Source organism: Superficieibacter sp. HKU1 (assembly GCF_029319185.1).
In the GTDB taxonomy this organism is placed as follows: domain Bacteria; phylum Pseudomonadota; class Gammaproteobacteria; order Enterobacterales; family Enterobacteriaceae; genus Superficieibacter.
Map to the genome: position 1 here is coordinate 1 of NZ_CP119754.1, position 56,338 is coordinate 56,338.

At 53.8% G+C, this 56,338-nt stretch carries 56 protein-coding genes and 1 other annotated feature (1 of these 57 cut by a window edge); of the genes, 38 read left to right on the plus strand and 18 right to left on the minus strand.

All coding sequences use genetic code 11. The features are described 5' to 3' along the window. From dnaA to yidA, 5 genes are all read left to right on the plus strand, one after another. Positions 1-1,398 carry a chromosomal replication initiator protein DnaA gene (gene dnaA / locus P0H77_RS00005; RefSeq protein WP_276160516.1) on the plus strand — a complete coding sequence of 466 codons (1,398 nt, stop codon included), beginning with the start codon at positions 1-3 and terminating at the stop codon, positions 1,396-1,398. Positions 1,399-1,401: 3 nt separating this feature from the next. Beyond that, on the plus strand, positions 1,402-2,502 hold the full coding sequence (dnaN, locus tag P0H77_RS00010) for a DNA polymerase III subunit beta (RefSeq protein ID WP_276160517.1): 1,101 nt from the start codon (positions 1,402-1,404) through the stop codon (positions 2,500-2,502). Then, positions 2,502-3,575, plus strand: coding sequence for a DNA replication/repair protein RecF (recF, locus tag P0H77_RS00015; RefSeq protein WP_276160518.1), 1,074 nt, complete (start codon positions 2,502-2,504; stop codon positions 3,573-3,575). Before dnaN ends, recF begins: the two co-directional genes overlap by 1 nt. Before the next feature lie 28 nt (positions 3,576-3,603). Further along, on the plus strand, positions 3,604-6,018 hold the full coding sequence (gyrB, locus tag P0H77_RS00020) for a DNA topoisomerase (ATP-hydrolyzing) subunit B (protein WP_276160519.1): 2,415 nt from the start codon (positions 3,604-3,606) through the stop codon (positions 6,016-6,018). Between the two features lie 211 nt (positions 6,019-6,229). After that, positions 6,230-7,042 (plus strand): sugar-phosphatase, encoded by an 813-nt coding sequence (yidA, locus tag P0H77_RS00025; RefSeq protein ID WP_276160520.1) that lies wholly within the window; start codon positions 6,230-6,232, stop codon positions 7,040-7,042. Here the strand turns inward: yidA and P0H77_RS00030 are convergent. Beyond that, on the minus strand, positions 7,039-8,100 hold the full coding sequence (locus tag P0H77_RS00030) for an FAD-binding protein (protein ID WP_276160521.1): 1,062 nt from the start codon (positions 8,098-8,100) through the stop codon (positions 7,039-7,041). The genes yidA and P0H77_RS00030 overlap by 4 nt on opposite strands. 272 nt (positions 8,101-8,372) lie before the next feature. Here P0H77_RS00030 and dgoR point away from each other — a divergent pair, with 272 nt between their 5' ends. The 6 genes from dgoR to P0H77_RS00060 all read left to right on the plus strand — a co-directional run bounded on the left by dgoR (position 8,373) and on the right by P0H77_RS00060 (position 14,037). After that, the gene (gene dgoR, locus P0H77_RS00035) at positions 8,373-9,062 is read left to right on the plus strand and encodes a D-galactonate utilization transcriptional regulator DgoR (protein WP_276160522.1); all 690 of its coding nucleotides are present in this window, start codon (positions 8,373-8,375) and stop codon (positions 9,060-9,062) included. Next, positions 9,059-9,937 (plus strand): 2-dehydro-3-deoxygalactonokinase, encoded by an 879-nt coding sequence (locus tag P0H77_RS00040; protein ID WP_276160523.1) that lies wholly within the window; start codon positions 9,059-9,061, stop codon positions 9,935-9,937. The genes dgoR and P0H77_RS00040 overlap by 4 nt, the downstream gene beginning before the upstream one ends. After that, positions 9,921-10,538, plus strand: coding sequence for a 2-dehydro-3-deoxy-6-phosphogalactonate aldolase (locus tag P0H77_RS00045; protein WP_276160524.1), 618 nt, complete (start codon positions 9,921-9,923; stop codon positions 10,536-10,538). The genes P0H77_RS00040 and P0H77_RS00045 overlap by 17 nt, the downstream gene beginning before the upstream one ends. After that, positions 10,535-11,683, plus strand: a complete 1,149-nt coding sequence (gene dgoD / locus P0H77_RS00050; RefSeq protein ID WP_276160525.1) for a galactonate dehydratase — start codon at positions 10,535-10,537, stop codon at positions 11,681-11,683. The genes P0H77_RS00045 and dgoD overlap by 4 nt, the downstream gene beginning before the upstream one ends. Before the next feature lie 97 nt (positions 11,684-11,780). After that, on the plus strand, positions 11,781-13,091 hold the full coding sequence (locus tag P0H77_RS00055; protein WP_276160526.1) for an MFS transporter: 1,311 nt from the start codon (positions 11,781-11,783) through the stop codon (positions 13,089-13,091). A 13-nt stretch (positions 13,092-13,104) separates the two neighbouring features. After that, entirely contained in the window at positions 13,105-14,037 is a 933-nt protein-coding gene (locus P0H77_RS00060) for a 2-hydroxyacid dehydrogenase (protein ID WP_276160527.1), read from the plus strand. Between the two features lie 47 nt (positions 14,038-14,084). Here P0H77_RS00060 and P0H77_RS00065 read toward each other — a convergent pair whose 3' ends face one another. Continuing rightward, complete coding sequence (locus P0H77_RS00065) at positions 14,085-14,537, minus strand: acyltransferase (RefSeq protein WP_276160528.1); 453 nt, start codon at positions 14,535-14,537, stop codon at positions 14,085-14,087. Between the two features lie 114 nt (positions 14,538-14,651). Between P0H77_RS00065 and P0H77_RS00070 the strand changes: the two genes are divergently transcribed. Further along, the gene (locus tag P0H77_RS00070; RefSeq protein WP_276160529.1) at positions 14,652-15,878 is read left to right on the plus strand and encodes a DUF3748 domain-containing protein; all 1,227 of its coding nucleotides are present in this window, start codon (positions 14,652-14,654) and stop codon (positions 15,876-15,878) included. A gap of 1 nt (position 15,879) precedes the next feature. On the opposite strand, the gene P0H77_RS00075 is transcribed toward P0H77_RS00070, so the two are convergent. After that, complete coding sequence (locus P0H77_RS00075) at positions 15,880-16,209, minus strand: YceK/YidQ family lipoprotein (protein ID WP_276160530.1); 330 nt, start codon at positions 16,207-16,209, stop codon at positions 15,880-15,882. Between the two features lie 240 nt (positions 16,210-16,449). Beyond that, positions 16,450-16,527 (plus strand) — a sequence feature (ROSE (Repression Of Heat Shock gene Expression) occurs in the 5'-region of heat shock genes and acts as an RNA thermometer to modulate expression.). Between P0H77_RS00075 and ibpA the strand changes: the two genes are divergently transcribed. The 3 genes from ibpA to P0H77_RS00090 all read left to right on the plus strand — a co-directional run bounded on the left by ibpA (position 16,521) and on the right by P0H77_RS00090 (position 19,466). After that, a complete protein-coding gene (gene ibpA / locus P0H77_RS00080; protein WP_176918515.1) occupies positions 16,521-16,934 on the plus strand; it encodes a small heat shock chaperone IbpA in 414 nt (137 codons plus the stop codon). (Overlaps the previous feature by 7 nt.) 110 nt (positions 16,935-17,044) lie before the next feature. Further along, positions 17,045-17,473: a small heat shock chaperone IbpB gene (gene ibpB, locus P0H77_RS00085; RefSeq protein ID WP_276160531.1), complete on the plus strand. Its 429-nt coding sequence runs from the start codon at positions 17,045-17,047 to the stop codon at positions 17,471-17,473. A 331-nt stretch (positions 17,474-17,804) separates the two neighbouring features. Beyond that, positions 17,805-19,466 carry a putative transporter gene (locus P0H77_RS00090; protein ID WP_276160533.1) on the plus strand — a complete coding sequence of 554 codons (1,662 nt, stop codon included), beginning with the start codon at positions 17,805-17,807 and terminating at the stop codon, positions 19,464-19,466. Positions 19,467-19,469: 3 nt separating this feature from the next. On the opposite strand, the gene P0H77_RS00095 is transcribed toward P0H77_RS00090, so the two are convergent. After that, positions 19,470-20,177, minus strand: a complete 708-nt coding sequence (locus tag P0H77_RS00095; protein ID WP_194207661.1) for a GntR family transcriptional regulator — start codon at positions 20,175-20,177, stop codon at positions 19,470-19,472. Between the two features lie 274 nt (positions 20,178-20,451). Here P0H77_RS00095 and P0H77_RS00100 point away from each other — a divergent pair, with 274 nt between their 5' ends. Further along, a complete protein-coding gene (locus tag P0H77_RS00100) occupies positions 20,452-22,071 on the plus strand; it encodes an alpha-glucoside-specific PTS transporter subunit IIBC (protein ID WP_276160535.1) in 1,620 nt (539 codons plus the stop codon). Then, entirely contained in the window at positions 22,068-23,390 is a 1,323-nt protein-coding gene (locus P0H77_RS00105) for a 6-phospho-alpha-glucosidase (RefSeq protein ID WP_276160537.1), read from the plus strand. Before P0H77_RS00100 ends, P0H77_RS00105 begins: the two co-directional genes overlap by 4 nt. Before the next feature lie 33 nt (positions 23,391-23,423). Here P0H77_RS00105 and P0H77_RS00110 read toward each other — a convergent pair whose 3' ends face one another. Then, a complete protein-coding gene (locus P0H77_RS00110) occupies positions 23,424-24,287 on the minus strand; it encodes an AraC family transcriptional regulator (protein ID WP_276160544.1) in 864 nt (287 codons plus the stop codon). 247 nt (positions 24,288-24,534) lie between these two features. Here P0H77_RS00110 and P0H77_RS00115 point away from each other — a divergent pair, with 247 nt between their 5' ends. The 5 genes from P0H77_RS00115 (at position 24,535) to P0H77_RS00135 (ending at position 29,158) form a co-directional block, all read left to right on the plus strand. Next, the gene (locus P0H77_RS00115) at positions 24,535-26,250 is read left to right on the plus strand and encodes a solute:sodium symporter family transporter (RefSeq protein ID WP_176918503.1); all 1,716 of its coding nucleotides are present in this window, start codon (positions 24,535-24,537) and stop codon (positions 26,248-26,250) included. Continuing rightward, positions 26,247-27,740, plus strand: coding sequence for a sulfatase-like hydrolase/transferase (locus P0H77_RS00120; RefSeq protein ID WP_276160552.1), 1,494 nt, complete (start codon positions 26,247-26,249; stop codon positions 27,738-27,740). Before P0H77_RS00115 ends, P0H77_RS00120 begins: the two co-directional genes overlap by 4 nt. Before the next feature lie 195 nt (positions 27,741-27,935). Then, positions 27,936-28,283 carry a DUF202 domain-containing protein gene (locus P0H77_RS00125; RefSeq protein WP_276160554.1) on the plus strand — a complete coding sequence of 116 codons (348 nt, stop codon included), beginning with the start codon at positions 27,936-27,938 and terminating at the stop codon, positions 28,281-28,283. Next, positions 28,273-28,635 (plus strand): DUF202 domain-containing protein, encoded by a 363-nt coding sequence (locus tag P0H77_RS00130; RefSeq protein ID WP_276160559.1) that lies wholly within the window; start codon positions 28,273-28,275, stop codon positions 28,633-28,635. Before P0H77_RS00125 ends, P0H77_RS00130 begins: the two co-directional genes overlap by 11 nt. Before the next feature lie 13 nt (positions 28,636-28,648). Beyond that, positions 28,649-29,158, plus strand: a complete 510-nt coding sequence (locus tag P0H77_RS00135) for a radical SAM protein (RefSeq protein WP_276160566.1) — start codon at positions 28,649-28,651, stop codon at positions 29,156-29,158. An 11-nt stretch (positions 29,159-29,169) separates the two neighbouring features. On the opposite strand, the gene P0H77_RS00140 is transcribed toward P0H77_RS00135, so the two are convergent. Continuing rightward, positions 29,170-30,003, minus strand: a complete 834-nt coding sequence (locus P0H77_RS00140; protein WP_276160573.1) for a DMT family transporter — start codon at positions 30,001-30,003, stop codon at positions 29,170-29,172. A 119-nt stretch (positions 30,004-30,122) separates the two neighbouring features. Further along, on the minus strand, positions 30,123-30,212 hold the full coding sequence (gene tisB, locus P0H77_RS00145) for a type I toxin-antitoxin system toxin TisB (protein WP_103676286.1): 90 nt from the start codon (positions 30,210-30,212) through the stop codon (positions 30,123-30,125). A gap of 521 nt (positions 30,213-30,733) precedes the next feature. On the opposite strand from tisB, the gene ivbL reads away from it, so the two are divergent. From ivbL to P0H77_RS00165, 4 genes are all read left to right on the plus strand, one after another. Beyond that, positions 30,734-30,832 carry an ilvB operon leader peptide IvbL gene (gene ivbL, locus P0H77_RS00150; RefSeq protein ID WP_276160575.1) on the plus strand — a complete coding sequence of 33 codons (99 nt, stop codon included), beginning with the start codon at positions 30,734-30,736 and terminating at the stop codon, positions 30,830-30,832. Positions 30,833-30,935: 103 nt separating this feature from the next. After that, a complete protein-coding gene (ilvB, locus tag P0H77_RS00155; RefSeq protein ID WP_276160577.1) occupies positions 30,936-32,624 on the plus strand; it encodes an acetolactate synthase large subunit in 1,689 nt (562 codons plus the stop codon). A gap of 3 nt (positions 32,625-32,627) precedes the next feature. Further along, positions 32,628-32,918: an acetolactate synthase small subunit gene (ilvN, locus tag P0H77_RS00160; RefSeq protein WP_276160578.1), complete on the plus strand. Its 291-nt coding sequence runs from the start codon at positions 32,628-32,630 to the stop codon at positions 32,916-32,918. A gap of 266 nt (positions 32,919-33,184) precedes the next feature. Beyond that, the gene (locus P0H77_RS00165) at positions 33,185-34,219 is read left to right on the plus strand and encodes a glycosyltransferase family 52 (RefSeq protein WP_276160579.1); all 1,035 of its coding nucleotides are present in this window, start codon (positions 33,185-33,187) and stop codon (positions 34,217-34,219) included. Between the two features lie 3 nt (positions 34,220-34,222). Here the strand turns inward: P0H77_RS00165 and P0H77_RS00170 are convergent, their stop codons facing one another. After that, on the minus strand, positions 34,223-35,008 hold the full coding sequence (locus P0H77_RS00170; protein ID WP_276160580.1) for a DeoR family transcriptional regulator: 786 nt from the start codon (positions 35,006-35,008) through the stop codon (positions 34,223-34,225). 324 nt (positions 35,009-35,332) lie between these two features. Here P0H77_RS00170 and rbsK point away from each other — a divergent pair, with 324 nt between their 5' ends. The 3 genes from rbsK to P0H77_RS00185 are packed head-to-tail and all read left to right on the plus strand — an operon-like array spanning position 35,333 to position 38,619. Further along, positions 35,333-36,253 carry a ribokinase gene (rbsK, locus tag P0H77_RS00175; protein WP_276160581.1) on the plus strand — a complete coding sequence of 307 codons (921 nt, stop codon included), beginning with the start codon at positions 35,333-35,335 and terminating at the stop codon, positions 36,251-36,253. A 27-nt stretch (positions 36,254-36,280) separates the two neighbouring features. Next, the gene (gene fucP, locus P0H77_RS00180; RefSeq protein WP_276160586.1) at positions 36,281-37,597 is read left to right on the plus strand and encodes an L-fucose:H+ symporter permease; all 1,317 of its coding nucleotides are present in this window, start codon (positions 36,281-36,283) and stop codon (positions 37,595-37,597) included. An 11-nt stretch (positions 37,598-37,608) separates the two neighbouring features. Further along, positions 37,609-38,619 carry an aldose 1-epimerase family protein gene (locus P0H77_RS00185; protein WP_276160594.1) on the plus strand — a complete coding sequence of 337 codons (1,011 nt, stop codon included), beginning with the start codon at positions 37,609-37,611 and terminating at the stop codon, positions 38,617-38,619. Positions 38,620-38,748: 129 nt separating this feature from the next. Here P0H77_RS00185 and P0H77_RS00190 read toward each other — a convergent pair whose 3' ends face one another. From P0H77_RS00190 to P0H77_RS00200, 3 genes are all read right to left on the minus strand, one after another. Further along, positions 38,749-40,059 (minus strand): MFS transporter, encoded by a 1,311-nt coding sequence (locus P0H77_RS00190; protein WP_276160600.1) that lies wholly within the window; start codon positions 40,057-40,059, stop codon positions 38,749-38,751. Between the two features lie 63 nt (positions 40,060-40,122). Continuing rightward, on the minus strand, positions 40,123-41,640 hold the full coding sequence (locus P0H77_RS00195; protein ID WP_276160608.1) for an altronate dehydratase family protein: 1,518 nt from the start codon (positions 41,638-41,640) through the stop codon (positions 40,123-40,125). A 21-nt stretch (positions 41,641-41,661) separates the two neighbouring features. Next, entirely contained in the window at positions 41,662-42,561 is a 900-nt protein-coding gene (locus P0H77_RS00200) for a dihydrodipicolinate synthase family protein (RefSeq protein WP_276160615.1), read from the minus strand. A 282-nt stretch (positions 42,562-42,843) separates the two neighbouring features. On the opposite strand from P0H77_RS00200, the gene P0H77_RS00205 reads away from it, so the two are divergent. Together P0H77_RS00205 and nepI are read left to right on the plus strand one after the other, a co-directional pair. Next, a complete protein-coding gene (locus tag P0H77_RS00205) occupies positions 42,844-43,296 on the plus strand; it encodes a DUF1198 domain-containing protein (protein ID WP_276160619.1) in 453 nt (150 codons plus the stop codon). A gap of 91 nt (positions 43,297-43,387) precedes the next feature. Then, a complete protein-coding gene (nepI, locus tag P0H77_RS00210; RefSeq protein WP_276160621.1) occupies positions 43,388-44,578 on the plus strand; it encodes a purine ribonucleoside efflux pump NepI in 1,191 nt (396 codons plus the stop codon). Between the two features lie 34 nt (positions 44,579-44,612). Here the strand turns inward: nepI and P0H77_RS00215 are convergent, their stop codons facing one another. The 5 genes from P0H77_RS00215 to P0H77_RS00235 form a co-directional block, all read right to left on the minus strand. After that, positions 44,613-45,992 (minus strand): carbohydrate porin, encoded by a 1,380-nt coding sequence (locus tag P0H77_RS00215; protein WP_276160622.1) that lies wholly within the window; start codon positions 45,990-45,992, stop codon positions 44,613-44,615. A 167-nt stretch (positions 45,993-46,159) separates the two neighbouring features. Then, on the minus strand, positions 46,160-46,462 hold the full coding sequence (locus P0H77_RS00220; RefSeq protein WP_276165207.1) for a PTS lactose/cellobiose transporter subunit IIA: 303 nt from the start codon (positions 46,460-46,462) through the stop codon (positions 46,160-46,162). 7 nt (positions 46,463-46,469) lie between these two features. Further along, positions 46,470-47,858: a glycoside hydrolase family 1 protein gene (locus tag P0H77_RS00225; protein ID WP_276160623.1), complete on the minus strand. Its 1,389-nt coding sequence runs from the start codon at positions 47,856-47,858 to the stop codon at positions 46,470-46,472. Positions 47,859-47,875: 17 nt separating this feature from the next. Next, the gene (locus tag P0H77_RS00230; protein WP_276160624.1) at positions 47,876-49,210 is read right to left on the minus strand and encodes a PTS transporter subunit EIIC; all 1,335 of its coding nucleotides are present in this window, start codon (positions 49,208-49,210) and stop codon (positions 47,876-47,878) included. Between the two features lie 12 nt (positions 49,211-49,222). Further along, complete coding sequence (locus P0H77_RS00235; protein ID WP_103676304.1) at positions 49,223-49,537, minus strand: PTS sugar transporter subunit IIB; 315 nt, start codon at positions 49,535-49,537, stop codon at positions 49,223-49,225. 291 nt (positions 49,538-49,828) lie between these two features. Between P0H77_RS00235 and P0H77_RS00240 the strand changes: the two genes are divergently transcribed. Next, complete coding sequence (locus P0H77_RS00240; RefSeq protein ID WP_276160625.1) at positions 49,829-50,782, plus strand: LacI family DNA-binding transcriptional regulator; 954 nt, start codon at positions 49,829-49,831, stop codon at positions 50,780-50,782. Here P0H77_RS00240 and P0H77_RS00245 read toward each other — a convergent pair. Beyond that, entirely contained in the window at positions 50,757-51,689 is a 933-nt protein-coding gene (locus P0H77_RS00245) for a DMT family transporter (protein WP_276160626.1), read from the minus strand. The two genes, P0H77_RS00240 and P0H77_RS00245, sit on opposite strands and share 26 nt — an antisense overlap. Positions 51,690-51,777: 88 nt before the next feature. Here P0H77_RS00245 and P0H77_RS00250 point away from each other — a divergent pair, with 88 nt between their 5' ends. From P0H77_RS00250 to P0H77_RS00270, 5 genes are all read left to right on the plus strand, one after another. Further along, positions 51,778-52,194: a GNAT family N-acetyltransferase gene (locus P0H77_RS00250; protein WP_276160627.1), complete on the plus strand. Its 417-nt coding sequence runs from the start codon at positions 51,778-51,780 to the stop codon at positions 52,192-52,194. A gap of 46 nt (positions 52,195-52,240) precedes the next feature. Further along, positions 52,241-52,648: a hypothetical protein gene (locus P0H77_RS00255; RefSeq protein ID WP_276160632.1), complete on the plus strand. Its 408-nt coding sequence runs from the start codon at positions 52,241-52,243 to the stop codon at positions 52,646-52,648. 66 nt (positions 52,649-52,714) lie between these two features. Continuing rightward, positions 52,715-53,854, plus strand: a complete 1,140-nt coding sequence (gene nhaA, locus P0H77_RS00260; protein ID WP_276165208.1) for a Na+/H+ antiporter NhaA — start codon at positions 52,715-52,717, stop codon at positions 53,852-53,854. Between the two features lie 93 nt (positions 53,855-53,947). Then, the gene (locus P0H77_RS00265; protein ID WP_276160640.1) at positions 53,948-54,724 is read left to right on the plus strand and encodes an MBL fold metallo-hydrolase; all 777 of its coding nucleotides are present in this window, start codon (positions 53,948-53,950) and stop codon (positions 54,722-54,724) included. A gap of 15 nt (positions 54,725-54,739) precedes the next feature. After that, positions 54,740-55,693, plus strand: coding sequence for a helix-turn-helix domain-containing protein (locus P0H77_RS00270; RefSeq protein WP_276165209.1), 954 nt, complete (start codon positions 54,740-54,742; stop codon positions 55,691-55,693). Positions 55,694-55,790: 97 nt separating this feature from the next. On the opposite strand, the gene P0H77_RS00275 is transcribed toward P0H77_RS00270, so the two are convergent. Further along, the gene (locus P0H77_RS00275; protein ID WP_276160649.1) at positions 55,791-56,186 is read right to left on the minus strand and encodes a cupin domain-containing protein; all 396 of its coding nucleotides are present in this window, start codon (positions 56,184-56,186) and stop codon (positions 55,791-55,793) included. A gap of 148 nt (positions 56,187-56,334) precedes the next feature. On the opposite strand from P0H77_RS00275, the gene P0H77_RS00280 reads away from it, so the two are divergent. Continuing rightward, positions 56,335-56,338 carry the 5' portion of a LysR family transcriptional regulator gene (locus P0H77_RS00280; RefSeq protein WP_276165210.1) on the plus strand. It continues 887 nt past the right edge of the window, so the window shows 4 of its 891 coding nt (coding positions 1-4); it begins with the start codon at positions 56,335-56,337; the stop codon falls past the right edge of the window.

Genomic DNA, 56,338 nt, shown 5'->3' on the forward strand with positions numbered 1-56,338 from the left:
GTGTCACTTTCGCTTTGGCAGCAGTGTCTTGCCCGATTGCAGGATGAGTTACCAGCCACAGAATTCAGTATGTGGATACGCCCGTTGCAGGCGGAATTGAGCGATAACACGCTGGCTTTGTATGCGCCAAACCGTTTCGTACTCGATTGGGTAAGGGACAAATACCTCAATAATATCAACGGACTGCTTAATGAATTTTGCGGTTCAGACGCGCCGCAGATGCGTTTTGAGGTCGGTACAAAACCCGTTTCTCAGACCTTAAAAGGGGCGGTCAGCGTGGCGGCTCCTGCCCCGACGGCGCAGGTCCACGTTCCACGTCCGGCTCCGGTCGCGCGCTCCAGTTGGGATAACGTTCCCGCGCCTGCCGCACCAACCTACCGCTCTAACGTTAACGTCAAACACACTTTTGATAACTTCGTCGAAGGTAAATCTAACCAGCTGGCGCGCGCGGCGGCCCGCCAGGTGGCGGATAACCCTGGCGGCGCGTATAACCCGCTGTTTTTATATGGCGGTACCGGGCTGGGTAAAACGCACCTTCTGCATGCGGTGGGTAATGGCATCGTGGCGCGTAAGCCCAACGCGAAAGTGGTCTATATGCACTCCGAGCGCTTTGTTCAGGACATGGTAAAAGCCCTGCAAAACAATGCGATCGAAGAGTTTAAACGCTACTATCGCTCCGTCGATGCGCTGTTAATCGATGACATCCAGTTCTTTGCCAATAAAGAACGATCTCAGGAAGAATTTTTCCACACCTTTAACGCGCTGCTGGAAGGCAATCAGCAGATCATTCTCACCTCAGATCGCTATCCGAAAGAGATCAACGGCGTGGAAGATCGTCTGAAATCCCGCTTCGGCTGGGGTCTGACGGTAGCGATCGAACCGCCAGAGCTGGAAACCCGCGTGGCGATCCTGATGAAAAAGGCGGACGAAAACGACATTCGTTTGCCAGGCGAGGTGGCGTTCTTTATTGCCAAGCGCCTGCGCTCAAACGTGCGTGAGCTGGAAGGGGCGCTGAACCGCGTGATCGCCAACGCCAACTTTACTGGCCGGGCAATTACCATCGATTTCGTGCGCGAAGCGCTGCGCGATCTGCTGGCGCTTCAGGAAAAGCTGGTCACCATCGATAACATTCAGAAGACGGTGGCGGAATACTATAAAATCAAAGTGGCGGATCTGCTGTCAAAACGCCGCTCTCGTTCGGTAGCTCGTCCGCGTCAGATGGCGATGGCGCTGGCAAAGGAGCTGACCAACCACAGCTTGCCGGAGATCGGCGATGCGTTTGGTGGTCGCGACCACACTACCGTGCTCCACGCCTGCCGTAAAATCGAGCAGCTGCGTGAAGAAAGCCATGATATTAAAGAAGATTTCTCTAATTTAATCCGAACATTATCGTCGTGACCTATGAAATTTACCGTTGAACGTGAACATTTATTAAAACCGCTACAGCAGGTGAGTGGTCCTTTAGGCGGACGCCCTACGCTGCCGATTCTGGGTAATCTCCTGATGCAGGTCGCAGACGGTACGCTGTCGCTGACCGGCACCGACCTGGAAATGGAAATGGTGGCACGCGTGTCGCTTAATCAGTCGCACGAGCCGGGCGCGACGACCGTGCCGGCGCGTAAATTCTTTGATATCTGCCGTGGCCTGCCGGAAGGCGCTGAAATCGACGTCAAACTGGAAGGCGACCGTATGCTGGTGCGCTCCGGGCGTAGCCGTTTCTCGCTCTCCACGCTGCCTGCCGCGGATTTCCCGAATCTGGACGACTGGCAGAGCGAGGTCGAATTCACGCTGCCGCAGGCGACGATGAAGCGTCTGATTGAAGCCACTCAGTTTTCGATGGCCCATCAGGACGTGCGCTACTACCTCAACGGAATGCTGTTCGAAACCGAAGGCGAAGAGTTGCGTACCGTGGCCACCGACGGGCACCGTCTGGCGGTCTGCTCTATGCCGCTGGGCGAATCGCTGCCTAACCATTCGGTGATCGTGCCGCGTAAAGGCGTCATTGAGCTGATGCGTATGCTTGACGGCGGCGATACCCCGCTGCGCGTGCAGATCGGCAGTAACAACATTCGCGCGCACGTTGGCGACTTTATCTTTACCTCGAAGCTGGTTGACGGTCGTTTTCCGGACTATCGCCGCGTCCTGCCGAAAAACCCGGATAAACATCTGGAAGCGGGCTGCGATATTCTCAAGCAGGCGTTTGCCCGTGCGGCCATTCTCTCCAATGAGAAGTTCCGTGGCGTGCGCCTGTACGTGAGTGAAAACCAGATCAAAATCACCGCTAACAACCCGGAACAGGAAGAAGCTGAGGAAATTCTCGACGTCACCTATGCCGGCACAGAAATGGAAATCGGCTTCAACGTCAGCTACGTGCTGGACGTACTGAACGCGCTGAAATGTGAAAACGTCCGCATCATGCTGACGGATTCCGTGTCGAGCGTACAGATTGAAGATGCTGCTTCGCAAAGCGCAGCCTATGTTGTTATGCCAATGAGACTGTAATGTCCCTCTCGCGTTTATTGATCCGCGATTTTCGCAATATCGAAAACGCGGATCTCGCCCTTTCCCCCGGCTTTAACTTCCTGGTGGGTGCGAACGGCAGCGGCAAAACCAGCGTACTGGAAGCCATTTATACGCTCGGCCACGGCCGGGCGTTTCGCAGTTTGCAAATTGGCCGCGTGATCCGTCATGAGCAGGATGCATTTGTCCTGCACGGACGGTTGCAGGGAGAAGAGCGGGAAGTCTCCATTGGCCTGACCAAAGACAAGCTGGGCGACAGCAAGGTGCGTATTGACGGCACCGACGGTCATAAAGTGGCAGAGCTGGCGCACCTGATGCCGATGCAGCTTATTACCCCGGAGGGGTTTACTTTACTCAACGGCGGCCCCAAATACAGAAGAGCGTTCCTTGACTGGGGATGCTTTCATAACGAAGCTGGTTTTTTTACCGCCTGGAGCAACCTCAAGCGGCTGCTTAAACAGCGTAATGCCGCGCTGCGCCAGGTGAGCCACTATGCGCAACTGCGTCCGTGGGACAAAGAACTGATCCCGCTGGCGGAGCAAATCAGCCGCTGGCGCGCCGAATACAGTACCGCCATTGCTGAAGACATGGCGGATACCTGCAAACAGTTTTTACCCGAGTTCACCCTTACCTTCTCTTTCCAGCGCGGCTGGGATAAAGAGACGGAGTATGCCGATGTGCTCGAACGCAGCTTCGAGCGCGATCGTATGCTGACCTACACCGCGCACGGCCCACACAAGGCCGATTTTCGCATTCGTGCTGACGGCGCGCCGGTGGAAGACACCCTGTCGCGCGGCCAGCTTAAACTCTTGATGTGCGCGCTACGGCTGGCACAGGGAGAATTTTTAACCCGCGAAAGCGGACGGCGCTGTTTATACCTGATAGATGATTTTGCCTCTGAACTTGACGATGCGCGTCGCGGTCTGCTTGCCAGCCGCTTAAAAGCCACGCAGTCGCAGGTCTTCGTCAGCGCCATTAGCGCTGAACACGTTCTGGACATGTCGGACAAAAATTCGAAGATGTTCACCGTGGAAAAGGGTAAAATAGCGGATTAACCCAAGATAAAATGAGCGAGAAACGTTGATGTCGAATTCTTATGACTCCTCCAGTATCAAAGTCCTGAAGGGACTGGATGCGGTGCGTAAGCGCCCGGGTATGTATATCGGCGATACGGATGACGGCACCGGTCTGCACCACATGGTATTCGAGGTGGTAGATAACGCTATCGACGAAGCGCTCGCAGGTCACTGTAAAGATATCGTCGTCACCATCCACGCCGATAACTCCGTGTCCGTAACGGACGATGGCCGTGGTATTCCGACCGGCATTCACCCGGAAGAGGGCGTGTCGGCGGCGGAAGTCATCATGACCGTCCTGCACGCAGGCGGTAAATTCGATGACAACTCCTATAAAGTGTCCGGCGGTCTGCACGGCGTGGGCGTTTCAGTGGTTAATGCCCTGTCGCAGAAGCTGGAGCTGGTGATCCGCCGCGAAGGTAAAGTCCATCAGCAGATCTACGTCCACGGCGTGCCGCAGGCTCCGCTGGCGGTAACCGGTGACACTGACGTGACCGGGACGCAGGTCCGTTTCTGGCCAAGCCATGAAACCTTTACCAACGTCACCGAATTCGAATATGAAATTCTGGCGAAGCGCCTGCGTGAACTGTCGTTCCTGAACTCCGGCGTGTCCATTCGTCTGCGCGACAAGCGCGACGGTAAAGAAGATCATTACCATTACGAAGGCGGCATTAAGGCGTTTGTTGAGTATCTCAACAAGAACAAAACGCCGATCCACCCGAATATCTTCTATTTCTCTACCGAAAAAGACGGTATCGGCGTTGAAGTGGCCCTGCAGTGGAACGACGGTTTCCAGGAAAACATTTACTGCTTTACCAACAATATTCCGCAGCGCGATGGTGGTACGCACCTTGCTGGCTTCCGTGCGGCGATGACCCGTACCCTGAACGCCTACATGGACAAAGAAGGCTACAGTAAAAAAGCCAAAGTCAGCGCCACCGGCGACGATGCGCGTGAAGGGCTGATTGCCGTGGTTTCCGTGAAGGTGCCGGACCCGAAATTCTCCTCGCAGACCAAAGACAAACTGGTCTCCTCTGAGGTGAAATCGGCGGTTGAACAACAGATGAACGAACTGTTGAGCGAATATCTGCTGGAAAACCCGTCCGACGCTAAAATCGTGGTCGGCAAAATTATCGACGCTGCGCGTGCCCGTGAAGCGGCGCGTCGTGCCCGTGAAATGACCCGCCGTAAAGGCGCGCTGGACCTGGCTGGCCTGCCGGGCAAACTGGCGGACTGTCAGGAACGCGACCCGGCTCACTCTGAACTGTACTTAGTGGAAGGGGACTCGGCGGGCGGCTCGGCAAAACAGGGGCGTAACCGTAAGAATCAGGCGATCCTGCCGCTGAAGGGTAAAATCCTCAACGTCGAGAAAGCGCGCTTTGACAAGATGCTCTCCTCGCAGGAAGTCGCCACGCTGATCACCGCCCTTGGCTGCGGCATTGGTCGCGATGAGTACAACCCGGACAAACTGCGCTATCACAGCATCATCATCATGACCGATGCCGACGTCGATGGTTCGCACATCCGTACCCTGCTGCTGACCTTCTTCTATCGTCAGATGCCGGAAATCGTTGAGCGCGGCCACGTCTATATCGCGCAGCCGCCACTGTACAAAGTGAAGAAAGGCAAGCAGGAACAGTACATTAAAGACGATGAAGCGATGGATCAGTATCAGATCTCTATCGCTCTCGACGGTGCCTCTCTGCATGCTAACGCTAACGCGCCAGCGCTGGCAGGCGAACCACTGGAGCGTCTGGTGTCGGAATACAACGGCGCGCAGAAGATGATCAACCGGATGGAGCGTCGCTTCCCGCGTGCGCTGCTGAAAGAGCTGGTTTATCAGCCAACGCTGAGCGAAGGCGACCTGTCCAGCGAGCAGACCGTGACCCGCTGGGTGTCTCAGCTCATTACCGTTCTGAACGAGAACGAACAGCATGGCAGCGTGTGGAAATACGACATTCGTGAAAATGCGGAACAGCAGCAGTTCGAGCCGATTATTCGCGTGCGTACTCACGGTGTGGATACCGACTATCCGCTGGATCACGAATTCGTGATGGGCGCGGAGTATCGTCGCCTTTGCACGCTCGGCGAGAAACTGCGTGGCCTGATCGAAGACGACGCCTTTATCGAACGTGGCGAGCGCCGTCAGCCGGTCGCCAGCTTCGAGCAGGCGCTGGAGTGGCTGGTGAAAGAGTCCCGCCGCGGGCTGGCTATCCAGCGCTATAAAGGTCTGGGCGAGATGAACCCGGAGCAGCTGTGGGAAACCACCATGGATCCGGAAAGCCGCCGTATGCTGCGCGTAACCGTGAAGGATGCGATTGCTGCCGACCAGCTGTTCACCACGCTGATGGGCGATGCGGTTGAACCGCGTCGTGCGTTTATCGAAGAGAACGCGCTGAAAGCGGCGAATATTGATATTTAACCTGTAAACGCCCTGCCGGATAAGGCGCAAGCCGCATCCGGCAGGTGTTGCGAAATGCCTGATGGCGCTGTGCTTATCAGGCCTACAGAACCCCGCCCGCACATGCGTATAAAAGGGGGCTCCGGCTTCCCTTTTTCATCCTCGTTTTCTTTACTGTTTTTTGAGCGGAATCGCGTTAGCATGAGTCAGGACTCATCTAATCGGGGATATCATGGCTATTAAACTTATCGCAATCGACATGGACGGCACGTTGCTGTTACCGGATCATAGCATCTCTCCCGCCGTTAAAAACGCGATTGCTGCCGCACGCGAGCGCGGCGTGAACGTGGTGCTCACCACCGGACGTCCCTATGCTGGCGTGCATAAGTATCTGAAAGAGCTTCATATGGAGCAAGAGGGTGATTATTGCATCACCTACAACGGCGCGCTGGTGCAGAAAGCAGGCGACGGCAGCACCGTGGCGCAAACCGCGCTGAATTATGATGATTATCGCTATCTGGAACAGCTCTCCCGTGATGTGGGGTCGCATTTCCACGCGCTCGATCGCAACACGCTCTATACCGCCAACCGCGATATCAGCTATTACACCGTCCATGAATCCTACGTTGCCACCATTCCGCTGGTGTTCTGTGAAGCGGAGAAAATGGACCCGGCGACGCAGTTCCTGAAAGTGATGATGATCGACGAACCGGCCATCCTCGACAAAGCCATTACCCGCATTCCGCAGGACGTCAAAGAGAAGTACACCGTCCTGAAAAGCGCGCCGTACTTCCTTGAAATCCTTGATAAGCGCGTGAATAAAGGTACCGGCGTGAAATCGCTGGCCGATACGCTGGGGATCAAACCGGAAGAAATTATGGCGATTGGCGATCAGGAAAACGATATTGCGATGATTGAATACGCCGGAATGGGTGTGGCGATGGATAACGCCATCGATCCGGTGAAAGAGATTGCCAATTTCGTGACCAAATCTAACCTGGATGACGGCGTGGCCTGGGCCATTGAGAAGTTTGTGCTGAATTAACCCCGCACCGTTATATCGCTGATGCGGCTACGCATTATCGTCCGGCGAAGCCGTGGCTGCGTCAGCAATCTGGCCTTGAATATTTTCCCCAACAGCTTCAGCCGTAGTCCGCGCGTCGCGGATCGGTAGCGTTTATTGGCATTGGGCTGACCGGTAATAAGCACATCACCTAACAGTTCCGCGCTGTCCAGCGCATAACTAATTCCCTCCAGCGAACTGGCGCTGATAAACCCGGCCGCTTCGCCGATCAGAAACGCATCTTCCTGACCGCAGACAAAGTCGGCCCAGCGTGAAGGATACAGCACCGTGCATTTTTCCGTTTTGATGACCGGGCCAAACTGATAACCGGCTTCTTGCATCCGATCTTTCAGGGCTTCATAACACGCCTGGCCCTCTTTCATCGGGAATGCGCCGCCAAAAATGAAGTACCCATCTTTACTGATACTCCAGGCATAGCAATCGGTCAGGGTGTTATCAAAAACGCAGGAGTAAAACGGCAGGGCGTGTTTCTCGGCAAACCATTGCTGGATTGCGACGTACTTGCGGATCTCATGATCGGGATATAAAGAACGGCGGACCATGGAATTTGCGCCGTCCGCGCCAACCAGATAGCGGGCGGTGATCTCCTGTTCCTCTCCATCGACGCTAAAAAGCACATGCCAGCGCCCCTCGTCGCGCCAGCTCCGGCGGCATAGCGTGTCGTGATGCACCCGGACGTCAGAAGGGATCAGCGACTTCATCCAGAGATCGAACGCATGGCGGTTCACATTGATATAGCTGCGCTGATAATTACGGGTCAGCCCCGACTGGCAATCCACGGTACGCACGCTGAAGATCTGCGGATTGGCGATTACGCTCACCGGTAATGTCAGGCCAGCGCGTATCAAAGAGCGCTGCGCATCCGGGGCCAGCAATCCGCCGCACGGTTTAGTAAACCCCTCCGTTCCTTGTTCCCGCTTTTTATCCAGCGCAATCACCCGCATCCTGCCCGCCAGCTGGCGGGCCAGCGCTGCGCCTGCCGGGCCAAGCCCGATAATTGCTACATCGAAATGTTCCATTTTTTCACCTGGGTTAGGTTGCCATGGCGCAACATTACCCGGCGGTGGTGAAGTCTGCGTGAAGTGGAAAGCGGAAAATTGCCCACAAAAAGATTTAACGATTTTTTACCAATTGTCGTTTTTGTGATCTGAATTGTAGTACCACACATATTGATTGTACTACTATCAATTCACAGAACGATGAAGACCACACAAATTTGTACGTCAATGCTGGGGGTTTTTACATCAACGGGGATAAAGTAATGGCAGCGAAACCGCGTTAAGGACTTTCTATGACCATTACCAAAACAGACCGCATCATCGTTACTCTCGGGCGACAGATTGTGGGCGGCAAATATGTCCCTGGCGCCGCGCTGCCTTCTGAAGCGGATCTGTGCGAAGAGTTTGAAACCTCACGCAATATTATTCGCGAGGTGTTCCGCTCGCTGACGGCAAAGCGGTTGATTGAGACGAAGCGCTATCGCGGCGCATTTGTCGCCGCGCGCAACCAGTGGAACTACCTCGACACCGAGGTGCTGCAATGGGTGCTGGAGAATGATTACGACCCGCGCCTGATTAGCGCGATGAGTGAAGTACGTAATCTGGTGGAGCCCGCCATCGCCCGCTGGGCGGCAGAACGAGCGACCTCCAGTGAACTGGCGCAGATTGAGGCGGCATTAAACGACATGATCGCCAACAACCAGGATCGGGATGCGTTTAACGAGGCGGATATTCGCTATCACGAAGCGGTGCTCAATGCGGTCCATAACCCGGTATTGCAGCAGCTAAGCGTGGCGATCAGCTCGCTACAGCGTGCGGTCTTTGAGCGCACCTGGATGGGCGATGAGGCCAATATGCCAAAAACGCTTCAGGAACATAAGGCGCTGTTCGATGCGATACGGCATCAGGACGGCAACGCAGCAGAACAGGCAGCGCTGACAATGATTGCCAGCTCGACCAGAAGGTTAAAGGACATCACATGACATCACGCTACATTGCTATCGACTGGGGTTCAACCAACCTTCGCGCCTGGCGTTATGAAGGCGATAATTGCCTCGAGAGCCGGCAGTCGGAAGCCGGGATCACCCGTCTGAACGGCCGCACGTTTGATGCGGTGCTGGCGCAGGTTACCGAGGGCTGGGCTGAGGAAAATACGCCGATTGTGATGGCGGGAATGGTGGGAAGTAACGCGGGCTGGGTAAACGTGCCTTATCTTTCCTGCCCGGCGCGCCTTGCCGATATTGGCGAGCAACTTACCCGCGTGAAGGAGAACGTCTGGATCGTGCCGGGCCTGTGTATCAACCGCGACGATAACCATAACGTGATGCGCGGCGAAGAGACGCAACTGATTGGCGCACATACGCTAATGCCTTCCGCGTTGTACGTGATGCCCGGTACGCACTGCAAATGGGTACGGGTTAACGATGATCGCGTTGAAGATTTCCGCACGGTGATGACCGGCGAGCTTCACCACGTGCTGCTTAAGCATACGCTGGTGGGCGCGGGTCTGCCGGAGCAGACCAACTCGCCGGAGGCGTTTAACGCCGGGCTGGAGCGCGGCCTGCAATCACCCGATATTCTGCCTCGTCTGTTCGAAGTCCGCGCCTCGCACGTGCTGGGTGTGCGGCCTCGCGAGCAGGTGAGTGAATTTCTTTCCGGTCTGCTGATTGGCAGCGAAGTCGCCAGCATGGGCAGTTATGTCCCGGCGCAGCAGGCCGTCACCCTTGTCGCCAGTCCGTCATTGACCGCACGCTACCAGCGGGCATTCGAACTTTTTGGGCGTCGTAGTCAGGCGCTGAGCGGCGACGCCGCATTTCAGGCAGGAATAAGGAGCATCGCTCATGCAGTGGCAAAATAAACTTCCGCTTATCGCCATCCTTCGTGGGATTAAACCCGACGAGGCGCACGCCCACGTGGCCGCGGTTATTGAGGCCGGATTTGAAGCCGTCGAGATCCCGCTGAACTCCCCTGAGTGGGAAAAGAGCATCCCGGCGATGGTTAAGGCGTTTGGCGATAAAGCGCTGATCGGCGCGGGCACCGTGCTTAAGCTGGAGCAGGTTGACCGGCTCGCTGAAATGGGCTGCACGCTGATGGTGACGCCAAACATTAAACCGGAACTGATCCGCCGTGCGGTGGAGCACGGTATGACGGTCTGTCCTGGCTGCGCTACGGCAACCGAAGCTTTTGATGCCATTGACGCGGGCGCGCAGTCGCTGAAGATTTTCCCGTCTTCGGCGTTTGGCCCGGACTATATCAAGGCGCTGAAAGCCGTCCTGCCACCGGAAATTCCGGTATTCGCCGTCGGCGGCGTGACGCCGGAGAACTTAAAACAGTGGATTGACGCCGGTTGCGTCGGTGCCGGGCTGGGCAGTGATCTCTATCGCGCCGGACAGTCCGTCGAGCGCACCGCGCAGCAGGCAGCCGCATTTGTGAAAGCGTATCGAGAGGCTGTGAAATGAAAATTACTAAACTCACCACGTACCGTTTACCCCCGCGCTGGATGTTCCTCAAAATAGAGACCGATGAAGGCGTTGTCGGCTGGGGCGAACCGGTGATTGAAGGCCGTGCGCGTACCGTGGAAGCGGCGGTGCATGAACTGGGCGAATACCTGATTGGCCAGGACCCGGCGCGAATTAACGATTTATGGCAGGTAATGTATCGCGCGGGCTTCTACCGCGGCGGTCCGATCCTGATGAGCGCCATTGCCGGTATCGACCAGGCGCTGTGGGACATCAAAGGTAAAGTGCATAACGCCCCGGTCTGGCAACTGATGGGCGGCCTGGTGCGCGACAAAATCAAAGCCTATAGCTGGGTCGGCGGTGACCGTCCGGCGGACGCTATCGCGGGAATTACCACGCTGCGTAAAATTGGTTTTGACACCTTTAAATTAAACGGCTGCGAAGAGTTAGGCATTATTGATGATTCGCGTAAAGTGGATGCGGCGGTAAATACCGTGGCGCAAATCCGTGAAGCCTTTGGTAATGAAATTGAGTTCGGTCTTGATTTCCACGGTCGCGTTAGCGCGCCAATGGCCAAAGTATTAATTAAAGAGCTGGAACAATATCGCCCGCTGTTTATTGAGGAGCCGGTATTAGCCGAGCAGGCAGAATATTATCCACGCCTGGCTGCACAAACCCATATTCCGATTGCCGCAGGCGAGCGAATGTTCTCCCGTTTTGAATTTAAACGCGTGCTGGAAGCGGGCGGGGTGGCGATATTGCAACCGGATCTCTCCCACGCAGGCGGGATCACCGAGTGCTATAAAATCGCTGGCATGGCAGAGGCTTACGATGTGGCGCTGGCACCGCACTGTCCGCTCGGTCCCATCGCGCTGGCCGCCTGTCTGCACGTCGACTTTGTGTCGCACAACGCGGTATTCCAGGAACAGAGCATGGGCATTCACTACAACAAAGGCGCGGAACTGCTCGACTTTGTGAAAAACAAAGAGGACTTCAGCATGGAAGGCGGCTTCTTCAAACCATTGATGAAACCAGGCCTCGGCGTAGAAATTGACGAAGAGAAAGTGATTGAACTGAGCAAAAACGTTCAGGACTGGCGTAATCCGCTATGGCGTCATGCGGACGGTACTGTCGCCGAGTGGTAATCGCGTTATTCTGAATAGATAAAATAATCAATGATAATTGGCTGCCTGGTGGCAGAGGGGATCCCTTTGTCATTAGAAAGCAGAACGAGGGTCTGTTATGAATACCGATCTGTACTCTACAACGTTGCGGCAGCTTAATGCGAAGATAATTCCTTTTATTATTATCTGTTACTTCGTTGCTAATCTGGATAAAACGAATATCTCTATTGCGGCGCTACAAATGAACGCCGATTTGGGTCTGAGCGCCAGTATGTATGGCCTTGGTGTAGGGATGTTTTATATTTCCTATATTATTTTTGAAATCCCCAGCAACGTTATTATGACTAAAGTGGGAGCCAGGCTGTGGATTGCAAGGATCATGATTACCTGGGGCATCGTCAGTGCCGGGATGTCGCTGGTTCATACTCCCACGCAACTCTATATCATGCGTTTCTTACTGGGCATGGCTGAAGCAGGGTTTACGCCGGGCATCATCTACTATATTTCCTGCTGGTTCCCGAAAAGCAACCGCGCACGAGCTATGTCATTCTTTTATATGGGATCGGTGATGGCGTCCATAATCGGGCTGCCGATTTCCGGTACTATCCTGAATATGCATGGTATTGCGGATATCGCAGGCTGGCGCTGGCTGTTCGCCATTGAAGGTATTCCCGCTATTGTGCTGGGCGTACTGGTGCTGTGGCGTTTACCACAATCTCCCGATCATGCAGCTTGGCTTTCAACTGAGCAAAAAGGGTGGCTTAAAGCGCAGCTGGCACAGGATAACGCGAGTGTGGAAGTCGGTGCTAATCATAGCTGGATCAGCGCCCTGAAAAATAAAACCGTGTTGTTATTAAGCCTGGTGTGGTTTCTACAGGCATTTGGCTCCATCGGGATCACCCTCTTTTTACCGCTGATTATTAAAAGCATGGCCAGCGAACAGAGCAATCTTGTTATCAGCCTGCTTTCCGCCGTGCCGTTTATCGCTGCCTGCTTATTTATGTACATCAATGGTCGACATTCAGATACCACGAACGAGCGTTCATGGCACTTAGGATTACCGCTCATCCTCTCCGGGCTGTCGCTGGCGATTGCTATTTATTCAGGCAGCCTGTTGGTGTCCTATGTTTTGCTCATACTGACCGTGGGCTTCAACTTTGCTCTCACGCCAATCTTCTGGGCGGTAACGACCGAGAAACTGGCGGGCGTTGCGGCGGCGGCTTCCATTGCTTTTATCAATACTGTCGCGAATTTCGTGGGTCTCGGTTTACCGCCGCTACTCGGCAAAATTAAAGATGCGACTAACAGCTATCACTACGGGCTGCTGATTGTTGCCGTGGCGCTCATCATTGGGGGCATTATCGGGATCATGGTTTCGCGTCCTGCGCCGTCCCGGATATCTAAAGATACCGCCTCCCGTCTTTCTTAATATCGGAAAAGCTATGAAACAGAAAGTACTTAAACAAGCGGGCCTGCCGGATGCGCTAACGGCAGAACTTAGCCAGCATTATGATTTATACGATTTAGCACATCTGTCTGATACCGAATTGCAGGCGATTGCCGGTGAGATCATGGTGGTTATTACTAACGGTGAGGCGGTGGTCACGCGTGAATTTATTCGTACTCTTCCCTCGCTGAAACTGATTGCCGTTTTTGGTGTAGGTTATGATGGCGTGGATGTGGCCGCAGCGCGTGATGCGGGAGTTGATGTCACTCATACGCCTGGCGTATTGACTGATGATGTCGCTGACCTGGCGATGGGATTGATGCTGGCAGCCTCACGTAAAATTGTTGCTGCGCAGAAATTTATCGAACAGGCAGGCTGGCACAAGAGCGGTTTTCAGTGGACGCGCAAAGTCTCTGGCAAACGGCTGGGTATTCTCGGTATGGGGCGTATCGGACAGGCCATTGCCAAACGGGCGGCGGCATTCGATATGGAGATCTTCTACAGCGATCGTCAACAAAACAGTGCGCTGACATGGGAATTTGTCCCCGACTTGCTGACGCTGGCGCAGAAAAGTGATTTCCTAATGGTGTGCGCGCCGGGGGGCGAAGGGACGAAAGCGCTGGTCAATCAGGCCGTGCTGGAAGCGCTTGGGACGGAAGGTGTGCTGATTAATATCTCGCGCGGTAGCGTGGTCGACGAGGATGCGCTGGTCGCTGCACTGGAAAATAACGCCATAGCCGGAGCAGCACTGGATGTTTTTGCCCATGAGCCTGATGTTCCTGTAGCGTTGCAGCAGCGCGACAACGTGGTGATCACGCCGCATATGGCCAGTGCGACCTGGGAAACGCGTCGGGAGATGTCGCGCCTGGTGCTGGAAAACGTTGAGGCCTGGTTCGCTGGTGCGCCGCTGGTGACACCGGTTCCCTGAGCATTTTTACGCCGATTATCCCGTGCTGCCTACAGGCGCGGGATGATTTACAACGTCCGAATTAACCTCGCCGGATTGCCCGCATAAATCCCTTTTACCGTAATCGCTTTCACCACCACGCTTCCCGCGCCGATGACGGCCCCGGCACAAATAGACGGTGCAAGGATAGTCGCGCCGCTCCCCACGGTGACATCATCGCCCAGCGTTATACTGATCCAGTTTTCCGGCGTAGGGTCTGGCGCACCGCTTTTAAACAGGTCGTTGGCAAAGGAGACGTTGTGACCGATAAAACAGCGCTCGCCGAGGGTAACGTTTTCGCAAATGAAGGTATGCGACTGGATACGGCTGTCGCGACCAATCACGCATCCTTTTTGTATCTCGACGAAAGGTCCGACGAAGACATTATCCTGAAGCTCGCACTGATAAATATTCGACGGACGAATTATCCTGACGTTTTTTCCCGCTTTGATGTCCCGAATGGCGCAATCGCTCAGTTCCATTAGTCTTTTCCTTTCATACCGTAATGACAGATAAGCTTAGCAGACCGTCTCCCGCTGGCAGGCGATGCCACCTTGCGCTACCCTGATGCCCTCTCACGTAGCCGGATCTCGCCCATGAAACAACTCACCTTCGCACCTCGCCATCACCAGTTGACCAATATCCACACCTGGACGCCGGACAGTCAGTGGCTGGCGTTTGATGTGCGTCCCTCCGGCGCGTCGTTTACCGGCGAAACCATTGAGCGCGTTAACGTCCATACCGGCGCGGTTGAGGTGATTTACCGTGCAACGTCGGGGGCGCATGTGGGCGTGGTGACTGTCAGTCCGCAGGCAGAGAAATACGTTTTTATCCACGGCCCGGAAAACCCGGATGCGCAGTGGCATTACGATTTTCATCACCGTCGCGGCGTGGTCGTCGAAAATGGCGTAGCGGAGAACCTCGACGCGATGGATATTACCACGCCTTATACGCCCGGCGCGCTGCGCGGCGGTACGCATGTGCATGTGTTCAGCCCGGACGGGCAGTTCATCAGCTTTACCTATAATGACCACGTGCTGCACGAGCGCGATCCGGCGCTGGATCTACGCAATGTCGGCGTGGCGGCACCTTATGGCCCGGTTGCACCTCAGGGCCAGCATCCACGCGAATATGCCGGTAGCCACTGGTGCGTGCTGGTGAGCCAGACTATGCCAGTACCACAGCCGGGCAGCGATGAGATCAACCGGGCTTATGAAGAGGGCTGGGTGGGCGATCATCGGCTGGCATTTATCGGCGATACGCTGTCGCTGGCGGGCGAAAAAGTCCCGGAGCTGTTTATTGTCGATCTGCCGCAGACTCGCGCTGGCTGGCAACGCGCCGGAGATGCGCCGCTGGCCGGAACGGAAAGCACGCTACCTGCGCCACCTGCAGGCGTGGTTCAGCGTCGTCTGACCTTTACCCATCAGCGCCCGTATCCTGGACTGGCAACGTCGGTGCGTCACTGGGTGCGGGCTAATCCGCAGGGAACGGCTATCGCTTTTTTGATGCGCGATGACGCGGGCATTATTCAGCTCTGGCTGATGTCGCCAGACGGAGGCGAGCCGTGCCAGCTTACGCATAATACGACGGATATTCAGTCGGCCTTTAACTGGCATCCGTCGGGAAAGACGCTGGGATTTGTGCTGGAAGAGCGGATTGCCTGCTGCGATGCACACACTGGCGACATCACCTTTTTGACTACCGATCATGAAAACGCGCCTTCCGCCGACGCTATTGTCTTTTCGCCAGACGGTAAGCTTATCGCCTGGATGGAAGAAACCGACGGCTTCCGTCAGCTATGGATAACTGAAACCAGGGACTGAATCAGTGGGAGGGCATCTGCGCGGGCGGGATCACCGCATTGGTTGCCTGCGCATCCTGCTCGCTTTTTTCAACGCGGGATTTCACCGAGCTGTCGGTACGGAACATATCCCATGGCAGCAGCACGGTATCGACCACCGCCGTAAAAGGCATATCCAACAATACCAGTGATTTCGTGCCCCAGTTAGTGTTGCTTTCCAGCATATTGCTGCTGGCCCGGGTGCCGGGATAAACCCCCTCTTTACCGCCAGTGTGAGACATCACGCTTGAACAACTGCACAAGCAGACTACGCCACTGACCAATGCCAGTCTGGAAACACCTTTTCTCATCATAATTTAATCATCTTTATGGCACTGCAAAAACGGCTTATCCGGGTTATAACGTCCATGGTTCAAAATGAAAAGTCCGGAAACGTTGCTCTGTGGCAGTAATCGCACTTTACCTTTTGTGCGCTGATCCCAGTGTATGCGCTACACCTGAAAGTGCAAAAAATCAGACCACCGCTCTTGAAAGAAGTTTCTTTGTACCCATTTATCTGATGTAGCCCGATGAGGAACTCGCCTGCGGGGTGTTCCGGGAACCGCGACCTGTCCATGACGGAAGGTCAGTACCAAAATTCTCGCTGATTTCAGGAGCTTTTATTATGCGTAATTTCGATCTCTCTCCACTGTACCGTTCAGCTATCGGCTTTGACCGCCTGTTCAACCTGCTGGAAAACAACCAGAGCCAGAGTAATGGCGGCTATCCTCCGTATAACGTCGAGCTGGTGGATGAAGACCACTATCGTATCGCCATTGCTGTCGCCGGTTTTGCGGAGAGCGAACTGGAGATCACCGCGCAGGACAACCTGCTGATCGTCAAAGGCTCCCATGCCACCGAGCAGAAAGAGCGCACCTATCTTTATCAGGGCATCGCCGAGCGCAACTTCGAACGTAAGTTCCAGCTTGCGGAAAACATTCATGTGAATGGCGCGAATCTGGTTAACGGCCTGCTGTATGTCGAGCTGGAACGCGTGGTTCCGGAAGCGAAAAAACCGCGCCGTATCGAGATCAACTAATTTCACCGGGTCGCCGCTGGCGGCCCCTCCAAACCATGCTCGCCGTCAGGGAGCACAGGCGAATCCACGGATTCGCAGGTATCAACTCGCTTCTTTGAAGGAGAATGACAATGCGTAATTACGATGTATCCCCCTTACTGCGTCAGTGGATCGGCTTCGATAAACTGGCAAATGCGCTGCAAAACACCACTGAAGGCCAGGCCTTCCCGCCGTACAACATTGAAAAAGGCGACGATAACCATTATCGCATCACCCTTGCGCTGGCCGGTTTCCGTCAGGAAGATCTGGATATTCAGCTTGAAGGCACCCGCCTGACTGTCAAAGGTTCGCCGGTGAAACCGGAATCGGAACCAAAATGGCTGCATCAGGGGCTGGTTATGCAACCCTTCAGCCTGACATTCACGCTGGCGGAATATATGGAAGTGGCGGGTGCGACTTTTGCCAACGGCCTGCTGCATATTGATATCGTGCGCAACGTCCCGGAGGCCATCGCCCCCCAGCGTATCGCCATCAGCGAGCGTCCGGCGCTGAATAGTTAAGACGGTTATACCTTCTATCTTTAAAAGGCTCCCGTTAGGGAGCCTTTTCCGATTGCTGACAAACGTTATACCGTGGAATTATGCCTGGCGGCGCTGCGCTTGCACAGGCCTACGGTTATGAACAATCTATTGATATTGATGATTTTGTAGGCTGGGTAAGGCGAAGCCGCCACCCGGCAAAACGGCGTACACAATAACAAAAGCAAGTTTGTCATCAACTTCAAGTCCGGCTCCCTTTGTGGAGCCTTTTTTTGTGCGCTACCACCCATACATCCCCCGTTATCTCTGAGAGAATCCCTTTTACCCGTAATGTTATTCACAGGGAAAAAACATGAGTGATATAGCATTGACCATCAGCTTTCTGGCGCTGGTGGCGATTGTAGGTCTGTGGATCGGCAACATCAAAATCCGTGGTGTGGGGCTGGGGATCGGCGGCGTGCTGTTTGGCGGGATTATCGTCGGGCACTTTGTCGAACAGGCAGGCATCATGCTGAGCAGCCCGATGCTGCATTTCATTCAGGAGTTTGGCCTGATCCTTTTTGTATACACCATCGGTATTCAGGTCGGGCCGGGATTTTTCACCTCACTGCGGGTATCGGGTCTGCGGCTGAACCTGTTTGCCATTCTGATTGTCATCCTGGGCGGGCTGGTCACCGCCATCCTGCACAAGCTGTTTGCGATTCCACTGCCGGTGGTGCTGGGCATCTTCTCCGGCGCGGTCACCAATACTCCGGCGCTCGGGGCCGGACAGCAGGTGCTACGCGATCTTGGGGTAACGGGCGATGTGATTGATCAGATGGGGATGAGCTATGCAATGGCCTACCCGTTTGGGATTTGCGGCATTTTGCTGTCCATGTGGCTGATTCGTCTGTTTTTTCGCATTAGCGTTGAAAAAGAGGCTCAGCAGTTCGAAACCAGTTCAGGCAACGGACAGAAACACCTGCAAAACATTAACCTCTGCGTCGAAAACCCTAACCTGCATAATCTGGCGATCCAGGACGTCCCGCTACTTAACAGTGATAAAATCATATGCTCGCGGCTGAAACGCGGCGAGACGCTGATGGTGCCTTCCCCCGGCACGCTGATACAGTCCGGCGATCTGCTTTATCTTGTCGGGCAGCAGGCGGATTTACGCGCGGCGCAGTTAGTGATCGGCAGAGAAGTTGAAACCGCGCTCTCGACCCACGGCACCGACCTGTGCGTGGAGCGCGTGGTGGTGACCAATGAAAAAGTGCTGGGCAAAAAGCTGCGCGATCTGGATTTTAAACAGCGTTATGACGTGGTGATCTCACGGCTGAACCGCGCCGGGGTGGAACTGGTCGCCAGCAGCAGTGCCGCGCTGCAATTTGGTGACATCCTTAACCTCGTTGGCCGCCAGGCTTCAATTGACGCCGTCGCCGCCGAGCTTGGCAACGCGCAGCAAAAACTTCAGCAGGTACAAATGCTGCCGGTGTTTATCGGCATCGGCCTGGGCGTGCTGCTGGGCTCCGTGCCGCTCTTTATCCCGGGCTTTCCGGTGGCCTTAAAACTGGGCCTTGCCGGGGGACCGCTGATTATGGCGCTGATCCTGGGGCGCATTGGCACCATTGGCAAGCTGTACTGGTTTATGCCGCCGAGCGCCAACCTGGCGCTGCGCGAACTGGGGATTGTGCTGTTCCTCTCGGTGGTCGGGCTGAAATCGGGCGGCGATTTTGTGCATACGCTGGTTCAGGGCGATGGCCTGAGCTGGGTCGGCTATGGCATCTTTATTACCGCCATTCCGCTGATCACCGCGGGGTTACTGGCGCGTATCTTCGCCAAAATGAATTACCTGACCATTTGCGGCATGCTGGCGGGCTCAATGACCGATCCGCCGGCGCTGGCTTTTGCTAACAACCTTCACGCGACCAGCGGCGCGGCGGCATTGTCCTACGCCACGGTTTATCCGCTGGTGATGTTTCTGCGAATCATCACGCCGCAATTATTGGCGGTATTATTCTGGGGCATGGGTTAAGGGTCAGGCATGCACGCGAAGCAGGTGATAATCCACCTGATATTCACTGGCATTGCGGAACATAATGGAATAGTTTAAAAATTCGCCGCTATCGCTATAGGACAGTGACGTTATACGTAATAGCGGCGTACTCTCTTCAACCAGCATTAACTGCGCCATTTTCCTGTCCGCCAGAATGGGCGACAGGCTTTCATAATTTCCGGTTATTGTTATTCCGCACTCATTTTCAATATAACGAAACTTTGATCCCTCCAGATGCGCGATCGACAAGTTGCGAAACAGCTTCACCGGCATATAACTGTCTTCCAGCATGATCGGTTTATCATCGACATAGCGTAAACGCCGCGAGTAGTAGATCCGCTCATCGGTCTGGATACGTAGCTGTCTGGCAATCGCAGGCGGAGCGGGCATCACCACAAACTCCAGCACTTTGCTGAAGACGATTCGGCCCTGGCTCTCCATCACCTCACACAATCCCGTCAGGTTAGTGGTTTCCTGATAAACGTCTTTCTGAATAACATAGGTGCCGCTGCCGTGTTTACGTGCAACCAGCCCCCAGTGAATTAATAAATCAATGGCTTTGCGAATCGTCATGCGGGATACGCCATACTCTTCCGCCAGCTTTTTCTCGCCGGGTAAGGGGCTGCCGACATTATAGTTTTCCGAGTTCAGCCGCAGTCTTAATTTATCAGCAATAGATTTGTAGATCATCCCTGGACCTCTTTATGCCCTTTGCGGAACCCCAAAAAGGCGTGATTTTTCAAGGTGAAGCAAAGGTTAGTAATTGTGATTTTTTAGAGCATTCATGAACATGTCTAACATTCTCATAAAAATAAGACAACTTAGTTGAAATTAAAATCATGAGTTTGATCACAAATAATTTCAACTTCTCATGTGTTTTACCGTGCCGCTTTTTATTGTTACCCCTGCAGGACGCAATGACAAAAATAAATACTCTACATGTTCTTTAACGAGGATGTAAAAAATGCTCAGTCAAATACAACGCTTTGGCGGTGCGATGTTCACCCCGGTGCTGCTGTTTCCGTTTGCCGGTATCGTGGTGGGTATTACCCTTATGTTGCAGAACCCGCTATTCGTGGGCGAGTCTTTAACCGATCCCAACAGCTTATTTGCACAAATCGTCCATATTATTGAAGAAGGCGGCTGGACGGTATTCAGAAATATGCCGCTGGTATTTGCGATTGGCCTGCCCATCGGGCTGGCAAAACAGGCGCAGGGCCGCGCGTGTCTTGCGGTGATGGTCAGTTTTTTAACCTGGAATTACTTTATTAATGCCATGGGGACCACCTGGGGCGGTTTTTTCGGCGTGGATTTTAGTGTCGACCCCGTGGCCGGAAGCGGTCTTACCATGATAGCGGGAATAAAAACGCTGGATACCAGTATTATCGGTGCCATTGTTATTTCCGGATTCGTTACTGCATTACATAACCGTTTTTTTGATAAGCCTTTACCTGTATTTCTGGGCACGTTTCAGGGCAGCTCCTTTGTCGTAATCGTTGCTTTCCTCGCCATGATCCCCTGCGCCTGGCTGACGCTGCTGGGCTGGCCGAAAGTACAAATGGGCATTGAATCCCTACAGGCATTTTTACGCAACGCTGGAGCAGTCGGTGTGTGGTGCTACATTTTTCTGGAACGTATTCTCATCCCCACCGGATTGCACCACTTTGTTTATGGCCCTTTCATGTATGGTCCGGCTGCTGTTGAGGGCGGAATACAGGTGTACTGGGCGCAGCATCTTCTGGAGTTTAGCCAGTCAACCCAACCGCTGAAAACGCTCTTCCCTGAAGGTGGATTCGCGATGTTCGGCAACTCGAAAGTATTTGCGGCTCCCGGCATTGCCCTGGCGATTTACTACACTGCTGCCCCTGCTAACCGTAAGAAAGTCGCGGGTCTGTTAATTCCTGCGGCGTTAACCGCGATGCTCGTGGGGATCACTGAACCGCTGGAGTTTACTTTTCTGTTTATTTGCCCGCCGCTATTCGCCCTTCATGCCGTGCTGGCGGCAACGATGTCGACCACCATGTACATCGCCGGAGTTTCAGCAAATTTACAGGGTGGACTGATCGATACCGTGATCCCCCAGGTATGGATCCCCTTATTTCATAATCATACGGCGATGATACTCACCCATATCGCCATCGGTTTGCTGTTTTCGGTCATCTATTTTGTCCTTTTCCGCGCAATTATCCTGCGTTTCAACCTGAAAACGCCGGGGCGTGAAGACAGCGAAGTGAAACTCTACACCAAAGCTGATTATAAGGCGGCGCGTGGGCAAACCACCGCAGCCGCTGCGGATACCCGGCTCGGGCAAGCCGCTGGCTTCCTGCAGGCGCTGGGCGGCGCGGGCAATATCGAGAGCGTTAATAACTGCGCGACTCGCCTGCGAATTGCGCTTCACGACATGTCGCTAACGCAAAGCGATGACGTCTTCAAATCACTGGGTGCACACGGCGTTGTGCGTCGCGGCAACGGTATTCAGGTCATTGTTGGTTTGCACGTTCCCCAGGTGCGCGACCAGCTGGAAACACTAATGAAATCCTCGTTATCAAACGAACAAATCCCCATGACGGAGGCTGTATCATGAAAAAATTCTCAGTGGTTATCGCTGGCGGCGGCAGCACCTTTACGCCCGGTATTGTATTAATGTTGCTGGCAAACCAGGACCGTCTGCCGCTGCGTGCGCTGAAGTTCTATGACAACGACGGCGCACGCCAGGAAATCGTGGCTGAAGCCTGCAAGGTGATCATGAAAGAGCAGGCGCCTGAAATCGATTTTAGCTACACCACCGATCCTGAAACCGCCTTTACCGACGTCGATTTTGTGATGGCGCATATTCGTGTCGGCAAATATCCGATGCGTGAGAAAGACGAGAAGATCCCGCTGCGCCATGGCGTGCTGGGCCAGGAAACCTGCGGGCCAGGTGGGATCGCCTACGGCATGCGTTCTATCGGCGGTGTACTGGAGCTGGTAGATTATATGGAGCGGTATTCGCCGAACGCGTGGATGCTGAACTACTCCAACCCGGCAGCCATCGTCGCGGAGGCCACCCGTCGCCTGCGCCCGAACGCCAAAATCCTCAATATCTGCGATATGCCGATTGGTATTGAAGGTCGCATGGCGCAAATTGCCGGGTTGCAGGATCGTAAACAAATGCGCACCCGCTACTATGGTCTCAACCATTTTGGCTGGTGGACGTCCATTGAAGATCTGGACGGTAACGACCTGATGCCGAAACTGCGTGAATACGTTGCCAGACACGGTTATGTGCCGCCCTCAAACGATCCACATACTGAGGCGAGCTGGAACGATACCTTTGCCAAAGCGAAAGATGTGCAGGCGCTGGACCCGGATACCATGCCGAATACCTATCTGAAATATTACCTCTATCCAGACTATGTGGTGGCGCATTCCAACCCGGAACGTACCCGCGCTAACGAGGTGATGGACCACCGCGAAAAACAGGTCTTCAACGCCTGCCGCGCGATTATCGAAGCCGGTCATTCCAGCGCAGGCGAGCTGGAGATCGACGAACATGCGTCTTACATCGTGGATCTGGCCGCCGCGATTGCCTTCAACACGCAGGAGCGGATGCTGCTGATTGTGCCGAATAATGGCGCTATCCATAACTTTGATGCCGATGCGATGGTTGAAATCCCCTGTCTGGTGGGGACAAAAGGGCCGGAGCCGCTGACGGTGGGCGATATTCCGCATTTCCAGAAGGGACTGATGGGCCAGCAGGTAATGGTCGAAAAACTGGTGGTGGATGCGTGGGAATCACACTCTTATCAGAAACTGTGGCAGGCGATCACGCTCTCTAAAACGGTGCCGAGCGCGTCGGTGGCGAAAGCCATTCTGGACGATTTGATTGAAGCCAATAAGGAATACTGGCCGGAACTACGCTAATCTTTTGGCCGGGTAGCGCTGCGTTACCTGGCTTTATTTCCTCTGCCGCAGCACCGCCGACGGCGCATAGCCAAATTTCCGCTTAAACGCTTTGCTGAAGTGAAATGAGTCAAAAAAATTCAGCACGTCGGCCACGTTGCTCACCGAATTTCCCTCCTGCTTAAGCAGCGACAGCGCAAGATCCAGCCGCGCATCCAGATAATATTCCTTTGGCGTTTTCCCGGTATAACGTAAAAACAGGCGGCGTAAATACTGCTCGCTACACTGCATCCACTGGGCCATCTCCGTTACGCTCCACTGTCTTTGCAGATCCGAATGCAGCAGGCTAATCAGCTTTTCTATCTGGATAAGCTGCCGGTCTTTAGTACCGTTTTCAAAAATCAGGCAAATCCACTGGTAGATAATCTTCGTAAGAAAGGCAACGGCCAGATTATTTTTTAATGGATTACGGCTGGCAATCAGGCTGGCAACTTCATTAAGTTCATCCTTAAACGCATCGCCGTTATAAATAATAGCCTGCTGTAATAAAGGAATTTCCATAACGCTGGTAGGGACAAATTCCATCCAGTATTGTTCCCAAAGTAAACCATCGCAATGATAGGATTTTATATCCATTGGTTTTAAGAATATAACGCAATTGCCATTAAGGATAATTTCGGAATTGTCGGTAAGAATGATTTTCCCGCAGCCCTGAAGGGTGTAAACGGCTACCCATGAATTCGCGATTAATGGTTTTTTCTTATCGCGGGGCCATATGACGCGGTAGCTCTCATCGGCAAGGGTATGCCACAGCGAGATGAGCGAAATTCCGCTTGAGATCACATTTTCTTCAAGAACTAACGGGATATTGTACGTAGTTTCGTTTTTTACATGCGAAAATTGAATTTTTCCATTCATTTTAATTTCTCGCCAGCGAATTATGCCCACAACCTGAGTTATGGAATTTAGCAAAAAAAGAGTCGCTCAGGGATACATTGCATCTCGTTTTATGCATTTCACCTTCCAGACTGCCGCTATGTGAATAGCTCTGATTCACAGAGATGCGTTCTGAAAGTTGAGATGCCTGGAAATCTCATTGCCTAACCCGGAAATGCTATTCCTCTTACCCTTCTGGCACCGGGATATAAACAAAAAGGGCTACAAGATGAATGCTACGCAAATTTTGAGCTTTGTCGGATTTACTTTACTGGTGGCCGTTATCACCTGGTGGAAAGTGCGCAAAGCGGATACCGGCTCGCAACAAGGTTACTTCCTGGCCGGACGTTCGCTTAAGGCACCCGTGATCGCCGCTTCCCTGATGTTAACGAACCTCTCAACCGAACAACTGGTGGGACTCTCCGGTCAGGCTTACAAAAGCGGAATGTCGGTGATGGGCTGGGAGGTCACCTCCGCCGTCACGCTAATCCTGCTGGCGCTGATTTTTCTGCCGCGTTATTTGCAGCGCGGTATCGCCACTATCCCCGATTTTCTTGAAGAGCGTTACGATAAAACCACGCGCATTATTATCGATTTTTGCTTCCTTATCGCGACCGGCATCTGCTTCCTGCCGATTGTCCTCTACTCCGGCGCGCTGGCGCTCAACAGCCTCTTTCATGTCGGCGAATCGCTGGGTCTCTCGCAGGGCGCGGCGATCTGGCTGCTGGTTGTGCTGCTGGGGCTGGCCGGGATTTTGTATGCCGTCATCGGCGGCCTGCGGGCGATGGCGATTGCCGACTCGATTAACGGCATCGGGCTGGTGATTGGCGGCCTGATGGTGCCGATCTTCGGTTTAATCGCCATGGGCGGCGGCAGTTTCCTCCAGGGAATTGAACGGCTCACCACCGTTCACGCGGAAAAACTCAACTCGATTGGCAGCAACTCCGACCCGCTGCCGATTGGCGCGGCGTTTACCGGCCTGATTCTGGTGAATACCTTCTACTGGTGTACCAACCAGGGCATTGTACAGCGAACGCTGGCGTCGAAAAGCCTGGCGGAAGGGCAGAAAGGCGCGCTGTTGACGGCAGTGCTTAAAATGCTCGATCCGCTGATTCTGGTGCTGCCCGGCTTAATCGCCTTTCATCTGTACCAGGATTTGCCGAGTGCCGATATGGCCTATCCGACGCTGGTGAATAAGGTCATGCCGTTGCCGTTGGTCGGCTTTTTCGGTGCGGTTCTGTTTGGCGCGGTGATCAGTACCTTTAACGGTTTTTTGAACAGTGCCAGTACGCTATTCAGCATGGGAATTTACCGGCGCATCATCAACGAAAATGCACAGCCGGACCAACTGGTGCGCACAGGGCGCAAATTCGGTCTGTTTATCGCGGTGGTGTCGGTGCTGGTAGCACCGTGGATCGCTAATGCGCCGCAGGGCCTGTATAGCTGGATGAAGCAGCTTAATGGTATTTATAACGTACCGCTGGTGACGATTATTATTATGGGCTTTTTCTTCCCGCGTATTCCCGCGCTGGCAGCGAAGGTAGCCATGTTCCTCGGCATCGTCAGCTATATCACCATCAACTATCTGGTGAAGTTCGATTTCCATTTTCTCTATGTACTGGCCTGCACGTTCTGCATCAATGTGGTGGTGATGTTGATCATCGGCGCGATCAAACCGCGCGCCACCCCGTTCAAATTCCAGGACGCTTTTGCCGTGGATATGAAGCCGTGGAAAAACGTGAAGATCGCCTCCGTTGGCATACTGTTCGCGATGATTGGCGTCTATTCCGGCCTTGCACAATATGGCGGCTACGGTACGCGCTGGCTGACTATCGTCAGTTATGGCATCACCGCCGTCGTGGTGATTTACCTGATTATTGATAGCTGGCGCAACCGCCATACTCTTGCGGTGACGTCTGCATCTGACGTTAAGGAAAATTTATGAGTCGCCCCAATTTTTTGTTCATCATGACCGACACGCAGGCCACCAATATGGTGGGCTGCTACAGCGGCAAGCCGCTCAACACCCACCATATCGATCGGCTCGCGGGGGAGGGTATTCGCTTTAATTCCGCTTATACCTGCGCCCCGGTTTGCACGCCTGCTCGCGCGGGCCTGTTTACCGGCATCTATTCTAATCAGTCAGGACCGTGGACCAATAACGTCGCTCCCGGCAAAAACATTTCGACGATGGGGCGCTATTTTAAAGACGCGGGCTACCACACCTGCTATATCGGTAAATGGCACCTGGACGGTCACGACTATTTCGGCACCGGCGCTTGCCCGCCGGAATGGGATGCAGATTACTGGTATGACGGGGCTAATTACCTGGCAGAACTGAGCGAGGAGGAGATTGGCCTCTGGCGCAACGGATTGAATAGCGTTGAAGATTTAAACGCTAATCATATCGATGAGACATTCACCTGGGCGCATCGTATCAGCAATCGCGCTGTGGATTTTCTGCAACAGCCCGCGCGCGATGATGAACCCTTCCTGATGGTGGTCTCCTATGATGAGCCGCATCACCCTTTCACCTGCCCGGTGGAGTATCTGGAGAAGTACGCGGACTTTTATTACGACCTCGGGGAAAAAGCACACGACGATTTGCACAACAAACCTGAGCACCACCGCCTGTGGGCGCAGGCGATGCCATCGCCGGTGGGAGCGGACGGGCGCTATCATCATCCGATGTATTTTGCCTGCAACGATTTTGTCGACGATCAGATTGGCCGGGTCATCGACGCCCTGACGCCGGAGCAGCGTGACAATACCTGGGTCATTTATACCTCCGATCACGGCGAAATGATGGGCGCGCACAAGCTCATCAGTAAAGGCGCGGCAATGTATGACGATATCACCCGCATCCCGCTGATTATGCGTCCGCCGCATGGCAAGCCGACGCAGGTAAACACCCCGGTCAGCCATATCGATTTGCTGCCAACGATGATGGCGCTGGCAGGCATCGAGAAGCCAGCGATTCTGCCGGGCGAGAATATCCTCAACGCGCCTGAAACGCGCGGCGTGATGGTGGAATTCAACCGTTATGAGATTGAGCATGACAGCTTCGGCGGTTTTATTCCGGTGCGCTGCTGGGTGACCGATCGCTATAAACTGGTGCTCAACCTGTTTACCAGCGATGAACTGTACGATCGGCACAACGATCCCGACGAGTTACGCAACCTTATCGATGAACCGTCACTCGCCGACGTGCGTAACCAGATGCACGATGCGCTGCTGGATTATATGGATAAGATCCGCGATCCGTTCCGCACCTATCAATGGAGCCTGCGTCCGTGGCGCAAGGACGCCCAGCCGCGCTGGATGGGCGCTTTCCGCCCGCGTCCCGAAGACGGCTATTCGCCGGTGGTGCGCGATTACGACACCGGGCTACCGACGCAAGGCGTCAAGGTGGAAGAGAAGAAGCAGAAGTTTTAACCGCAGCGCTTCTCCTGAAACTGAGGGGGCGATGACAGCCCCCTTTTAGAATTTGCAGTTGTTCAACTGCCGGGTGGCCCGGCCTGTGATTATGCGTTAAAAAGAAAAATTCCCCTTACGCATGAAACATTCTCTTGTGCCCTCATTATGTTTTATCCTGTCTGTACGGAACAGAATCAAAAGAAAGGAGCAGTAATGAAAATTTCTCGCCTCGGAGAAGCGCCAGATTACCGCTTCTCGCTGGCCAATGAACGTACTTTTCTGGCGTGGATCCGTACTGCGCTGGGCTTTCTGGCGGCGGGCGTCGGGCTCGACCAGCTTGCGCCGGATTTCGCCACGCCCGCCATCCGCGAGCTGCTGGCCCTGTTGCTTTGCCTGTTCGCAGGGGGACTGTCGATTTATGGCTATCTGCGCTGGCTGCGTAATGAGAAGGCGATGCGGCTAAAAGAGGATTTACCCTATACCCGCACTTTACTGGTCATCAGCATTATTTTGCTGCTCGTGGTGATCATTGTGATGGCGCTGGTGCTGTATGGCGGATAACCGCAAAGCCCGCCGCGAATCCGATCCCGGTCTGCAACCAGAACGCACTTCTCTGGCCTGGTTTCGTACATTATTGGGCTATAGCGCGCTGATGGCGCTGGCAGTAAAGCACCACTGGCATGAAGCCGGGGCGCTATTCTGGGTTTCAATTGCCGTGCTGATCGTGGTCGCCGCGCTGATCTGGCACTATACCCGCAGCCGCAGCCTGATGGACGTAGAGCTCGACGATTTCGCGCAGCCGCGCGTGGTACGTGACAAATTTTTGATCTCCCTCGCGGTCCTGTCGCTCGCATTGTTGTTTGCTGTTACGCATATACGTCAGCTTGTATTACTGATTCAACATTACCTTTGAATGGATGCCCATCATGGAAGATGCCACCTTTGAGCCTTACCTCCACCGACTGAAAGACATACGGATCACTCTTTCGGTTAGCCAACAGCCGCAGCGGGTCTACCGCTATCTGCGTGAACGTCACCTGTCGCGTATTCACTTCTCTCCGCTGGTGGAACGGGATGAAGACGGGCATCTCAGCGCAGCATCGGTAACGGGAGAGGCGTGGGGAAATTTCTTAAGTACGATCTTCGGCATCTGGGTCAGAGAGGATATCGGGCGCATATCGATACCGCTATTTGACGATACGCTTACCGTCTGGCGGGAGTTCCAGCATCGCGATGCGGTGCAGGAAACATTATCCGCGACATGCCGTAACTGTACGCAGTTACGCTTTTGCCAGGGATGCGGGATAGCGAGCGACAGTGTTTTATGCAGCGGCTACCGCCAGTTTTTCACCTACAGCGCGCCGTACATGCGGGTGATGCGTGACCTCATCAAACAGCATCGTTCGCCGATGGAGTTAATGGCGCTGCTGCGCTGATTGATTTCCCTTCACGCCAGCCGTAACAGTATCGCCCCCGCCGCTATTCCGCAGGCAGCCAGCACGCGCAGCGGCGTCACCCGCTCCTTCAGAAAAACCGCAGCGATGAGCGCGCCAAACAGAATCGACGTTTCACGCAGCGCGGCGACAACTGCCAGCGGGGCCTGTGTCATCGCCCATAGCGCCAGACCGTAAGATCCCATCGTGCCAATGCCGCCGGGAATACCTTTCTTCCAGTGGCGTACCAGATAGCGCGTGGCGTCATGTCGACGAGCCAGCATCGCCCAGCTCAGCAGGCAGGCCCCGTTCATAAAAAAGGTCCATAACGTATAGCCGAGCGCGGTGCCGGAAACGCGTACACCGTTGCCGTCAACCAGCGTATAGCCTGCAATGAAACAGGCGTTGAGCAGGGCGAGCCAGACCCCTTTTTGCAGGCGAAAATGGCCGCTAAAGGCCATCGCAAGAATGGCCATGCAGATCACGCCGATGCCTGTCCACGCCAGTTCGGAAAGATGTTCGCCGAGAAGCGTCACGCTTATCAGCGCGACCAGCAGCGGGGCCGTACCGCGCATTAGCGGGTAAGTCTGACTCATGTCCGAGATTTGATAGGTTTTTGCGACCAGAACGGTGTACACCACCTGTAACGCACAGGAGGCAATCAGATACGGCACGCTCGCCAGCGTTGGCTGAGCAGAAAAGGGCAGCATGATCAGCGCGATAAGCGCCGCAGAGCCGCTCACGCTAATCGCGGAGTAGAGTTTGTCGCTGCCTGCTTTAACGATGGCATTCCAGCTCGCATGCAGAAGCGCCGCGAAAAGCAGGACACAGAAAACGGTGAGGGTCATGGCAAGCCGCAATGGTGGGTTGTCATAAAAACGTAACATAAGAGTGAAGAACAGAACCAGCGCAAATTTATGAGAGAGGGGCGGTTTCCCGCCCCTCTCAGGTGCGGCTTGAACCTGATTTACCGCAGGTATTTCAGGACAGCATCAAGCAGTTGCAGCAAGGCAACAATGAGTTTCAGGATAAGAATGACCATATCCATTTCGCCCATACGCTTCTCCTTTGGGTAAAGGAGCACGACCGACTGACGTACCTTTCCGCCGCCTGTTGCCAGCCGTATTGTTGGCGTAACACAGTGTGCTCTCTCGGGGTTAAGGCACTGACGGCACCACCCGTTTCAGCCAGGACATCTATCGCGCCGTAATAGAGCGGACCCCGAATGTCACACTGCGAACATAACCAGTATAGATAAATACTGTATTTATGAACAGTATTTTATGGACAAAAAAAGGACCCTGATCCATACTCAACGGGTCAAAATAGCAACGGAAAATTGCGCGTTCTTGCGAGATCGCGTATACTTCTCGCGTTGACGTAACACAGTGTGCTCTGCGGTTACCACCCGCAGAACCCTGAAAAAACCTCGCTTCGGCGGGGTTTTTTGTTTTAACGACTTTGTAACGGAAATGTGATCGCCCACCCAATTTCACTGCGACGCGCAAAAAGCGGTTGTTTCAGTCTACTTCCTGTGCTTGTATAAAACGACAACATTCATAAGCAATCAGGTCCCTAATGAACCCTTCCATGCTGAACACGACGCTACTAGCAACCGCGCTACCCGCTGCGGCTGTCGTCGTACGTGTGGTGGTGGTCGTCGGCAATGCGCCGTAGGGTCCGGAACACACGATTCCAAAACCCCGCCGGCGCAAACCGGGCGGGGTTTTTCGTTTAAGAACCTGCCCGGAAAGTCGGCCCAGAAGAAAAGGACTGGAGCATGGCAAGTTCGGGCACAATATCGCACACCACGCGCTACACCGGCGCGCAGTTAATCGTTCATTTACTGGAGCGTCAGGGCATTACCACGGTGGCGGGTATTCCCGGCGGGACGGTACTTCCTCTCTATGATGCGTTAAGCCAGAGTAAAATTATTCGTCACGTGCTGGCGCGTCATGAGCAGGGCGCGGGGTTTATTGCACAGGGAATGGCGCGCACCGAAGGCAAGCCTGCTGTCTGCATCGCCTGTAGCGGTCCGGGCGCCACTAACCTTGTCACTGCCATCGCCGATGCGCGTCTCGACTCTATTCCACTGGTTTGCATCACCGGGCAGGTTCCCGCCTCAATGATTGGCACCGACGCTTTCCAGGAAGTCGATACCTACGGCATCTCTATCCCCATCACTAAACACAATTATCTGGTGCGCACTATTGCCGAACTGCCGCAGGTGATCAGTGACGCGTTCCGCATCGCGCAGTCCGGGCGTCCGGGGCCGGTGTGGATAGACATTCCTAAGGATGTGCAGACCGCTGAAATCGAGCTTAGCGAACTGCCGGAGCCGGGCGGGCGCGCGCCCGCGCCAGCTTTTGAAACGCAGAGTATTCTGGCGGCGGCGGCAATGATTAACGCTGCCGCGCGTCCGGTACTCTATCTGGGCGGCGGGACGATTAACGCCTCAGAACAGGTGCGTCAGCTGGCGGAAAAGGCGAATCTGCCGACCACCATGACGCTGCTGGCGCTGGGAATGCTGCCGAAAGCACATCCGCTTTCGCTGGGCATGTTAGGCATGCATGGCGCGCGCAGCACCAATTTTATTTTGCAGGAGTCCGATCTGCTGATTGTACTCGGCGCGCGTTTTGATGACCGGGCGATTGGTAAAACCGCCGAGTTCTGCCCGAACGCAAAAATTATCCATGTGGATATCGACCGCGCCGAGCTGGGGAAAATCAAACAGCCGCACGTGGCGATTCAGGCGGACGTGGCCGAGGTGCTGGACGCGCTGATCCCGCATATTGAGAGGCAGCCGCGTGAAGCATGGCGCACGCTGGTGGCGGATTTACAGCGCGAATTTCCCGGTGCGATCCCCCAGGCGGGTGACCCGCTCAGCCATTACGGGCTGATTAACGCCGTTGCCGCCTGCGTGAACGATAGCGCGATTGTGACCACCGATGTGGGCCAGCACCAGATGTGGACCGCGCAGGCCTATCCGCTGAACCGTCCGCGTCAGTGGCTGACGTCAGGCGGCCTGGGAACGATGGGTTTTGGTCTGCCTGCGGCGGTTGGCGCAGCGCTGGCGAACCCTGACCGTAAGATACTGTGCTTTTCCGGCGACGGCAGCCTGATGATGAATATTCAGGAGATGGCGACCGCTGCCGAAAATAACCTGGACGTAAAAATCATTTTGATGAACAACGATGCGCTGGGGATGGTGCATCAGCAGCAGAGCCTGTTCTACAAGCAGGGTGTTTTTGCCGCCACTTATCCGGGGAGTGTGAATTTCATGCAGATTGCGGCCGGCTTTGGCCTGCAAACCTGCGACTTAAACGCTGAAAGCGATCCGCAGGCGGCATTGCAGGCGATGATTTCGCGTCCTGGCCCGGCACTCATTCATGTCCGTATCGATGCGGGTGAAAAAGTGTATCCTATGGTTCCGCCAGGTGCGGCGAATACTGAAATGGTGGGGGAATAAGCCATGCAACAACCGACTCATGATAACGTTATTCTTGAACTCACCGTGCGTAACCATCCCGGTGTCATGACTCACGTCTGCGGCCTGTTTGCCCGCCGTGCATTCAACGTAGAAGGCATCCTGTGCCTACCGCTACAGAACAGCGATCTCAGCCGCATCTGGCTGCTGGTCAATGACGACTCGCGGCTGGAGCAGATGATAAGCCAGGTTGATAAACTGGAAGATGTGGTCAAAATCAGCCGCAGTCAGTCCGATCCGACCATGTTTACTAAGATTGCTGTCTTTTTTGAGTGATGCAAATTGGCTGGGCAAGGGTATTCCTTGCTCAGTTGTAGTGGATAAATTATTTCCTGCTGATCCTGGGTTAAGAGAAAGATTATTTATTAAAGCAATTCTTATTCAGCGCTTTTTTTTTCGTTAATCCCTGAAAGAGATTCTTTTTCCGTACACAATAAAATATTGCCAATTGTTACCATAGTGCGGTATTAGTATAGCTTCTTTACGATACCATGTTGTAATGGTATCATTAGCGAAATTGAAGTGATAAGAGCGGGTAAGTGATGGAAATTGTTGAACATTTTTTTATCGTTTGCTCTCCACTCCAGCTTAGAATTGTATCACAAATTAAAGCACGATATGCTAATGCGCGCTTTCATGTGATCTACCTCAAAACTAAAGTAGAGCTAAAACCATATATATATGAGGTGATAGAGCGGGATTTTGATTCCGGCTTAGTTGCCAATATGGATTATGGCTTTATCAATATGCTTAAAATTAAACAATTTCTTAAGCATAAAAATATTCGTTATGTATACATGGCTAATATTAGTCATCTTTCAGTACAGTATATCTTAAAGATGCTGCCTAAAGATGTCGGTATCAGAACATTTGATGACGGTATTTTAAGCATAAACTCGGTAGGCTATCTCGACAGGCAAATAAAATTACGCAAAGGAATTAGTCGTAAGTTAACCAGAGTGTGGCTGGGTAAGTCCTATGGTATCAAAGAGATAGCTGACAAAAGCGAACTGCATTATTCGATCGTGAAAAATGAAAATAAGAATATGAATGTAAACTGTGAAGTGGTTTACATTGATATTCTTGCAGATCAATCGCCAGCCTCAGAAATTGAAAGCGCGACGCTCAGCAGGAAGGGTGAAATTAATATTTTCGTCGGTTCCAAGTTTAAGGACATTCTGTCACAAAAGAATGATGACAACCTTGCGGCGTTGATGAACAAAATAAAATCTATTGCTGCCCCCGCGAAATCCTTTATTTATCTAAGACATCCGCGTGAAAAAAGTAGTCAGCTATTTGGCATGAAAGAAATCGTGCTGAATTCGATTTCTGAAGACTATATTTGCCAGCTGTCCTCGACGTATCAGAGGGTAAACGTTTATGGTTTCGCCAGCACGTGTCAGCTTAACGTAATGAAATTAGATAACGTTCATCTTACGTTGCTGAAGACTGCCCTTATCCGGCCGGATATTCGCGATTCGTTTGCCTTGTTCTCGGATAGCGACAAAGTCACCGTTTACGATCTGGATAACGCCGATGCCAGCGTCATTCAGGAACCTGCTCTTAGCCTCTCCTGATCCTCACTCACTCTCCGATTCCGGGGTAATCACCTTCACAAAACCGTTGCGACAATGCGTCGCGTAATCTACGGGCAATGCGCGGTCGCTAATCAGGACGTCAAACGCCGACAGCGGACCCATGCTGGCGGGCGCAACCTCGTCAAATAATGCGTGGCGTGCCAGCAGAATCTTGCGCAGGCCGTGCTCCATCGCTTTACGTTTGGTCGCGAGATCGTCCGGATTAAACCAGGTAACACCAAAATGTTCATGTACGCCGCTGGCGGAAATAAACACTTTCCGCGGATTCAGGCAATCCAGCGGGGAGGGATTATTGGTGTCATAGAACGCATCGCTTTTTGCCCGATAGGTGCCGCCGCAGAGAATGACCGTGGCATGGGGCTTCGCATTCAGGGCGATAAAAACCCGATGCGAATAGCAAATGCCGGTAAACGTGATCTCATCGGGGATCATACTGATGACCAGTGGCATTTCCGGACCATTATCAAAAAAGACGACATCATTTTCGCTGACCAGTCCGGCAGCCAGGATAGCCACCGGCATGTCATCCTGGTGATAGGGTGCCGGTTTCGGCGACAGAGGGGCAGACTGAGCCGGCTTATTGACCATCACGATATAGCCGCCCAGCAGCGTCAGCGGCAGCGGTTCGCTGTCCTCCTGGCTGAAATCACGACGGATGGTCATGACGGAGACTTCAAGCATTCGCGCCGCATCCTTAAGATGGATGCGATCGGTTTTCTTGAGCAATTCCATCAGGCGGCGAATACGTTCTTTTTGTTTGGTCTCCATCTTCCCTCTCATCATCCGGCTGGTAATGTTTCTTAAGTAACATTTTGATGTCGTCAGAAACATGGCGACTGCACATAACTATACTGCGTACGTCACGGAAAGAAAACCCTGTATTCGCTCGTTTTTACAACGATAAAGACCGCCATATCAATAAATTATGCAAATTAACGGTTTCGTTTATCGTTAGCTTTATTGCTTTTTTGGACGTTATATAAACAACACAATCATCCCATAATCGCGATCGTAGTCACAAATGATACTAAAATAACATGATAATGTTACGATAATATCATTGTTATGTGATTGTTTCTGAGAGGTAGTAAAATGGATATTGCGGTTATCGGCTCGAACATGGTGGATCTGATCACCTATACCCACCAGATGCCAAAAGAGGGCGAAACCCTCGAAGCACCTGCGTTCAAAATTGGCTGCGGCGGTAAAGGGGCAAATCAGGCAGTCGCGGCGGCCAAGCTTAATTCGAAGGTACTGATGCTGACCAAAGTCGGCGATGATATCTTTGCCGATAATACCATTCGTAATCTGGAGTCGTGGGGCATTAACACTACTTATGTAGAGAAAGTGCCCTGCACCAGCAGTGGTGTGGCCCCTATTTTTGTCAATCCGAACTCCAGTAACAGTATTCTTATTATCAAAGGGGCGAACAAATTCCTTTCCCCGGAAGATATCGATCGCGCGGCAGAAGATCTGAAAAAATGCCAGCTCATCGTGCTGCAACTGGAAGTTCAGCTGGAGACGGTATATCACGCGATAGAGTTCGGCAAAAAGCACGGCATCAAAGTGTTATTAAACCCCGCCCCGGCACTGCGTGAACTGGATATGTCGTATGCCTGCAAATGTGATTTCTTCGTGCCCAATGAAACCGAACTGGAAATCCTGACCGGCATGCCGGTGAATTCTCATGAAGCGATCCGTGCCGCCGCCCGCAGTCTGATCGAGAAAGGGCTGAATAATATTATCGTCACCATGGGCGAAAAAGGTGCGCTGTGGATGACCCGCGATCAGGAAGTTCACGTTCCTTCTTACAACGTAAATGCCATTGATACCAGCGGCGCGGGCGATGCCTTTATTGGCTGCTTTGCGCATTACTACGTCCAGAGCGGAAACGTTGAAGCCGCCATGAAAAAAGCCTCTCTCTTCGCCGCATTTAGCGTTACGGGGAAAGGTACCCAGTCGTCTTATCCCAGCATTGAACAATTCAATGAATTCCTGGCATTAAACGAATAATCACCCTGCACAGTAAAAGGTAGCACTATGAACGATAAAAACATCGTTCAGATGCCCGACGGGTATCTGAATAAAACACCTCTGTTCCAGTTTATTTTGTTATCCTGCCTGTTCCCGCTATGGGGATGCGCGGCTGCGTTAAACGATATATTAATCACGCAGTTTAAAAGTGTATTTTCACTCAGTAACTTTGCCTCCGCGCTGGTACAAAGTGCGTTTTACGGCGGTTATTTTTTAATTGCGATCCCGGCGTCGCTGGTTATTAAGAAAACCAGTTATAAAGTGGCGATCCTCACCGGTCTGACGCTTTATATTGTCGGCTGCACATTGTTCTTCCCGGCCTCGCACATGGCAACCTACACCATGTTCCTGGCGGCGATTTTTGCTATCGCGATTGGCCTGAGCTTCCTGGAGACCGCAGCGAACACCTACAGTTCGATGATCGGACCTAAATCTCACGCCACGCTGCGTCTGAATATCAGCCAGACGTTTTATCCGATTGGTGCGGCAGCGGGTATTCTGCTGGGTAAATATCTGGTCTTCTCCGACGGCGACAGTCTGCAAAAACAGATGGCCGGAATGAATGCTGAGCAGATCCACAATTTTAAAGTGCTGATGCTGGAAAACACCCTTGAGCCTTATAAATACATGATCATGGTGCTGGTCGTGGTGATGGTGCTGTTCCTGCTGACCCGCTTCCCGACCTGTAAAGTGACGCAAACGGTCAATCATAAGCGTCCTTCTGCGGCGGATACGCTGCGCTATCTGGCAGGCAACGCCCGCTTTCGTCGCGGCATCCTGGCGCAATTTCTCTACGTCGGTATGCAGGTTGCGGTCTGGTCCTTTACCATCCGGCTGGCGCTGGAGATGGGCGATATTAACGAGCGCGATGCCTCGACCTTTATGGTCTACAGCTTCGCCTGCTTCTTCATTGGCAAGTTTATCGCCAATATCCTGATGACCCGCTTTAACCCGGAAAAAGTGCTGATCCTCTATTCGATTGTCGGGGCACTGTTCCTCGCTTATGTCTCACTGGTACCGAGCTTCAGCGCGGTGTGGGTGGCGGTTCTGGTCAGCGTATTGTTTGGACCCTGCTGGGCAACGATTTATGCCGGAACGCTGGATACGGTAGATAACGAGCATACTGAAATGGCCGGCGCGGTGATTGTGATGGCGATTGTTGGCGCGGCGGTGGTACCGGCGATTCAGGGCTACGTGGCAGATATGTTCCACTCGCTGCAACTGTCCTTCCTGGTCTCTATGCTGTGCTTTGTCTACGTTGGCGTTTACTTCTGGCGTGAGAGTAAAGTTCGCCGCAACCTGACTGAAGCGACGGCTTCCTGAGGAGAAAGAGAATGACACGTCTGATGCTCTGGCGCGAACTGTTCAGTGAACAGCCGCGTACCCTGCTGGAAAATACGGATTTCACCGTGACGGCTTTTCGGTACGCCAGCGGTGTTGAGGGATTGCGGGTTGCCAATGCGCGCGGTCATCTGGTCATTCTGCCCTGGATGGGGCAGATGATTTGGGATGCCGAATTCGATGGCCGCGATCTGACGATGCGTAATATGTTCAGTCAGCCAAAACCTGCCCGTGAAGTGGTGGAAACCTACGGTTGTTTTGCGTTTCACTCCGGGCTGCTGGCGAACGGCTGCCCGTCGCCGGAAGATACCCATCCGCTGCACGGCGAGATGGCCTGCGCTGCTATGGATGACGCATGGATCGAGCTTGATGGAGAAAGCCTGCGCATCGGTGGTCGCTACGAATATGTGATGGGATTCGGTCATCATTATCAGGCCCAGCCCGCGGTGGTGCTGCATAAAGATAGCGCGCTATTCGATATTCAGATGAATGTCACCAATCTGGCGTCGGTGGCGATGCCGCTGCAGTACATGTGCCATATGAATTACGCCTATGTGCCGGATGCCACGTTTAGCCAGAACGTGCCGGACGAGGCGCTGACGCTGCGCGAATCGGTGCCAGCCCACGTCAAACCGACGGAACAGTGGCTGGCGTTCAATCAGCGTATTTTGCAGGGTGAGGCGTCGCTGGATACGCTTAACGAACCGCAGTACTACGATCCGGAAATCGTCTTTTTTGCCGATAATCTGAGTGCCTGGACGGACAAACCGGCGTTCAGTATGACGGCGCCGGATGGCACTACGTTTATTACTCGTTTTGCCAGCGCAGAGCTGAATTACGTTACCCGCTGGATTTTGTATAACGGCGATCAGCAGGTCGCCGCCTTTGCGCTTCCCGCCACCTGCCGCCCGGAAGGTTTCCTCGCCGCGCAGAACAACGGTACGTTGCTCTACCTCGAACCGCAGCAAACCCGGACGTTTACCGTCACCACCGGGATAGCCTGAATCGTACCTGCCCGGTGGCGCTGCGCTTACCGGGCCTGCGCTGTGGAAAGGTCTGGCGTCAGAAGTGTGCGTTGTAGGCCGGGCAAGATGCGCCAGCATCGCCGCCCGGCATTAACGGCAACCGAGAAATTACTTTTCCTCAATAACCATTTTCTTATCAAAATTAATGAGCAATGAACAAACCAGATATCCCACCGCCGCCAGAGCAAAGAACATCATTGCGGCGTAATAGTTACCGGTAGACTGCACCAGGAAGCCGATAAAGATAGGCAGAATGGCGGCAAACAGGTTACTGGTAAAATTCATCGTACCGCAGATGGTTCCTGCCACGGACTGCGCGCCAAGCAGGCCCGGAATCGACCAGTAAACGCTGGCCCAGCGCAGCGGGAAAAGCGCGATGGTCAGCAAGGTAATCGCAATAGCAGGCGTCGAACTCTGGGCGCACAGGAAAATACCTACGCCAGCGGTGGTAGCGGAAATCGCCAGCATGGTGTGCATTACGCGGCTGGTCTTACCGCCCCTGCTGCGCCATTTATCCATGATATAGCCGCCCGTCAACTGGCCGACAAAGCAGAGCAGGAAAATCAGCGCCATCGCGCCGCCCATTGATTTAATATCAAAACCGTAGGTGGCCTGGAAGTAAAGCGGCAGCCAGGTCATCAGGCCGTAAAACACAAAGCTGTAGCATACCCATCCGCCGATCAGCGCGAGCACATTGCGCTGCTTCAGGTAGGGCTTGATATCCGCCAGGCGATACTTCTTGCTGCTGGTCGCCGTGCCGTTGGCGTTAGCAATATGATCCAGCTCGGCTTTATTAATGCGCGGATGTTCTGACGGATAAGTACGGATATACCACCAGGCCAGGAAACCGACGAGCATCGTTCCCACGCCCGCCACCACAAACGCCATCCGCCACGAGTCGAAGAAAGCAATCAGCCCGGCGATAATCACCGCGCCAAGCGCCGTACCCAGCGGCGCGCCGCCGTCCAGTAGCATAGAGCCACGTCCGCGCTCTGTCGGCGTCAGCCATGTTCCCATTAACTTTGCCCCGGCAGGCATAATCGGCGACTCCGTAACGCCCAGCCCGAGACGTGAAATCGACAGGGTGAAAATAGAGTGGCACAGCGCGGCAACTGCCTGGAAGGCACCCCATAAAATCGTCGCCAGCGCGATGATATTTCTCGCTTTAAACTTATCGGCAATCACGCCGCTGGGAATTTGCATTAATGCATAGGCCCAGAAAAAGGCGCTGTGAATAACGCCCACGACGCGCGTGTCGGTAATACCAAACTCATCGGTAATATAGGGCATGGCGATAGATAGCGAAGTGCGGTCAATATAATTTATCGCGCCCAGGATTAGCATGATAATAAATATCCGCCACCTGACCGTAGTTGCTTTTAATTTTTCTTCTTCAGTATGCGCATGAACAATAGACATAAGAACTCCTTGCCATGCTCAATAAGAGCATGGCGGTGCGAGGTATAATGACGTAATGACACGTTACATAATGGAGCCAATCGTCCAGGGGACGAATTCCTGACTCCCGTAGCCAAATTCTTCACTTTTTGTTTTTTTACCGGACGCCATTTCGAGGATCATGTAATAAATCCGCTCGCCAACTTCGGCGATGGTTTCTTCTCCCTCGACAATGGTTCCGCAGTTGATATCCATATCCTCCTGCTGGCGCTGCCAGAGCGCGTTATTGGTGGCAAGTTTCATACTTGGGGTCGGTTTCGATCCAAAAGCGGACCCCCGACCGGTGGTAAAGCACAGCACGTTCGCCCCGCCGGCAATTTGCCCGGTCACGGCGATCGGGTCATAGCCGGGGGTGTCCATAAACACGAACCCTTTTTCAGTGACGGGTTCGGCATACTCATACACGGCAGTCAGGTTCGTGGTCCCGGCCTTGGCAATGCCGCCCAGCGACTTCTCAAGGATGGTGGTCAGCCCGCCGACCTTATTACCCGCCGAGGGATTATTGTTCATCTCGCTGCCGGTTCGACGGCAGTACTCTTCCCACCAGTGGATGCGCGCGATGAGCTTTTCGCCGACCTCGCGTGACGCTGCGCGGCGGGTGAGCAGATGCTCAGCACCGTAGATTTCTGAGGTTTCGGAAAGGATGGCCGTGCCGCCTTGCTGTACCAGCTTGTCCACCGCATAGCCCAGCGCCGGATTAGCGGAAATACCGGAGTAGCTGTCAGAGCCGCCGCACTCCAGCGCCAGGATAATCTCCGACGCGGGGATCGGTTCGCGCACCACCTGGTTCGCCAGCGGCAGCATGGTATTGACCAGCTCGATCCCTTTCTGGATGGCCTTACGCGTTCCGCCAATGTCCTGAATCGTAAAGCTGTGCATCATCGGACCGTCCGCCAGTCCGTGCGCGTTCATCATGTCTTTGATCTGGCTGGATTCACAGCCGAGGCCGATGATAATCACGCCCGCGAAATTAGCGTGGGTGGCGTACCCGGCCATGGTGCGCCGCATAACCTCCATCGACTCGCTCTTTGCGCCGATCGCGCAGCCAAAACTTTGCGGCAGGGACACCACGCCGTCGACGTTCGGATAGTCAGCCAGCCCATGTAAACGAAAATGGTCCTCGATTGCCCGCACCACCGTGGCGCTACAGTTAACGGAACTTAAAATGCCGATGTAGTTGCGGGTAGCCGCGCGGCCATCGGCGCGGCGAATGCCGTTAAAGGTGTCAGGCGTGTCGGTAATGGTGACCGGATGACTGTCTACCCCCCAGGCGTAGTCGCGTTCAAAATCGCCCATCCCCAGGTTATGCGTATGGATATGTTCGCCCGCCTGTATCGGCTGAGTGGCGAAACCAATTATCTGACCATAACGTTTTACCGCCTCGCCTGCTGCTATCCCCCGAATGGCAATTTTATGCCCGGCGGGAATATCGCTGAGGACCTTAATTTGTTCTTCCGCAAGCCAGGTGTCCTGGGGAACGAGCTGTCTTGCGATAACGACATCATCTTTAGGGTTAAGTTTGAGTACAGGGTTGATGTTCATTATCATGGCTCCCTTGCTGATTTACAGAGTGATATGGGCCAGAATATTTCTGACCTGTTCTGTTTTTTCGTTATCAAGCGGCAGCGCCGGAGGGATGACGGCGGTAGAAATATCCACCCCGCTCAGTTTAATGGCGGTTTTAATCACGCCAAAAAAGGGTTGTTCCAGCGCGTACAAAGGGGAAAGTTTTGCCAGCTGTTGCTGAAACACGCGGGCGCTATATAAATCGTTACAGACGAAAGCGTCATAAATTCCACGGGTGATCTGTGGTGCAAAATTAAAAGTTGCCGGAATACCGCCATGACCACCTAACAATAACGTATCCAGCAGATATTCATCATAGCCGCTAAAAATAATAAAATCAGGACGGAAGGCGTGAACGCGATTAATGATTTCCCTGGTGTGGCTGATATTATCAATCGTATCTTTAATACCGACAATATTTGGTACTTCACGGGCCAGCCGGGTAATCGTATCCAGGCCGATATCCTGTCCCGTCAGGTCAGGGAAGTTATACAAAAAGACAAGCGTCTCCAGCGATTCAGCCACGCGCCGATAGTGGATAAAGCGCGCCTCATCACTCAACTTTGCGTAGTAAGGATTAACGACCAGTACCCCGCTGGCGCCGGCCTGCTGAGCGTGCCGTCCCAGTTCGATGGTTTCTGCCGTGCCGGGCGAGGCGATGCCAACCAGTACCGGTACTCTGCCTGCGACATGTTGCAGGCAGAACGCGGCAATCTCTTTACGCTGTGCGGTAGACAAATGGCAAAACTCGCCGCCGCTGCCGAGGATCAACATACCGTCAGCGCCGTTGCCGATCACATGGTCGATCATCCTCGCCATGCCGGGTTTATCAAGATTGCCTAATTCATCCACGATAGTCGGGACGGGAGGAAAGATACCTTTGAAGCTTGATAACATTGCTCTATCCTTTGTTCTGTATGTGGAACTATTATTCTGTATGTTGAATTGAGTACAGCAAATTAGTAAATCTTTCGTCAATCGCTTTCGGCGGGATAAGTAAACAATTGTGATGGACGTCAGATTTGGCACAGGTACTGGCGAGGATCTCCGTGTTCTATAACCAGGGCGTAGAGGGGCAATATGGACTGTTAATGGAACAAACGCTTTTATTCGACAGCCATATCATGAGAGGCTATTGCCCGGCTGCGTTGACTGGAAAGGACATAAAGCGAGATACGCATGATTTGGATAATGCTGGCAACGCTGGTCGTTGTTTTTGTTATAGGCTTTCGGGTATTAACTTCGGGTTCCCGGCGGGCAATCCGCCGCCTGAGCGAACGGCTGGGACTGACGCCTGAGCCGGTAGAGTCGATGATCGACCAGATGGGTAAGACACCCGGCCATGAGTTCTTACAGTACCTTGAGCGCCCGGATGAGTCACATCTGCTCAACGCCGCGCATGTACTGCTGATCTGGCAGGTGTCGGTGGTTGATAGCAGCGAGCAAAATATGCTGCGCTGGCACCGCCTGCTGCAAAAAGCACGGCTGGCAGCCCCTGTCACCGATGCGCAGATCCGTCTGGCCCAGGGTTTTCTGCGCGAACTGGAACTGGAAATGTATGAACTGAATGCGTTCCAGACGCGCTATAACGCGCTCTTTATGCCGGAAGATGGGGTGTACTGGCTGCATTAAATCCACCAATAGTTGCCGAAACGTTAAGTAGATCACATTCAGAATGTTACACTGAGCGGCTGTACGTTAAAAATCACGCCGGGTAAGCATAATGAGTGAGCACAATCTTAAAACCCCACACGGAGACGTCACGCGTCCAAACTGGGCGGCGGTATTTGCCGTGGCGTTTTGCGTCGCCTGCCTGATTACCGTTGAGTTTTTACCGGTGAGTCTGCTGACGCCAATGGCGGAGGATCTGGGCATTTCTGAGGGGCTGGCGGGACAGTCCGTGACCGTGACCGCGTTTGTGGCAATGTTTGCCAGTCTGTTTATTACCCAGACTATTCGCGCTACCGACCGCCGCTATGTGGTGATCCTTTTCGCTGTGCTGCTGACGCTGTCATGCCTGCTGGTATCATTTGCCAATAATTTCACGTTATTGCTGCTTGGGCGAGCCTGTCTGGGGCTGGCGCTGGGTGGCTTCTGGGCTATGTCGGCCTCGCTGACCATGCGGCTGGTACCGGCGCGCACGGTGCCAAAGGCGCTGTCGATCATTTTTGGCGCGGTCTCTATCGCGCTGGTAATTGCCGCGCCGCTGGGCAGTTTCCTCGGCGGCGTGATTGGCTGGCGCAACGTGTTTAACGCAGCGGCTGCCATGGGCGTTATCTGCATTTTTTGGGTATGGAAATCGCTGCCGTCATTGCCTGGTGAGACCGAGCACCATGAAAATATGTTCGGCCTGCTGAAGCGCCCCGGCGTGCTGGCGGGGATGATTGCCATCTTCATGTCCTTTGCCGGACAGTTTGCCTTCTTTACTTATATTCGTCCGATTTTTACCACCCTGGCGGGGTTCGACGTAGATGGCCTGACGCTGGTGTTGCTGAGCTTTGGTATTGCCAGCTTTATCGGCACATCATTCTCAGCCACTATCCTGAAACGTTCAGTGAAGGTGGCGCTCGCCTGTGCCCCGCTGGTGCTCGCGCTTAGCGCGCTGGTACTGATGCTATGGGGTACGGATAAAATCGTGGCCTCAACGGTGGCTGTGGTATGGGGTCTGGCCTTTGCGCTGATCCCGGTCGGCTGGTCGACGTGGATCACCCGCACGCTGTCCGATCAGGCGGAAAAAGCCGGATCGATCCAGGTGGCGGTGATCCAACTTGCCAATACCTGCGGCGCGGCAATCGGCGGTTACGCGCTTGATAACCTCGGCCTGCTGTCGCCACTGGTACTCTCCGGTAGCCTGATGCTGCTGACGGCGCTTCTGGTGACAGCGAAAGTACGCGTAAAGGGTAATATGCATTAAAAAGGGAAGGCCGATGAAGGCCTCCCGTCTTTTATCAGAACCACGCCTCCCACATTGCGCCGACGTTGAAATCGTCCAGTGTCTCATCATCGGTGCCGTTAACGCGGGCGGTGCGTTTGTTATCAACTTCGCCGCCGGTTACGTAGAAGCGCAGCATCGGCCGGAACTCCGGCCCCATAGCGATAGAAATATTCTGTGAGAGCGTGACTTTCCAGCCTTTGTTATCGCCGCCTTCGTCATAATCCACCCGCTGATAGCCCGCTTCCAGCCAGGTAGAATGCACATCATTCCAGAAATACATCGGACGCACGATAGCGCCGTAGTTTTTGCGATTGTCACTGCTGTCATCGCTATTGTCGTAATCATGGAAGGCTAACAGATATTCCACCTGTGCCTGTTGGGTAAACTTATGGCTACCCTCAAAACTGGCGTAAATCGCTGTCAGATCGTCGGTTTTGCTGTAAACGCTGTTATCTGAGTTATCCGAATAGCGGGCAATCACTTTATTTACGCCGCTGTCGTTGGTATGGCTTAACACTACGCCCCCCTGCCAGGCTTTCATCCGCTCATCACTTTCGACATCTTTTGAGTCAAAGCCATAGTTGGCGTACAGCTCCAGATCCAGCGGGCCGACGTTCATGCCGTGAATTTTAGAGGTCAGTGCGTAGTTACCTTTGTCGCCCGTACCGGAGCCGCCGGTACAAGTAATCCGCGACGGGTTCGCTTCGTCTTCCATCACTTCAGGACTACAGGATTCCACGGCGGCGACCGCAGCGACATCAAACTTCACGCCGCCGATATCGAAGTTTTTCACCCCGGCACCCTGCCCGTCGTGGTTCATCCAGAAGTAGTCGTTGATCCCCTGTTGCGGTCGCTGGTGGAAATCACGCCCTGCCCACAGATAGGCATCCGGATTAGAGGCCAGCACATTCGTCACGCCCGCATAAGCCTTTTTCAGGTTAACCTCATCGCCCCAGTGGTCGAACATCACGTTGACGTCCCAGATGGCCCCACTGTCACTTTTAAACGCTTTTGAAAGCTGGAATTCGCCGCCGTTACCTTCATTACCCAGACGGCCAATCGCCGACGCGCCATTATACGAGCCATCCACGCCGACATATTTCTGATCGCCTGCTTTAAAATGCGCGCCATAACGGGCATAGCCGCTGAATTTTACGCCGAAGGGAATTGCCATATCCGGGCTTTGCGCCGCGCTTTGTGGCTCGTTGACAACGTCCGCTTTTTTCTCGACCGCCGCATCCATTTTAGCCTGACGTTCGGCGAGCGCTTTATCGACCGCTTTGGCGACAATGGCATCGAGTTGTTCCTGCGTAAATTCCTGTGCGAGGACAGAAATTGGGCAAAGGGCGGCAATAACTGCCAGTGTTAATGGAAGTTTTTTTACTATTTTCATGGTTATCTCAATGTAATTAACTATTTTTAGATAATAACCACCCGTTTTTGGTCTGACTGAATAAGCCGCTATCACCAAAACAAGTTGATTTTATTTTTACTCTCGGGTACGGGTTAATTAAATGCTATCGTAATAAATACTCCATTCCAGAAGTTAACTATCAGAAATTAACGTTGATAAAGATGAATAATTTCACCTGCCAGTTCACGCGCCAGTAGTGACGTCATTAAATGATCCTGGGCGTGAACCATAATTAAGGTCATTGGCTGCCTGGCTTCTCCGGCATCCTGTTCGATCAGTTTGGTCTGCATCTTATGCGCATCGCGGGCGTAACCATCGGCTTCGCGCAGCAGGCTGTTAGCCTCGTCAAAATTACCGTCGCGCGCGGCCTGCAATGCTTCAAAACACAGGCTGCGCGACTGGCCTGCATTGACGATAATTTCCATGACGGCTTCTTCTAATATAATCATCATTCCCTCACTCTTTATCAAAACCAATACTGGCGGCGACGGCAGCGAACCATTCACCACTCTCTTTAACGATCCGCTGCTGCGTGATTACATCGAGCTGGACAAAACCATAACGATTTTTATACCCATTGCACCATGACCAGTTATCAATAAACGTCCACATATGATATCCAAGACACTGGCAGCCCTCGCTAATTCCTTTATGCAACCAGGCAAGATGGCTGGCGACAAATTCAATTCGATAACTGTCTTTTATTTGCCCGCCATCAATAAAGCGCGCTTCGTTTTCAACACCCATCCCATTCTCAGAAATAAAACAGCGTGGGTTATTATAATTAACACGTAAATTAGTCAGAATATCGTAAATACCCGGTGCATAAATTTCCCAGCCGCGATAAGGATTCATTTGCCGACCGGGCATCTCGTAATGGTCAAATAACCACTCAGGCATAAACGGCGCATCGGGGTTAACGGCGCTGTCCCGACATTTCACCCGGCGCGGCTGGTAATAGTTAATCCCCAGCAGGTCGATTTTGCCATCGGCAATCAGCGCGCTATCGCCTGGCTCGCAAAGCGGAAGCTGGTCGTATTGCTTAAGCAGTTCCACTAAATCCTGTGGATATTCCCCACGCAATACGGGATCCAGAAAGCTGCGATTAAACAGGAGGTCAGCGTAGTGCGCCGCTTTCACATCCGCCGGATTTTCTGAACGGGGATAAGATGGCGTCAAATTAAGTACAATGCCAATTTCACCTGCGTAGTGCCCGGCACGCCAGCGGCGGACCGCAGAAGCATGGGCCAGCACCGTATGGTAAGCCACCGTCGCCGCCCGGCGAAAATCGACCACATTCGGATAATGAAAGTCATACAGATAACCGCCTTCTACCGGTACGATTGGCTCATTAAAGGTGAACCAATGCTTCACGCGATCGCCGAAAAGCGTAAAACAGGTTTCCGCGTAGCGGGCAAACGCGGCAACGACTTCACGATTTTCCCAGCCGCCTTTTTCCTGCATCACCATCGGCATATCGAAGTGGAACAGGGTAATAAATGGCGTAATTCCCTGTGCCAGCAGTTCATCGATCACCTTGTTGTAGAACGCCACCGCTTCGGGGTTAACCTCGCCAGTGCCGTCCGGGATCAGCCGTGACCAACTGAGTGAGGTACGAAAGCTGTTATGATTTAACTGCTTTAACAGGGCGATATCCTGCTTCCAGTGCTGGTAAAACGTCGACGTCTCATCCGGGCCGATCCCCTGATGAAAGCGCCACGGCTGACGTGAGTACCAGATATCCCACGTCGTCTGGCTCTTACCGCCGCGCTGACTTTCCCCTTCGGTTTGTAGCGCCGAGCTGGCGCTCCCCCACCAGAAGCCTGCGGGAAATGTATATTTCATAATAATGACCTCTTCCTTCACAAAGAATTGCTGTTGACGGTTTCAGCGGCAGGCACGCTGCTTTGCGCTTTCTGCTCTTCGGTTTTGATCAACGAGCGTTCATAGGCGCGAAGGAAAGGCAGATACATCAGCGCCGACATTGCCATACAGATGAAGCACATGATCACCGGACTGAGCGCCCAGTTCGCTGCCCACGACGCCCCGATAGGCGCAGGTGTCGTCCACGGTGTCAGTGAGACGACCTGTTCCAGCCAGCCCATACGCGTAGCGGCGTAAGCCAGACAGGCGTTGACCAGCGGGACGCAGACGAACGGAATGAACAGCATAGGGTTCATGATGATCGGTGCGCCGAACAAAATCGGTTCGTTAATGTTAAAGAAACTGGGCACGACGCCCATTTTGCCGATAGTACGCAGGTGCGTCACCCGGCTGCGCAGTAGCAGGAAGGCCAGCGGTAGCGTTGAACCTACGCCGCCGATGAGCAGATAGTGGTCCCAGAAACCTTGCAGGTAAACGTGCGGCAGAGCGGCCCCCGCAGCCAGCGCGGCCTGGTTTGCCGACAGGTTTGCCATCCAGAACGGGTTCATTATGCCAGTGACGATCAGCGAACCGTGGATACCGGCAAACCAGAAAATCTGGCACAGCAGCACCGACAGCAGGATTGCAGGAAGGGAATCCGAGGCGGAGACCAGCGGTTCAAGCAGGTGCATAATGGCCTGCGGAATAATCATCCCGGTTTTCGCTTCGATCAGCAGATTGAGCGGATGCAGCGTGGCGATCACTACCAGCACCGGGATCAGGATTTCAAATGAACGCGCCACGCCGGTCGGGACTTCTTTCGGCAGGCGAATGGTGACATTGTTCTGCTTCAGCCAGGCATAAACGCGTGTCGAGTAAATCGCGGTGATCAGTGCCGTAAAAATCCCCTGACCTGACAGGTACTGCGTTGATATTTTGCCGTCGGCATACGGGGCCGCGACCAGCAAAAATGCCATAAAGGCCAGCAGACCGGACATCACTGGATCGAGATTAAACTGGCGGCCCAGGCTGGCCCCGATCCCCACCGAGATGAAAAAGGTCATTACGCCCATGCTAAGGTTAAACGGCAACATAAGCTGTTCCCGATAGTTCTGGGAAAAATCCAGCCAGCCGCGTGCGAAGCTATTAGTGGTTTCAGCAGAGAACGGCGGAAAAATAAACACCAGCATAAACGAACCGATGATCATAAATGGCAGCGCGGCGGTAAAGCCGTCACGGATCGCTATCACGTACTTTTGCTGCCCCAGACGGCCAGCGAGCGGGGTGATGGATTGTTCAATGACGGCAACCATTGACTGATAGAGCGAACTCATAATGACACCTTTTTAATGTGCCGCTTCGATGAGCGACAGAGCGTAATCCAGCACCTTGTCACCGCGCTGCATACCGTAATCCATCATATCAATGGCCTGAACGGGAATGCCGTGAGTGGCAGCCTTTTCGGAGAGTGTTTTTAACATATATTTTACCTGCGGTCCGAGCAGCACCACCTGATATTGCGGAAACTGCATATCAAATTCGGAAACGCCGTAAGCATCAATTTTCACTGGCAGCGCACGCTGGGCAGCGACTTCTTCCATCTTTCTCACCAGCAGACTGGTAGACATCCCGGCGGAACAACACAGCATAATCTTGTACATCGACAACCTTCCTTAAATGTAAAAACTTATTGCGGGGATGATTGGATAACATATGGAAACCGGTTTCCATTTATAAACTGCAGAACTGTGACCGCTATCAATGTCCTGCTGTTATTGGCTGAAGTTATGCGCTTCAGGTCACGTATTTAGGCGGGCTTTTGCAAATCTGGCTACTAATGGAAAATCGGTTTCCATGAAAAAAGGAAACGGATATACTGCAAGTGGCGAATATTTAAGCCAATGTTAAAACCAGAGTGAAATGGACTGGCTGAGGACCGAAAGAGGATAAAGATGTCTACAATCAACGATGTATCGCGTTTAGCTGGGGTATCTAAAGCCACAGTTTCACGGGTGTTGAGCGGCACGCGCGGCGTGAAAGAGGCCAGTCGACAAGCAGTATTGAAAGCGGTCGAGGAGCTTAACTATCGGCCAAATGTGATTGCACAATCACTGTTCAGCCAGTCGACGGGCTGCATCGGGGTGATTTGCGCCCAGGATAATATTAATCAGACTACCGGTTATCTTTACGCGCTGGAAAAACAACTCAGCCAGCATCAAAAACATCTTCTGCTGCGGTTCGCCAATACTAAAAACGACGTCATGAGCGCGCTTGATGAGCTAAGCTGCGGCCTGTGTGATGATATATTAATTATCGGTGCCCGCTTTCCGCTCACTATTCAGCAGGATAATGTCATTCAGGTGGACTGCTCGGTGTCCGGCGATGTAAACAGCATCCAGTTTGATCATGCTTTTGCGGCGGAAACCGCCTGTCATTATCTTATCAGCCAGAATCGCCGTCAGATTGCGCTTATCCAGCCGGGCGGCAGCGGGTTTACCGAGCAGGTACTGCTGGGCTATAAGCACGCGCTGGAAAAAAACTTTCTGCCATTTAACCGCAATCTGGTCTTTATGGAGTGTACGTCTTCTTCCGTTGCGCTTCAGGAACTGCTGAATAACGCCACGACCCTGAATTTTAACGCGTTGCTGGTGGCGGACGAGCAGGAGGCACAGCGGGTGATCCCCCAGCTCCAGGCGTTTAATAAGTCAGTACCGGACGACATTATGGTCTTCAGCCTTGCCGGATCGTTACAACTCCCTGGGATCCCGACGATACCAGCCATTGAATATTCTATGGATGCGATGGCCGCGCGTATTGTCAGTTGGCTGAATGAAAAAACGCAAAACGTTCTCGATTCCTGTGTTTTGCGCGGAGATTTAATTATTCCTGACGTCCGTCGACGTTAACCGGTTTCTTTGCGTACCCTTTACGCCGCGAATCCATCGCAATCAGCACCACCGAGGAGAGGATCAGCAGCGTACCGAGCCAGTCCGGCAGCGTAAAGGTAATGCCCAGCAGCAGCAGCGAGAGTAACGCGCTGCTCAGCGGTTCCGCGCAGCTAAGAATGCTGGCTTTCGGTCCGCCGATCATCTGCGCGCCCTTCAGATACATGCTGAAGGTCAACGCCGTACCGATCACCACCAGATAGAAAAACGCCAGCAGCAGGCCGCCGTTCACCACAAAATCGGTTTCATTTCCGGCGTAGAATGGCAGCAGCATCGCGCCGCCCAGCAGCATACTCCAGCCGACGACCGGTAGCGTGCCGAAGCGGGCAATCAATGTAGAGGGATACGTCGTATAAAAAGCGGCGGAAAACGCCGAAATAATCCCCCAGATCAGCGCCGCAGGAGAAATTGACAGCGAGGTCGGGTCGCCGTGCGTCACCAGCAGGAAGGTGCCCGCCAGCGAGGTAAAGATCGCCAGAAACACCAGCGCGGCGGGGCGCTTTTTGCGCACGGCAGCAAACCAGGCGACGATAATCGACGGGGATAAGAATTGCAGGACGGTCGCCGTCGCCGCGTTTGATTTCTCAATGGTGACGAGGAACGTCAACTGGACGGTCAGCGCGCCGACCACGGTAAACATCAGCAGGCTGATGGCATCCTTTGGCGTTTTCAGGATAGAGAAAATTTTATCGCCGTGGATGAACGACAGCGTTAACAGAATAAAACCGGAGAACAGGAGTCGGATCATGGTCAGGAACGGCGCGGAGATCTGGCTCTCCTGCATTATAAACTGCGCGCATACGCCGGAACTGCCCCACAGCACGGCAGCGAACAGGACGTACATAATCCCTTTTTTGGTCGATCCCATTTTTCCCTCAAATCAGTTTATTTTTTAACGCGCCGCATCATAACATAAGCCTTCGGTATGAAAACTCACCTGAATTTATGAGGAATTAATGGAACTCACCGTGACGCAAACTGTTACCCCGGAGGATCAAGAAGAGCTCCTTAACGGGTTACGGGTATATAACAGCCAGTTTATTGACGCCAGCGGCTGGGGCAGGTTGGGCGTTTATGCCCGCGATGAGAATGGGAAGATGACCGGTGGGGTGATTGCAGATCAGAAAGGGGAGTGGCTGTGTATTCAGTATCTGTGGGTGAGCGACGCCATGCGCGGTTCCGGGTTGGGGACCAAACTTATGGCCGCCGCCGAACACCAGGCGCAGGAGATGGGCTGCCTGAACGCTATGGTAGATACCGTCAGTTTCCAGGCGCTGCCGTTTTACCAGAAAAAGGGCTATCAGCTTAAGATGACGCTGGAGGATTTCCCGCAGAAGGGGATGCAGCGGCACTATCTGGCGAAAGCGCTGTAAAGGGTGAAGTAGCTGATACGTGCCCCGACAGTGAACGGCGAGCTGGATGCTAACGTATTCCCGCTCCCCTTTTCTGGTGGAGGAGAATAAAGCGGCAGAAAAGGTCCGTGATCTTATTCGTGCCTGTCAGACGCCTGTCGTGGCTGCGCAGGCGAAAAAACCGTTAATGACAGGGCAGTTCCTGGCGGATAATGACCATCCGAACCCCGTCACCGTGGTACAATTTGCGGGTGGGATCACGTTATTCAAAAGCGTTAATGAGATCGGTTTTTGCGCACTCTCATTCTGGCGGCCAGGCGATCTACACCGCCGTCGTAACAGAGCGCCGATCGGGGCAACACTCGCGTTCTGGTTCAGATCCCCACCTTTACCGGTTTTTACCGCCAGGAACGGCACCCGGCGGGCCGATTGTGGTAAATTTCACCCCCGCAGTGAATCACCGCACTATCCATGACAAGGAGGCCTTGTGCCAGACGTAATTACCCGCATCACACGACGCCAGGCCAGAGCGCTGGTCTCGATGTTTCAGTCGGCTTCTGCCGGAGGGATCGTCCTCATCATTGCGTCGGCGGCAGCCATCGCCGTCGCTAACTCCTCGCTGGTCGAAATATATCGCTGGCTGCTCCATTACTCCATTGCCGGGTTGAGCCTTGAGCTATGGGTCAATGATGCGCTAATGGCCATTTTCTTTCTGCTGGTGGGGCTGGAGATCAAACGTGAACTGCTGATCGGCCAACTGGCGACCTGGGGACAACGAGCGCTTCCCGGTCTGGCCGCGCTGGGCGGGATGGCGGTTCCGGCACTCATCTACCTGGGCTTTAACCTCAGCAATGGCGAAACCATCGCGGGCTGGGCGATCCCTTCTGCTACGGACATCGCCTTTGCACTGGGCGTGCTGGCGCTGCTCGGTAGCCGTGTGCCGATCTCACTGAAAATTTTCCTTTCTGCGCTGGCGGTTCTTGATGATATGGGCGCAGTTATTATCATTGCGCTTTTCTATACCGGCGGGATCTCTGCCGCGATGCTGGCGGCAGCGGCCGGCATTGTCGTGCTGCTTATGGTAATGAACCGAATGGGCGTAAAACGCCTCACCCCTTATTTACTGGCGGGGGCCCTGTTGTGGTTCTTTATGTTGCAGTCCGGCGTGCATGCCACTATCGCAGGGATTTTGCTGGCGCTGTTCATTCCGCTTAAGGGTAAAGATGAACAGCAGGACGCGCCGCTGGACAAACTTGAACATGCGCTTTCACCGTGGGTGACATTCCTGATCCTGCCGCTGTTTGGCTTCGCCAACGCGGGCGTGTCGTTGAGCGGACTGACGATGGACGACCTGCTTTCGCCTGTACCCGTAGGCGTGGCGCTGGGGCTGTTCATTGGTAAGCAGATTGGCGTGTTTGGCATGGCGCTGTTGGCCATTAAGACCGGTCTGGCTCCTCGTCCGCATGGCAGCTCGTGGTCGCAGATCTATGGTGTATCCGTGCTGTGCGGCATTGGTTTTACCATGAGTCTGTTTATCGGTAACCTGGCATTTGCCCGTTCACCGCTGCTGGTGGATGAAGTGAAAATCGGCGTGCTGGCAGGCTCCATTGTGGCAGCGCTGGTCGGTATGCTGATCCTGCGTTTTTCGTCCTCCAGAAACGAGTCGCACAAGGCACATTGACCCGATTCCATCGTTATATGCCCACTGGCCTGCGGTACGCCGCAGGCTGAGGGCTTATCCTTTCTCCTGTAGCCGCCTGATACTGGAGCAAAGATGAACATCACACAAATTCGTAACGCCACTCAACTTATTACCTATGGTGGGAGCCGTTTTCTCATCGACCCAATGCTGGCAGACAAAGACGCATACCCCGGTTTTGCGGGTTCGGCGCGGGCCGAACTGCGTAACCCGCGTACTGCGCTGCCCCTTCCGCTGGCGACATTGCTGGATGTGGATGCGATAATCGTCACGCATACCCATCTCGATCACTGGGATGATGCCGCCGCCGCGCTGATCCCCAAATCAATGCTGATTTTTGTGCAAAATGAAAGCGATCGGGATCTGCTGCGGGAGCAGGGATTCAGCCAGCTCAAGGTGCTCGGCGAGACCACGCACTTCGGCGATATCACTCTGATCAAAACTGACGGTCAACATGGCCCCGATGAAGCTTATGCGAATGCGGAACTCGCCGCGCGTCTTGGCGATGCCTGTGGCCTGGTGTTTATGCATCCACAGGAAAAGACGCTGTACCTGGCTGGCGATACGATCTGGGTTCCGCCGGTGGAAACCACGTTGCGTCAATATCAGCCGGATGTTGTCGTACTGAACGCCGGATGGGCGCATATTATTGGCGTGGGAGCGATTATCATGGGAAGCGAAGATTTACTCAGAACACATCGGATAGTACCGCAGGCACGTATTATCGCGACCCATATGGAAGCAGTAAATCATTGCCTTCTGACGCGTGCGCAGTTGCGCGAGTATGTTGATGCCAACCAGTTTGGTGACAGAGTGAGCATTCCGCAGGATGGCGAAACCGTTACCTGTTAATCCCGGAGGAGAATGATGTCAGCGCTGGCCGTCGCCCTTGTCGTTACGCCGAATTTCAGCCCGTTTCACCTTTCCGTACCGTGCATTCTTTTTGGCGACGGCATTGCCACCCGCAACCTGTTCAACCTGAAAATATGTGCGCAAACGCCAGGCTCGGTGAACTCGGCTTCGGGATTCTCAGTGGCGGCAACCCACGGTTTTGACGCCATTGCGCAGGCCGACATTGTGATCGTACCGTTCTGGCATAGCGTCAACGAGCGTCCACCGCAGGCGCTTCTCGACAGTCTGGTGGCGGCGCACCGTAACGGCGCACAGGTGGTCGGATTGTGCCTCGGCGCGTTTGTTCTCGGCTATGCCGGGCTGCTGGACGGTCGCCATGCGGCAACCCACTGGGAGTACGAGCAGGATTTTCAGCGGCTTTTTCCGCAGGCAAAGTTAGATATTAACGCGCTTTATCGCGATGATGATCGGCTGATCACTTCTGCGGGCACGGCGGCGGCGCTGGATTGCTGCCTGTATATCATACGCCAGCGTTTCGGCAGCGCGACGGCAAACCAAATCGCCCGGCGGATGATTGTGCCGCCGCACCGCGAAGGTGGCCAGGCGCAGTTTATTGAACATTCTGTACCGCAAACGACCCAGGATGTACGTATCAATACCCTGATTGAGCACCTGCGGGATAATCTGAACCAGCCTCACGACCTTGAGGCGCTGGCGGCGCTGGCGTCTATGAGTCGCCGCACGCTGACGCGGCATTTTATGAAGGCCACCGGGCAGACGGTCGCCGACTGGATCGGTGCAGAACGTTTACGCCGCAGCCAGATGCTGCTGGAGAGCGGCGATCTGTCCGTTGAGCGGGTGGCGGAGCACGTTGGTTTTCAGTCAGCGGTGACTTTCCGCCAGCAATTTAAACGCCACTTCGGCGTCAGTCCTGGCGAGTGGCGTAAAACCTTTCGCGGTCAGGCGTAGTACCGGGCCTGGGGTTCTAAGCACCTGTAGGCCGCGCAAGCGCAGCGCCGCCCGGCAGGCCAGCACGCTGATGCCGCATACTTTCCACCGGCCATACTTACTGCCGATACTGCTCGTCGGTCACTTTCTCCATCCACGTGACCGGGCTGCCATCGACCGCTTCGGCAATGGCGATATGGGTCATCGCATTCTCCGGCGTCGCGCCGTGCCAGTGTTTCACCCCTTCCGGTATCCAGACGATATCGCCCTGATGCATCTCCTGAATCGCCTCGCCCTTACACTGGATCCAGCCTTTGCCCTGCGTCACGATCAGCGTCTGGCCCAGCGGATGCGTATGCCACGCGGTACGCGCGCCAGGTTCAAAGGTCACCGTCGCGCCGCCTACGCGAGCGGGAGCATCGGCGCTGAACGGCGCATCGATACGCACGCGACCGCTAAAATATGCCTCTGGCCCCTGCGCTGAGGCGATAGATCCGCTACGAATAATTTTCATGTGTTTCTCCTGCAGTAAACTCGTGCTTTAAGCTTACGCACTCCGGCGGCAAAGCATTACCCGCCTGGCCGGGAATGGACCTATGAATTCAATTCATCACTGCGCGCGTTATACTCATCTCATCCCACGATTGCCCTGCGTAACCGACATGC

What these genes read in the sequence shown, in the direction of transcription:
- dnaN (WP_276160517.1), top strand. Translation starts at nt 1,402, where the DNA reads ATGAAATTTACCGTTGAACGTGAACATTTATTAAAACCGCTACAGCAG.
- recF (WP_276160518.1), top strand. Translation starts at nt 2,502, where the DNA reads ATGTCCCTCTCGCGTTTATTGATCCGCGATTTTCGCAATATCGAAAAC.
- gyrB (WP_276160519.1), top strand. Translation starts at nt 3,604, where the DNA reads ATGTCGAATTCTTATGACTCCTCCAGTATCAAAGTCCTGAAGGGACTG.
- yidA (WP_276160520.1), top strand. Translation starts at nt 6,230, where the DNA reads ATGGCTATTAAACTTATCGCAATCGACATGGACGGCACGTTGCTGTTA.
- P0H77_RS00030 (WP_276160521.1), bottom strand. Translation starts at nt 8,100, where the DNA reads ATGGAACATTTCGATGTAGCAATTATCGGGCTTGGCCCGGCAGGCGCA.
- dgoR (WP_276160522.1), top strand. Translation starts at nt 8,373, where the DNA reads ATGACCATTACCAAAACAGACCGCATCATCGTTACTCTCGGGCGACAG.
- P0H77_RS00040 (WP_276160523.1), top strand. Translation starts at nt 9,059, where the DNA reads ATGACATCACGCTACATTGCTATCGACTGGGGTTCAACCAACCTTCGC.
- P0H77_RS00045 (WP_276160524.1), top strand. Translation starts at nt 9,921, where the DNA reads ATGCAGTGGCAAAATAAACTTCCGCTTATCGCCATCCTTCGTGGGATT.
- dgoD (WP_276160525.1), top strand. Translation starts at nt 10,535, where the DNA reads ATGAAAATTACTAAACTCACCACGTACCGTTTACCCCCGCGCTGGATG.
- P0H77_RS00055 (WP_276160526.1), top strand. Translation starts at nt 11,781, where the DNA reads ATGAATACCGATCTGTACTCTACAACGTTGCGGCAGCTTAATGCGAAG.
- P0H77_RS00060 (WP_276160527.1), top strand. Translation starts at nt 13,105, where the DNA reads ATGAAACAGAAAGTACTTAAACAAGCGGGCCTGCCGGATGCGCTAACG.
- P0H77_RS00065 (WP_276160528.1), bottom strand. Translation starts at nt 14,537, where the DNA reads ATGGAACTGAGCGATTGCGCCATTCGGGACATCAAAGCGGGAAAAAAC.
- P0H77_RS00070 (WP_276160529.1), top strand. Translation starts at nt 14,652, where the DNA reads ATGAAACAACTCACCTTCGCACCTCGCCATCACCAGTTGACCAATATC.
- P0H77_RS00075 (WP_276160530.1), bottom strand. Translation starts at nt 16,209, where the DNA reads ATGATGAGAAAAGGTGTTTCCAGACTGGCATTGGTCAGTGGCGTAGTC.
- ibpA (WP_176918515.1), top strand. Translation starts at nt 16,521, where the DNA reads ATGCGTAATTTCGATCTCTCTCCACTGTACCGTTCAGCTATCGGCTTT.
- ibpB (WP_276160531.1), top strand. Translation starts at nt 17,045, where the DNA reads ATGCGTAATTACGATGTATCCCCCTTACTGCGTCAGTGGATCGGCTTC.
- P0H77_RS00090 (WP_276160533.1), top strand. Translation starts at nt 17,805, where the DNA reads ATGAGTGATATAGCATTGACCATCAGCTTTCTGGCGCTGGTGGCGATT.
- P0H77_RS00095 (WP_194207661.1), bottom strand. Translation starts at nt 20,177, where the DNA reads ATGATCTACAAATCTATTGCTGATAAATTAAGACTGCGGCTGAACTCG.
- P0H77_RS00100 (WP_276160535.1), top strand. Translation starts at nt 20,452, where the DNA reads ATGCTCAGTCAAATACAACGCTTTGGCGGTGCGATGTTCACCCCGGTG.
- P0H77_RS00105 (WP_276160537.1), top strand. Translation starts at nt 22,068, where the DNA reads ATGAAAAAATTCTCAGTGGTTATCGCTGGCGGCGGCAGCACCTTTACG.
- P0H77_RS00110 (WP_276160544.1), bottom strand. Translation starts at nt 24,287, where the DNA reads ATGAATGGAAAAATTCAATTTTCGCATGTAAAAAACGAAACTACGTAC.
- P0H77_RS00115 (WP_176918503.1), top strand. Translation starts at nt 24,535, where the DNA reads ATGAATGCTACGCAAATTTTGAGCTTTGTCGGATTTACTTTACTGGTG.
- P0H77_RS00120 (WP_276160552.1), top strand. Translation starts at nt 26,247, where the DNA reads ATGAGTCGCCCCAATTTTTTGTTCATCATGACCGACACGCAGGCCACC.
- P0H77_RS00125 (WP_276160554.1), top strand. Translation starts at nt 27,936, where the DNA reads ATGAAAATTTCTCGCCTCGGAGAAGCGCCAGATTACCGCTTCTCGCTG.
- P0H77_RS00130 (WP_276160559.1), top strand. Translation starts at nt 28,273, where the DNA reads ATGGCGGATAACCGCAAAGCCCGCCGCGAATCCGATCCCGGTCTGCAA.
- P0H77_RS00135 (WP_276160566.1), top strand. Translation starts at nt 28,649, where the DNA reads ATGGAAGATGCCACCTTTGAGCCTTACCTCCACCGACTGAAAGACATA.
- P0H77_RS00140 (WP_276160573.1), bottom strand. Translation starts at nt 30,003, where the DNA reads ATGACCCTCACCGTTTTCTGTGTCCTGCTTTTCGCGGCGCTTCTGCAT.
- tisB (WP_103676286.1), bottom strand. Translation starts at nt 30,212, where the DNA reads ATGGGCGAAATGGATATGGTCATTCTTATCCTGAAACTCATTGTTGCC.
- ivbL (WP_276160575.1), top strand. Translation starts at nt 30,734, where the DNA reads ATGAACCCTTCCATGCTGAACACGACGCTACTAGCAACCGCGCTACCC.
- ilvB (WP_276160577.1), top strand. Translation starts at nt 30,936, where the DNA reads ATGGCAAGTTCGGGCACAATATCGCACACCACGCGCTACACCGGCGCG.
- ilvN (WP_276160578.1), top strand. Translation starts at nt 32,628, where the DNA reads ATGCAACAACCGACTCATGATAACGTTATTCTTGAACTCACCGTGCGT.
- P0H77_RS00165 (WP_276160579.1), top strand. Translation starts at nt 33,185, where the DNA reads ATGGAAATTGTTGAACATTTTTTTATCGTTTGCTCTCCACTCCAGCTT.
- P0H77_RS00170 (WP_276160580.1), bottom strand. Translation starts at nt 35,008, where the DNA reads ATGGAGACCAAACAAAAAGAACGTATTCGCCGCCTGATGGAATTGCTC.
- rbsK (WP_276160581.1), top strand. Translation starts at nt 35,333, where the DNA reads ATGGATATTGCGGTTATCGGCTCGAACATGGTGGATCTGATCACCTAT.
- fucP (WP_276160586.1), top strand. Translation starts at nt 36,281, where the DNA reads ATGAACGATAAAAACATCGTTCAGATGCCCGACGGGTATCTGAATAAA.
- P0H77_RS00185 (WP_276160594.1), top strand. Translation starts at nt 37,609, where the DNA reads ATGACACGTCTGATGCTCTGGCGCGAACTGTTCAGTGAACAGCCGCGT.
- P0H77_RS00190 (WP_276160600.1), bottom strand. Translation starts at nt 40,059, where the DNA reads ATGTCTATTGTTCATGCGCATACTGAAGAAGAAAAATTAAAAGCAACT.
- P0H77_RS00195 (WP_276160608.1), bottom strand. Translation starts at nt 41,640, where the DNA reads ATGAACATCAACCCTGTACTCAAACTTAACCCTAAAGATGATGTCGTT.
- P0H77_RS00200 (WP_276160615.1), bottom strand. Translation starts at nt 42,561, where the DNA reads ATGTTATCAAGCTTCAAAGGTATCTTTCCTCCCGTCCCGACTATCGTG.
- P0H77_RS00205 (WP_276160619.1), top strand. Translation starts at nt 42,844, where the DNA reads ATGATTTGGATAATGCTGGCAACGCTGGTCGTTGTTTTTGTTATAGGC.
- nepI (WP_276160621.1), top strand. Translation starts at nt 43,388, where the DNA reads ATGAGTGAGCACAATCTTAAAACCCCACACGGAGACGTCACGCGTCCA.
- P0H77_RS00215 (WP_276160622.1), bottom strand. Translation starts at nt 45,992, where the DNA reads ATGAAAATAGTAAAAAAACTTCCATTAACACTGGCAGTTATTGCCGCC.
- P0H77_RS00220 (WP_276165207.1), bottom strand. Translation starts at nt 46,462, where the DNA reads ATGATTATATTAGAAGAAGCCGTCATGGAAATTATCGTCAATGCAGGC.
- P0H77_RS00225 (WP_276160623.1), bottom strand. Translation starts at nt 47,858, where the DNA reads ATGAAATATACATTTCCCGCAGGCTTCTGGTGGGGGAGCGCCAGCTCG.
- P0H77_RS00230 (WP_276160624.1), bottom strand. Translation starts at nt 49,210, where the DNA reads ATGAGTTCGCTCTATCAGTCAATGGTTGCCGTCATTGAACAATCCATC.
- P0H77_RS00235 (WP_103676304.1), bottom strand. Translation starts at nt 49,537, where the DNA reads ATGTACAAGATTATGCTGTGTTGTTCCGCCGGGATGTCTACCAGTCTG.
- P0H77_RS00240 (WP_276160625.1), top strand. Translation starts at nt 49,829, where the DNA reads ATGTCTACAATCAACGATGTATCGCGTTTAGCTGGGGTATCTAAAGCC.
- P0H77_RS00245 (WP_276160626.1), bottom strand. Translation starts at nt 51,689, where the DNA reads ATGGGATCGACCAAAAAAGGGATTATGTACGTCCTGTTCGCTGCCGTG.
- P0H77_RS00250 (WP_276160627.1), top strand. Translation starts at nt 51,778, where the DNA reads ATGGAACTCACCGTGACGCAAACTGTTACCCCGGAGGATCAAGAAGAG.
- P0H77_RS00255 (WP_276160632.1), top strand. Translation starts at nt 52,241, where the DNA reads ATGCTAACGTATTCCCGCTCCCCTTTTCTGGTGGAGGAGAATAAAGCG.
- nhaA (WP_276165208.1), top strand. Translation starts at nt 52,715, where the DNA reads ATGTTTCAGTCGGCTTCTGCCGGAGGGATCGTCCTCATCATTGCGTCG.
- P0H77_RS00265 (WP_276160640.1), top strand. Translation starts at nt 53,948, where the DNA reads ATGAACATCACACAAATTCGTAACGCCACTCAACTTATTACCTATGGT.
- P0H77_RS00270 (WP_276165209.1), top strand. Translation starts at nt 54,740, where the DNA reads ATGTCAGCGCTGGCCGTCGCCCTTGTCGTTACGCCGAATTTCAGCCCG.
- P0H77_RS00275 (WP_276160649.1), bottom strand. Translation starts at nt 56,186, where the DNA reads ATGAAAATTATTCGTAGCGGATCTATCGCCTCAGCGCAGGGGCCAGAG.